This window comes from Poseidonocella pacifica, from assembly GCF_900111875.1.
GTDB lineage: Bacteria > Pseudomonadota > Alphaproteobacteria > Rhodobacterales > Rhodobacteraceae > Poseidonocella > Poseidonocella pacifica.
This window is the reverse complement of sequence record NZ_FOJU01000004.1, coordinates 337,173-392,231: the sequence shown is the minus strand read 5'-3', so window position 1 is coordinate 392,231 and position 55,059 is coordinate 337,173. Positions and strand designations below refer to the sequence as shown.

Annotated in this window: 57 protein-coding genes and 2 tRNA genes (2 of these 59 running past the window's edge); 30 read left to right on the top strand and 29 right to left on the bottom strand. The window is 61.8% G+C overall.

The features are described 5' to 3' along the window. A protein-coding gene (locus tag BM234_RS13905; RefSeq protein WP_092066001.1) for an HIT domain-containing protein crosses the window boundary here: on the bottom strand, window positions 1-113 show its beginning. The gene continues 253 nt to the left of window position 1, outside the view; only the first 113 of its 366 coding nucleotides appear in the window; its start codon is at window positions 111-113; its stop codon lies beyond the left edge, outside the window. Between the two features lie 9 nt (window positions 114-122). Then, entirely contained in the window at window positions 123-1,691 is a 1,569-nt protein-coding gene (locus BM234_RS13900; protein WP_092065999.1) for a DUF5928 domain-containing protein, read from the bottom strand. Between the two features lie 157 nt (window positions 1,692-1,848). Here BM234_RS13900 and BM234_RS13895 point away from each other — a divergent pair, with 157 nt between their 5' ends. Together BM234_RS13895 and BM234_RS13890 are read left to right on the top strand one after the other, a co-directional pair. Then, window positions 1,849-2,667: a sulfotransferase family protein gene (locus BM234_RS13895; RefSeq protein ID WP_092066067.1), complete on the top strand. Its 819-nt coding sequence runs from the start codon at window positions 1,849-1,851 to the stop codon at window positions 2,665-2,667. A gap of 177 nt (window positions 2,668-2,844) precedes the next feature. Beyond that, window positions 2,845-3,495, top strand: a complete 651-nt coding sequence (locus tag BM234_RS13890) for an alpha/beta hydrolase family protein (RefSeq protein ID WP_092065997.1) — start codon at window positions 2,845-2,847, stop codon at window positions 3,493-3,495. Here BM234_RS13890 and BM234_RS13885 read toward each other — a convergent pair. Further along, window positions 3,492-4,484 (bottom strand): adenosine kinase, encoded by a 993-nt coding sequence (locus tag BM234_RS13885; protein WP_092065995.1) that lies wholly within the window; start codon window positions 4,482-4,484, stop codon window positions 3,492-3,494. The two genes, BM234_RS13890 and BM234_RS13885, sit on opposite strands and share 4 nt — an antisense overlap. Continuing rightward, window positions 4,481-5,125 carry an endonuclease III gene (gene nth, locus BM234_RS13880; RefSeq protein ID WP_092065993.1) on the bottom strand — a complete coding sequence of 215 codons (645 nt, stop codon included), beginning with the start codon at window positions 5,123-5,125 and terminating at the stop codon, window positions 4,481-4,483. The genes BM234_RS13885 and nth overlap by 4 nt, the downstream gene beginning before the upstream one ends. A 116-nt stretch (window positions 5,126-5,241) precedes the next feature. Here nth and BM234_RS13875 point away from each other — a divergent pair, with 116 nt between their 5' ends. The 3 genes from BM234_RS13875 to BM234_RS13865 all read left to right on the top strand — a co-directional run bounded on the left by BM234_RS13875 (window position 5,242) and on the right by BM234_RS13865 (window position 7,828). Next, on the top strand, window positions 5,242-6,114 hold the full coding sequence (locus BM234_RS13875) for a Hint domain-containing protein (RefSeq protein ID WP_092065991.1): 873 nt from the start codon (window positions 5,242-5,244) through the stop codon (window positions 6,112-6,114). A gap of 71 nt (window positions 6,115-6,185) precedes the next feature. Continuing rightward, window positions 6,186-7,046 carry a methylated-DNA--[protein]-cysteine S-methyltransferase gene (locus BM234_RS13870; protein ID WP_092065989.1) on the top strand — a complete coding sequence of 287 codons (861 nt, stop codon included), beginning with the start codon at window positions 6,186-6,188 and terminating at the stop codon, window positions 7,044-7,046. A gap of 113 nt (window positions 7,047-7,159) precedes the next feature. Next, entirely contained in the window at window positions 7,160-7,828 is a 669-nt protein-coding gene (locus BM234_RS13865) for a YiaD family glycine zipper/OmpA-like lipoprotein (protein WP_092065987.1), read from the top strand. A gap of 52 nt (window positions 7,829-7,880) precedes the next feature. On the opposite strand, the gene BM234_RS13860 is transcribed toward BM234_RS13865, so the two are convergent. Further along, complete coding sequence (locus tag BM234_RS13860; RefSeq protein WP_092066065.1) at window positions 7,881-8,915, bottom strand: NAD(P)/FAD-dependent oxidoreductase; 1,035 nt, start codon at window positions 8,913-8,915, stop codon at window positions 7,881-7,883. A gap of 57 nt (window positions 8,916-8,972) precedes the next feature. Here BM234_RS13860 and mnmC2 point away from each other — a divergent pair, with 57 nt between their 5' ends. Further along, window positions 8,973-9,641 (top strand): tRNA (5-methylaminomethyl-2-thiouridine)(34)-methyltransferase MnmC2, encoded by a 669-nt coding sequence (gene mnmC2 / locus BM234_RS13855; protein ID WP_092065985.1) that lies wholly within the window; start codon window positions 8,973-8,975, stop codon window positions 9,639-9,641. After that, entirely contained in the window at window positions 9,638-10,543 is a 906-nt protein-coding gene (locus BM234_RS13850) for a DMT family transporter (protein WP_092065983.1), read from the top strand. Before mnmC2 ends, BM234_RS13850 begins: the two co-directional genes overlap by 4 nt. A gap of 2 nt (window positions 10,544-10,545) precedes the next feature. Here BM234_RS13850 and murC read toward each other — a convergent pair whose 3' ends face one another. The 6 genes from murC to fabA all read right to left on the bottom strand — a co-directional run bounded on the left by murC (window position 10,546) and on the right by fabA (window position 17,005). Next, window positions 10,546-11,952: a UDP-N-acetylmuramate--L-alanine ligase gene (gene murC, locus BM234_RS13845; protein ID WP_092065981.1), complete on the bottom strand. Its 1,407-nt coding sequence runs from the start codon at window positions 11,950-11,952 to the stop codon at window positions 10,546-10,548. Between the two features lie 27 nt (window positions 11,953-11,979). Continuing rightward, complete coding sequence (gene murG / locus BM234_RS13840; protein ID WP_092065979.1) at window positions 11,980-13,080, bottom strand: undecaprenyldiphospho-muramoylpentapeptide beta-N-acetylglucosaminyltransferase; 1,101 nt, start codon at window positions 13,078-13,080, stop codon at window positions 11,980-11,982. A 67-nt stretch (window positions 13,081-13,147) separates the two neighbouring features. Beyond that, entirely contained in the window at window positions 13,148-14,314 is a 1,167-nt protein-coding gene (ftsW, locus tag BM234_RS13835) for a putative lipid II flippase FtsW (protein ID WP_092065977.1), read from the bottom strand. Window positions 14,315-14,451: 137 nt separating this feature from the next. Further along, window positions 14,452-15,243 carry an enoyl-ACP reductase FabI gene (locus tag BM234_RS13830; RefSeq protein WP_092065975.1) on the bottom strand — a complete coding sequence of 264 codons (792 nt, stop codon included), beginning with the start codon at window positions 15,241-15,243 and terminating at the stop codon, window positions 14,452-14,454. Between the two features lie 3 nt (window positions 15,244-15,246). After that, entirely contained in the window at window positions 15,247-16,473 is a 1,227-nt protein-coding gene (gene fabB / locus BM234_RS13825) for a beta-ketoacyl-ACP synthase I (RefSeq protein WP_092065972.1), read from the bottom strand. A 22-nt stretch (window positions 16,474-16,495) separates the two neighbouring features. Then, window positions 16,496-17,005 carry a bifunctional 3-hydroxydecanoyl-ACP dehydratase/trans-2-decenoyl-ACP isomerase gene (fabA, locus tag BM234_RS13820; RefSeq protein WP_092065970.1) on the bottom strand — a complete coding sequence of 170 codons (510 nt, stop codon included), beginning with the start codon at window positions 17,003-17,005 and terminating at the stop codon, window positions 16,496-16,498. Between the two features lie 183 nt (window positions 17,006-17,188). On the opposite strand from fabA, the gene irrA reads away from it, so the two are divergent. Further along, window positions 17,189-17,608, top strand: coding sequence for an iron response transcriptional regulator IrrA (irrA, locus tag BM234_RS13815; RefSeq protein WP_092065968.1), 420 nt, complete (start codon window positions 17,189-17,191; stop codon window positions 17,606-17,608). On the opposite strand, the gene BM234_RS13810 is transcribed toward irrA, so the two are convergent. From BM234_RS13810 to BM234_RS13795, 4 genes are read right to left on the bottom strand one after another with little or no spacing between them, the layout of a single operon-like run. Further along, window positions 17,605-18,054 carry a periplasmic heavy metal sensor gene (locus BM234_RS13810; protein ID WP_092065966.1) on the bottom strand — a complete coding sequence of 150 codons (450 nt, stop codon included), beginning with the start codon at window positions 18,052-18,054 and terminating at the stop codon, window positions 17,605-17,607. The two genes, irrA and BM234_RS13810, sit on opposite strands and share 4 nt — an antisense overlap. Before the next feature lie 3 nt (window positions 18,055-18,057). Further along, the gene (locus tag BM234_RS13805) at window positions 18,058-18,396 is read right to left on the bottom strand and encodes a hypothetical protein (protein WP_092065964.1); all 339 of its coding nucleotides are present in this window, start codon (window positions 18,394-18,396) and stop codon (window positions 18,058-18,060) included. A gap of 1 nt (window position 18,397) precedes the next feature. After that, window positions 18,398-18,982, bottom strand: coding sequence for an RNA polymerase sigma factor (locus tag BM234_RS13800; protein ID WP_092065962.1), 585 nt, complete (start codon window positions 18,980-18,982; stop codon window positions 18,398-18,400). Between the two features lie 51 nt (window positions 18,983-19,033). Beyond that, window positions 19,034-19,243: a hypothetical protein gene (locus BM234_RS13795; RefSeq protein ID WP_092065960.1), complete on the bottom strand. Its 210-nt coding sequence runs from the start codon at window positions 19,241-19,243 to the stop codon at window positions 19,034-19,036. A 216-nt stretch (window positions 19,244-19,459) separates the two neighbouring features. Between BM234_RS13795 and BM234_RS13790 the strand changes: the two genes are divergently transcribed. From BM234_RS13790 to BM234_RS13780, 3 genes are read left to right on the top strand one after another with little or no spacing between them, the layout of a single operon-like run. Beyond that, complete coding sequence (locus BM234_RS13790) at window positions 19,460-19,876, top strand: DUF983 domain-containing protein (protein WP_092066063.1); 417 nt, start codon at window positions 19,460-19,462, stop codon at window positions 19,874-19,876. Between the two features lie 6 nt (window positions 19,877-19,882). After that, the gene (locus BM234_RS13785; RefSeq protein WP_092065958.1) at window positions 19,883-20,563 is read left to right on the top strand and encodes an NUDIX hydrolase; all 681 of its coding nucleotides are present in this window, start codon (window positions 19,883-19,885) and stop codon (window positions 20,561-20,563) included. Window positions 20,564-20,583: 20 nt separating this feature from the next. Then, window positions 20,584-21,261, top strand: coding sequence for a heparan-alpha-glucosaminide N-acetyltransferase (locus BM234_RS13780; RefSeq protein WP_092065956.1), 678 nt, complete (start codon window positions 20,584-20,586; stop codon window positions 21,259-21,261). Here the strand turns inward: BM234_RS13780 and BM234_RS13775 are convergent. Continuing rightward, a complete protein-coding gene (locus tag BM234_RS13775) occupies window positions 21,258-21,503 on the bottom strand; it encodes a hypothetical protein (protein ID WP_139226806.1) in 246 nt (81 codons plus the stop codon). The genes BM234_RS13780 and BM234_RS13775 overlap by 4 nt on opposite strands. A 194-nt stretch (window positions 21,504-21,697) precedes the next feature. Here BM234_RS13775 and BM234_RS13770 point away from each other — a divergent pair, with 194 nt between their 5' ends. Further along, window positions 21,698-22,666 (top strand): endonuclease/exonuclease/phosphatase family protein, encoded by a 969-nt coding sequence (locus BM234_RS13770; protein ID WP_092065952.1) that lies wholly within the window; start codon window positions 21,698-21,700, stop codon window positions 22,664-22,666. On the opposite strand, the gene BM234_RS13765 is transcribed toward BM234_RS13770, so the two are convergent. Both BM234_RS13765 and BM234_RS13760 read right to left on the bottom strand, forming a co-directional pair. Next, window positions 22,660-23,706, bottom strand: coding sequence for an aldo/keto reductase (locus tag BM234_RS13765; protein WP_092065950.1), 1,047 nt, complete (start codon window positions 23,704-23,706; stop codon window positions 22,660-22,662). The two genes, BM234_RS13770 and BM234_RS13765, sit on opposite strands and share 7 nt — an antisense overlap. Before the next feature lie 184 nt (window positions 23,707-23,890). Beyond that, window positions 23,891-25,606 carry a hypothetical protein gene (locus tag BM234_RS13760; protein ID WP_092065948.1) on the bottom strand — a complete coding sequence of 572 codons (1,716 nt, stop codon included), beginning with the start codon at window positions 25,604-25,606 and terminating at the stop codon, window positions 23,891-23,893. Between the two features lie 216 nt (window positions 25,607-25,822). On the opposite strand from BM234_RS13760, the gene metG reads away from it, so the two are divergent. Further along, entirely contained in the window at window positions 25,823-27,535 is a 1,713-nt protein-coding gene (gene metG / locus BM234_RS13755; protein WP_092065946.1) for a methionine--tRNA ligase, read from the top strand. 190 nt (window positions 27,536-27,725) lie between these two features. On the opposite strand, the gene BM234_RS13750 is transcribed toward metG, so the two are convergent. Both BM234_RS13750 and BM234_RS13745 read right to left on the bottom strand, forming a co-directional pair. Continuing rightward, complete coding sequence (locus BM234_RS13750; RefSeq protein ID WP_092065943.1) at window positions 27,726-30,275, bottom strand: PAS domain-containing protein; 2,550 nt, start codon at window positions 30,273-30,275, stop codon at window positions 27,726-27,728. Window positions 30,276-30,661: 386 nt separating this feature from the next. After that, a tRNA-Thr gene (locus BM234_RS13745) sits at window positions 30,662-30,737 on the bottom strand. A 116-nt stretch (window positions 30,738-30,853) separates the two neighbouring features. Between BM234_RS13745 and BM234_RS13740 the strand changes: the two genes are divergently transcribed. The 4 genes from BM234_RS13740 (at window position 30,854) to BM234_RS13725 (ending at window position 34,549) form a co-directional block, all read left to right on the top strand. Then, the gene (locus BM234_RS13740; protein WP_092065941.1) at window positions 30,854-31,450 is read left to right on the top strand and encodes a VOC family protein; all 597 of its coding nucleotides are present in this window, start codon (window positions 30,854-30,856) and stop codon (window positions 31,448-31,450) included. Window positions 31,451-31,496: 46 nt separating this feature from the next. Then, a complete protein-coding gene (locus BM234_RS13735; protein WP_092065939.1) occupies window positions 31,497-32,381 on the top strand; it encodes a serine hydrolase domain-containing protein in 885 nt (294 codons plus the stop codon). Window positions 32,382-32,554: 173 nt separating this feature from the next. After that, window positions 32,555-33,328 (top strand): HAD hydrolase family protein, encoded by a 774-nt coding sequence (locus tag BM234_RS13730; protein ID WP_175501276.1) that lies wholly within the window; start codon window positions 32,555-32,557, stop codon window positions 33,326-33,328. Next, on the top strand, window positions 33,329-34,549 hold the full coding sequence (locus BM234_RS13725; RefSeq protein ID WP_092065935.1) for a glycosyltransferase family protein: 1,221 nt from the start codon (window positions 33,329-33,331) through the stop codon (window positions 34,547-34,549). 2 nt (window positions 34,550-34,551) lie between these two features. Here the strand turns inward: BM234_RS13725 and BM234_RS13720 are convergent, their stop codons facing one another. Continuing rightward, window positions 34,552-36,300 carry a sugar phosphorylase gene (locus BM234_RS13720; RefSeq protein ID WP_092065933.1) on the bottom strand — a complete coding sequence of 583 codons (1,749 nt, stop codon included), beginning with the start codon at window positions 36,298-36,300 and terminating at the stop codon, window positions 34,552-34,554. Between the two features lie 200 nt (window positions 36,301-36,500). Here BM234_RS13720 and BM234_RS13715 point away from each other — a divergent pair, with 200 nt between their 5' ends. Beyond that, window positions 36,501-37,862: a phospholipase D-like domain-containing protein gene (locus tag BM234_RS13715; protein ID WP_092065931.1), complete on the top strand. Its 1,362-nt coding sequence runs from the start codon at window positions 36,501-36,503 to the stop codon at window positions 37,860-37,862. On the opposite strand, the gene BM234_RS13710 is transcribed toward BM234_RS13715, so the two are convergent. The 5 genes from BM234_RS13710 to dctP are packed head-to-tail and all read right to left on the bottom strand — an operon-like array spanning window position 37,859 to window position 43,538. After that, window positions 37,859-39,376: a malonate--CoA ligase gene (locus BM234_RS13710; RefSeq protein ID WP_092065929.1), complete on the bottom strand. Its 1,518-nt coding sequence runs from the start codon at window positions 39,374-39,376 to the stop codon at window positions 37,859-37,861. The two genes, BM234_RS13715 and BM234_RS13710, sit on opposite strands and share 4 nt — an antisense overlap. Then, window positions 39,376-40,632: a malonyl-CoA decarboxylase gene (locus tag BM234_RS13705; RefSeq protein ID WP_092065927.1), complete on the bottom strand. Its 1,257-nt coding sequence runs from the start codon at window positions 40,630-40,632 to the stop codon at window positions 39,376-39,378. The genes BM234_RS13710 and BM234_RS13705 overlap by 1 nt, the downstream gene beginning before the upstream one ends. Next, the gene (locus tag BM234_RS13700) at window positions 40,629-41,945 is read right to left on the bottom strand and encodes a TRAP transporter large permease (protein WP_092065925.1); all 1,317 of its coding nucleotides are present in this window, start codon (window positions 41,943-41,945) and stop codon (window positions 40,629-40,631) included. Before BM234_RS13700 ends, BM234_RS13705 begins: the two co-directional genes overlap by 4 nt. Beyond that, on the bottom strand, window positions 41,945-42,493 hold the full coding sequence (locus BM234_RS13695) for a TRAP transporter small permease (protein ID WP_092065923.1): 549 nt from the start codon (window positions 42,491-42,493) through the stop codon (window positions 41,945-41,947). The genes BM234_RS13700 and BM234_RS13695 overlap by 1 nt, the downstream gene beginning before the upstream one ends. A gap of 58 nt (window positions 42,494-42,551) precedes the next feature. Then, entirely contained in the window at window positions 42,552-43,538 is a 987-nt protein-coding gene (dctP, locus tag BM234_RS13690) for a TRAP transporter substrate-binding protein DctP (RefSeq protein ID WP_092065921.1), read from the bottom strand. Window positions 43,539-43,672: 134 nt separating this feature from the next. Between dctP and BM234_RS13685 the strand changes: the two genes are divergently transcribed. From BM234_RS13685 to BM234_RS13665, 5 genes are all read left to right on the top strand, one after another. Further along, window positions 43,673-44,326, top strand: coding sequence for a GntR family transcriptional regulator (locus tag BM234_RS13685; RefSeq protein WP_092065919.1), 654 nt, complete (start codon window positions 43,673-43,675; stop codon window positions 44,324-44,326). Between the two features lie 62 nt (window positions 44,327-44,388). Continuing rightward, on the top strand, window positions 44,389-45,480 hold the full coding sequence (locus BM234_RS13680; RefSeq protein WP_175501274.1) for a transglutaminase-like domain-containing protein: 1,092 nt from the start codon (window positions 44,389-44,391) through the stop codon (window positions 45,478-45,480). Between the two features lie 162 nt (window positions 45,481-45,642). Continuing rightward, a complete protein-coding gene (rsgA, locus tag BM234_RS13675; protein ID WP_092065917.1) occupies window positions 45,643-46,728 on the top strand; it encodes a ribosome small subunit-dependent GTPase A in 1,086 nt (361 codons plus the stop codon). Between the two features lie 531 nt (window positions 46,729-47,259). Next, window positions 47,260-48,342 carry an extracellular catalytic domain type 1 short-chain-length polyhydroxyalkanoate depolymerase gene (locus BM234_RS13670; protein ID WP_092065915.1) on the top strand — a complete coding sequence of 361 codons (1,083 nt, stop codon included), beginning with the start codon at window positions 47,260-47,262 and terminating at the stop codon, window positions 48,340-48,342. 210 nt (window positions 48,343-48,552) lie between these two features. Further along, window positions 48,553-49,245 carry a DUF4336 domain-containing protein gene (locus BM234_RS13665; RefSeq protein ID WP_092065913.1) on the top strand — a complete coding sequence of 231 codons (693 nt, stop codon included), beginning with the start codon at window positions 48,553-48,555 and terminating at the stop codon, window positions 49,243-49,245. Window positions 49,246-49,375: 130 nt separating this feature from the next. Here BM234_RS13665 and BM234_RS13660 read toward each other — a convergent pair. Beyond that, window positions 49,376-49,451: transfer RNA gene (locus BM234_RS13660), tRNA-Ala, on the bottom strand. A 70-nt stretch (window positions 49,452-49,521) separates the two neighbouring features. After that, window positions 49,522-49,848 carry a TIGR02300 family protein gene (locus BM234_RS13655; RefSeq protein WP_092065911.1) on the bottom strand — a complete coding sequence of 109 codons (327 nt, stop codon included), beginning with the start codon at window positions 49,846-49,848 and terminating at the stop codon, window positions 49,522-49,524. 95 nt (window positions 49,849-49,943) lie between these two features. On the opposite strand from BM234_RS13655, the gene BM234_RS13650 reads away from it, so the two are divergent. Together BM234_RS13650 and BM234_RS13645 are read left to right on the top strand one after the other, a co-directional pair. Next, a complete protein-coding gene (locus BM234_RS13650) occupies window positions 49,944-50,630 on the top strand; it encodes a M48 family metallopeptidase (protein ID WP_092065909.1) in 687 nt (228 codons plus the stop codon). Window positions 50,631-50,666: 36 nt separating this feature from the next. Further along, window positions 50,667-51,317 carry a GntR family transcriptional regulator gene (locus tag BM234_RS13645; RefSeq protein ID WP_092065907.1) on the top strand — a complete coding sequence of 217 codons (651 nt, stop codon included), beginning with the start codon at window positions 50,667-50,669 and terminating at the stop codon, window positions 51,315-51,317. Here BM234_RS13645 and pcaQ read toward each other — a convergent pair. After that, window positions 51,314-52,234 (bottom strand): pca operon transcription factor PcaQ, encoded by a 921-nt coding sequence (gene pcaQ / locus BM234_RS13640; protein WP_092065905.1) that lies wholly within the window; start codon window positions 52,232-52,234, stop codon window positions 51,314-51,316. The genes BM234_RS13645 and pcaQ overlap by 4 nt on opposite strands. Window positions 52,235-52,315: 81 nt before the next feature. On the opposite strand from pcaQ, the gene pcaC reads away from it, so the two are divergent. The 5 genes in view from pcaC to BM234_RS13615 are tightly spaced (each overlapping or abutting the next) and all read left to right on the top strand, a layout consistent with a single transcriptional unit that may run on beyond the window. Further along, window positions 52,316-52,705 carry a 4-carboxymuconolactone decarboxylase gene (gene pcaC / locus BM234_RS13635; protein ID WP_092065903.1) on the top strand — a complete coding sequence of 130 codons (390 nt, stop codon included), beginning with the start codon at window positions 52,316-52,318 and terminating at the stop codon, window positions 52,703-52,705. Continuing rightward, the gene (gene pcaH / locus BM234_RS13630) at window positions 52,702-53,439 is read left to right on the top strand and encodes a protocatechuate 3,4-dioxygenase subunit beta (protein ID WP_092065901.1); all 738 of its coding nucleotides are present in this window, start codon (window positions 52,702-52,704) and stop codon (window positions 53,437-53,439) included. The genes pcaC and pcaH overlap by 4 nt, the downstream gene beginning before the upstream one ends. Then, window positions 53,439-54,044, top strand: a complete 606-nt coding sequence (pcaG, locus tag BM234_RS13625) for a protocatechuate 3,4-dioxygenase subunit alpha (RefSeq protein WP_092065899.1) — start codon at window positions 53,439-53,441, stop codon at window positions 54,042-54,044. Before pcaH ends, pcaG begins: the two co-directional genes overlap by 1 nt. After that, a complete protein-coding gene (locus tag BM234_RS13620; RefSeq protein ID WP_092065897.1) occupies window positions 54,019-54,879 on the top strand; it encodes a 3-oxoadipate:acetyl-CoA acetyltransferase in 861 nt (286 codons plus the stop codon). The genes pcaG and BM234_RS13620 overlap by 26 nt, the downstream gene beginning before the upstream one ends. Then, a protein-coding gene (locus BM234_RS13615) for a 3-carboxy-cis,cis-muconate cycloisomerase (RefSeq protein WP_092065895.1) crosses the window boundary here: on the top strand, window positions 54,876-55,059 show its start. It continues 869 nt past the right edge of the window; the window shows 184 of its 1,053 coding nt (coding positions 1-184); it begins with the start codon at window positions 54,876-54,878; its stop codon lies off the right edge, out of view. Before BM234_RS13620 ends, BM234_RS13615 begins: the two co-directional genes overlap by 4 nt.

Below are 55,059 nucleotides of genomic sequence, written 5' to 3'. Positions count from 1 at the left end.
GGCGCGATATCCTCAAAGGCAAGGCAATGCTCTGTCTCGAGCACGGTCTTGTTCGGGATCTCCCCACGCAGGATCTTGGCGAAGATGTTCTCGTCGTCATAGGCGTAAGCCATGCGCGCTCCTCAATCAGCGAATAAGTGTTCGGTCGTGGCAATGTCATGCGCCGCCTCTTGCGAGATCGCAAGAAACTCGGCCAGCGCGGTCGCATTCTCAATCACAGGAGCCCCTTCGCGCAAGTGAAAGTGCCCCGGAAAATCGGAATCCTGCATGCGATCTGTCTCGCTCAGAATGTCCTGTCTGATCGTCGGCAAGATCTTGGCAAGTGCCGCGGCGGGCGTTCCTGTTCCTGCGAGGCCGATACGGCGCGCATGACCGGCCAGATAGCTATCTGAGAACTGGCACTCGACCTCCAGCAACCGGATCCGCGCTCGGTCTCCGTAGAAGTCTTGCAGTAACGAAATGTCGGCTGGATCCACGCAAACGATCAACCGGTCGCTGCCAAAATGATCGAACAGCATCCGCACCAAGGCGCGGCAATGCCGCATGCGTTTGGACAGGCTGGTTTCAATGCCGCCCATATCGGGAAGGCCGGCCTCCACCTCATTGAACAGGTACTCCACCGCGGGCATTCCTGTCCGGTCCCGGATACGCGCGACAAGCTTCTTGGCGACGTGCCACTTCTTGCATGCAACGATCATCAACTCTCGATGCCGGCCCAGCGTGGACTCTCTTTCCCAGAAGCGGCTGCCGAAGCGACGGCCGATCCTTCCGCGGGAGGTCAGGAAAGAATGAAGGCGGTGCCCTTCGCCGATGATCTGAAAGGCCGCATCATCCGAAGTATAGGTCTCGCTCAGTCGCGCCTTCAATTCCAATGCCTCCGCACTGATCTTGCGAGCGAAGAGAGCGTCCTGACCCACCAGAAGGTCAAAGTGGTCATTGTGAAACTGTACCGGCATCCCATAGTCCGAAAACATGAGGAACGTCGGCGTTCTGTTCATGACCTCTTCGCCGGGGACGAGGTGGCGAACGATTGTCTGAAAGAAGGTCTCGTCCGGGATCCAGCTCGTGCGAAAGAAGCGAACCACGTCACGACGCCGGCGGATGAAGTCCAGCACCTGCTCGGCAGTTTGCCGACGCAGACACCACCATTGGCTGCCGACACGAACCTGCAGGTCCGCAGGGATGGCACGGCGCAGCCCCATCCGCTCCTGTAGGGCAAGGCTGGCGTAAAAGAGCCATTTTTGGGCTCGCTCGTTGAAATAGTGTCGATAGACGAGCCGCTCTTCCTTGATCCCTGTTCGGATCCAGTCGCTTTCCAGAAAATCGTGGTTCTCGATGAAATCCACCGGTCGTTCATCCAAGTAGTCTTGAATGAAGCGTGCCGATTTGATCGGCTGGCAATCGCCGGAGATGAGATAAAGATGGGTGGCACTGGGAAACGCCTGCAAGGCCGTTGAAATGGCGTTAAGCGTTGCACGTACCAGAGACCACTCCCCCCACCCACAGCGGACCCGCGGAACGAGCGCGATCCGCGCATCTCCCGTAACCGCGTCACGCAGTTGATCATAGCCCTCGCCGTTGCGGTCATAGTGAATTGCAACGGCGTCGCCCCCCGCAACAAGCTGGCGGGCTTGGGCGATAATGGCCCCCGGATCCTTGTGGCAGAGAAGCAGATAGGCGATTTCAGCCATTGGCAATGTGTTCCGGCAGCGCAGTTTTGTTGCAACCTAGGGTGAGCACCTTGAACGAAGGCTGAACATGGGTCATTTGTTGAAAAGTTTTACCCATTTTCAAGACTTGATGGCCCAGATGTCAAAGACAGATGAAAAGAAGAAGCGGAACAGTCGGATGGGTTTCCCCGGTACATGGATGACCGAAAGTGAGAGCGTCGTATACCGCGTCGTTCCCAAATGTGCCTGCTCGACCATCGGACAGATCCTGTATTACTCCGATCACGGCGCGTTTTACAAAGGCGACATCCATGATGCGCAAGGCGGTCTGCACAAATGGGCCCAGGATGGCAGCCAGCCGCTCATAGAATCGAACGTCGCCGAGCATCGGTCCCCGGCTTTCACGGCCGTACGAAACCCATACAGCCGCATCCTGTCGGCCTTCTTTGACAAAATCTGCGGCGTGCAGCGCAATGGCGGTCGCTATCGCGGCAACCTCGTTCCCATGGTGATGCAGAAGTATGGCGTTGAGGTCGGTGGCCCCGATGGCACCGAAGAGTTCGACCAGATCAAGAGCTTTCGGCGCTTTCTACTCTTTGCCCGGGACACCATCGCCTTCCGCAAACCGATCGACCCGGACATCCACTGGTCAGCGCAGTCGGGCCATATCTCCACCTTCATTTCCAATGGCGGACGCTACGACCGGATCTTCTGGACGGAACGGTTCAACGAAGGGATGCAGGGGGTGCTCGACACCATCAAGTCGCCCCATTCGGTAGACCTCGGGTCGATCCCCCGGTTCAACGAGAGCGCCGACCACGGGCCAAAACGCGCCCATCCGGTGGCGGACTATTTCGACGACCTGTCGATGCATCTGGTCTATGAAATCTACAAACGCGACTTTGACCTTTTCCGCTATGATCCCAAGGATCCGGGGCGCTCGGCGCCCATCGGTGAGATCGACCTCGATGAGGTTCACGCCAAACTCGGCGACTAGTCAGACGCCGCCCCATGCGTGAAAATCTACATTGCGCGGCGCCTGACTTTGGGCGCCGCTAAGAATATCTGGCATCTGCAAAGCGCTAGAAATCGGTTCTGGCAAGTCAGGTTGTCCCGCGTAGGGAGCAGCAGGGCATCATGGTAAATTCCCGCCATTCAAGCAGGAGCCTTTACCATGCAACCTATTACGCTTCTCAGGGCTGCGGATCTCATGCAGCAGTTCTATTCCTCACCCAACCGGCCTGATGTGGTGGAGGGTATCGATATCAACGGGGTGCAGGCCTACTATACGCGCGAAGGCGTCCTCATCATCCCCGGAACGAATGAATTCAGCGATTGGTTCGAGTTCAACTTTGACCTGTTCAACCGCTCTCCCGGGGAATCTCATGGCTTTGAGGTCGTCTCAGGGGACAGCGGCGCACGCTACCACGCGGGTTTCCTTGAACATGCACGGATGGTGTACGCCTTTGCCAAACCGCTAAGGCCCAAGCTCATCGTCGGCCATTCACTTGGGGCCGCCTCCGCCCAGATCGTTGGGTCGTCCCTCGGCATCCCGACAGTCGCCTTTGCCTCTCCCCGCGTGGTGCGCCAGCGTACCGGCATCGGCAACGAGCACCACGTGATCAACCTGTGCCGCACGGACGACTTCGTCACGCAGGTGCCGCCCGGGCTGCTCGGCTTTCGCCATATCGGCAAGGTCTATTGGATGAACCCCGACGGGCTCAACTTCTACGAAGATCACCGGATCGCGGAGTACATCGACATCATGTGCGAGGCGCGCATCAAGCCCCATCTGCCCGAATTCTGGCCGGAGATCGCAGCCTAGTCCACCAGCCCTGCGCGCCGGAAAAGCGGCAAGAGCGCCGTGTGCGGTCTTGCGCCCACGTGGCGGATCACCTCCCCCGCCGCGACGCAGCCCATCTGTGCGCAGGTCTGCATATCGCGCCCCGTGGAGAGCCCATACAGGAACCCTGCCGCGAACTGATCCCCCGCTCCGGTCGCATCGATCGGGGTAATCGCCTCCACCGACACGTCGACCCGATCGCCGCCGGAAAGCACTGAAACCCCGTCACCGGACCGCGTACAGACGACAAGATCGCAAATCTCGGCGACTTTTCGCAGCGCTGCTTCGAGATCGTCTTCTTCAAAGAGCGATTTGATCTCCGCCTCATTGCCGATGACATAGTCCAGTTCATCCCGGATCAGGGTCAGGAAATCGCCGCGATGGCGCTCTACGCAGAAGGGATCGGAAATCGCGATACCCGCACGCCCCCCTGCGGCGCGGCAAGTTCGTGCCGTGCGGACGAAAGCCTCTTTGCCCTTGTCCTTGTCAAAGAGATACCCCTCCAGAAACACGATTTCTGCCTCCGCCGCCGCCTCTTCGGGAACGTCGTCGGGCCCAAGTTCCGCGGAAATCCCGAGGTAGGTGTTCATGCTGCGCTCACCATCAGGGGAGACGAAGATCATCGACCGCGAGGTTGGCAATTCCCCCCCCGCCACCGGTGGATTGACGAAATCGGTACCGCCTTCCTCCAGCGCGCCCGAATAGAAGCGCCCCAGAGCATCGTCGTGCACGCGCCCGATGAAGGCCGTCCGCAATCCAAGGTTTCCCAGCCCCGCGAGGGTATTGGCAACAGAGCCGCCCGCCGCCTGCTCTCGTCCATCCATAGAGGCATAGAGCAGTTCGGCCCGCTCCCGCTCCACGAGTTGCATGATCCCCTTCTGGATATCCATCATGTCGAGGAAACTGTCGTCGCACTGGGTGAGCACATCGACGATGGCATTGCCGATGCCGACGACCTGGTACTTTTTCATAGTGTCTTCTCCTCGAAGGGGCAGAGATCGCGGATGATGCAAGTCGGACATAACGGTTTGCGCGCCTTGCAGTGATACCGTCCATGCAGGATCAGCCAGTGATGCGCATGAAGCTGGAAGTCGGCGGGAATGTTATCCTCGATGGCGCGTTCTACGATGTCGACGTTTTTCCCCGGGGCGATGCCCGTCCGATTTCCGACCCGGAAAATGTGCGTATCCACCGCCTGCGCCGGATAACGCCACCACATATTGAGCACCACATTCGCCGTTTTGCGCCCCACACCGGGAAGGGATTGCAGCGCCGCACGCGAATTGGGAACCTCTCCGCCATAATCGTCGACGAGGATCTGCGACAGCTTCATGACGTTCTTCGCCTTGTTTCGGTAAAGGCCGATCGTCCTGATATGCTCAATGAGGCCCTCTTCACCGAGGTCGAGCATCTTTTGCGGTGTGTCCACGACTGGAAAGAGGTCCTTGGTCGCGCGGTTGACGCCAGCGTCGGTTGCCTGCGCGGACAGCGCGACAGCCACCAGAAGCGTATAGGCATTCACGTGGTCAAGCTCACCCTTGGGGGCTGGATCAGCCTCCTGAAACCGGGTGAAAATCTGGCGGATCGTGTGATAGTCAAGCTGGCGCATCATGGCTTCTCATGCCCCGTTCGCCAACAGACGGCAAGACTTGGAAGAAAAACTGCCGCCGTCCATCATATCTTTACCGCGTTTCCGCCAAGGTTCCTGTGTAATGTAGGAGGTGGCACATGCAGAAGCTTATCCTGACAGGCGTCGACCCGGAGCGGTTTCAATACGACCCCGCCGAGCGTCTCGTTCGCCTCAAGGGCGAGACCTTCCGTGTCTTTCGCACCTCCGAAGGGCTTTTGGCTCGCTCTGGCCGCACGCCGGAGGCCGTAATCCTCGCGCATTGTGCGACGGTCGAAGGGGACGACGGAACAGAATGCCGGGTAGAGCTTGCCCGCTTCGCCGATGGCGCCTCCCTCTTTCTTTTGTCCGCACCGCTTACCCCCGGCAACAGCTACCGAATTCTCGACGAGACATCCCAAGCGTCCGAGTGGGACCACGGGGCGGGCGAGGAAAATGGACCGGCGGGCCTTTTTGCCGGGACAGTGCTGCAAACACCGATGGGGCAGGTTCCGGTCGAATGGCTCCGTCCCGGGGACAAGGTTCTGACAAGGGAAAACGGCTATCAGACAGTCGCAGGCATCGTTCGGAGCGTCCTTTCCCCATCGGAACTCATCTCGGAACGCAGAGCCTGTCCCGTGGTGATCTCTCCCGGTGCGCTGGATGGTTTGCACCCGCTATCCACCCTCAGGGTTTCAGCTGAAACGCGCGTCATGTTGCGCTCGGCGCGGGCCGAATTGTGCTTTGGCGCCCATGAGGTTCTGGTGCGGGCCGGTGCGCTCGTCGGGCTGGAAGGGATCGTATCGGGCCTCCCGGCAGAGCCGGTGGCGCTTTCGGCCGTGCATCTCGAACAGGGGGACGTGGTTTCCGCCGACGGGTGGTGGGTCGCCTCTGCGGACGAAGACTCGGGCTACCTCGAACTTCATGACGATGAGGTTGCACTGGTGTTTCCGCGCCGCGCCTTTGTTCAGGGCCGCCGCGCCATCGCCAGCTAGAAATCGCAGGAAACGGGTCGCGGGAGACGGGTTCCGCCGGTAGGCTGATGGGGCTTTGAAAGGACCCGCCCATGACCACTTCGGCCCTCGCCCCGGACTTCGATACCGATGACCGCTACCACTATCATGTGATCCGTCGCGCCATCGAGGCTATCGACAGTGCCGCAGCGCCGCTGTCACTCGATCAGTTGGCGGAACAGATCGGGATGAGTTCCGCGCATTTTCAGCGGGTTTTTTCCCAGTGGGTCGGCGTTTCCCCCAAGCGCTATCAGCAATACCTTGCCTTGGATCAAGCGCGTGACTTGCTGCGCGCACGCCATACCACGCTGGAGACGGCTCAGCTTACCGGACTTTCGGGCAGCGGGCGCTTGCACGATCTTTTTCTGCGGTGGGAGGCGATGAGCCCCGGAGACTACGCCCGCCGCGGGGCCGGACTTGTCATTCGCACAGGCTGGTTCGACAGCCCGTTCGGAGAGATGCTCGCAATGGGAACCGATCGCGGGCTTTGCGCCTTGGGCTTTTCCGCCGAAGCGGGCCGCGCCGAAACGATGGCCGATCTCACCGCGCGCTGGCCTTTGGCGAGCTATGTCGAGGACACCGACGCACTACGAAGCTGGGTCGAGGCAGCTTTGGGTCAGTCGGGAGAAGCCCGGCTTCACCTCATCGGCGCGCCGTTCCAGATCAAGGTTTGGGAAGCTTTGCTGCACGTCCCCGGGGGCCAAGTCACCACCTATTCCGACATTGCCCGGGCCGTCGGACACCCCAAAGCTGTTCGTGCCGTCGGCACAGCAGTGGGAAAAAACCCGGTAAGCTGGCTCATCCCCTGCCACAGGGCCCTGCGCAAATCCGGGGGTCTTGGCGGGTATCACTGGGGCCTGCCAGTCAAGCGCGCCTTGCTTGCCTGGGAAACGGCTCGGGCGGATGCAAATTAGCGGCGAGTTTCTGCCGATCAAGTGTAATTCATGGAACTCCTTGCTGCGCTTCGCGTTATAGAAGCCACGGCCCCTCTCGGGGGAGACGGGCAAATGACAAGAGGAAGAGCAATATGCGAGTGAAATCTCCGATCCTTCTGGCCAGCGCGGGCCTTCTGGCCCTGACCGCCTGTACCGATCCGAACCAGTTCAACAACCCCAATGACCCGAACCGCAATACCAAGCAGGGCGCGTTGCTCGGTGGTCTTGCCGGTGCCGCTATCGGCGTCGCGCGCGGGGATGACCCGGAGGAGCGCCGTCGCGGCGCTGTTATCGGCGCGGCCATCGGTGCGGGGGGCGGTGCTCTGCTCGGACAGCGCCTCGATCAGCAGGAAGCCGCACTTCGCCGCAGCCTCGACAACGATCAGGTTGTGATCCAGAACACCGGGGACCGTCTCATCGTCACACTGCCGCAAGATATCCTCTTTGCAACAGATAGCGCCACCGTGCGCGCCGATCTGCAATCTGACCTCCGCGTTCTGGCGCAGAACCTTCAGGAATACCCGAACTCGACCGTGCGCATCACGGGCCACACCGACAACACCGGTGCCGCCGCATACAACCAGTCGCTGTCGCAGCGTCGGGCCGATGCCGTTGCTGGTGTTCTCTTCGGGTCGGGCGTCTCCCGTAGCCGCGTGCTGACCGCCGGTCGTGGCGAGGATCAGCCGATTTCGTCGAACCTGACCCCAGAGGGCCGCGCCCAGAACCGCCGGGTGGAAATCGTGATCACGCCGACAGCCTGATCAACGTCGGACGACGCTGGACACGACCCCGCAATCGCGGGGTCGTTTTCGTTCAGAGGGACGCTTCGGGGCGAAACCCTTCCGGAATGGCATCTCGCCCCTCAAGGATGAGATCGGCCATGACCTGCGCGACCTTGGGTGCCATTCCGAACCCGATCTTGAAGCCCCCGTTCGCGATGAACTCCCCCGCCCGCTGAGGGTGCTGGCCCAGCATCGGGGCACGAGAACGGCTCCGCGGGCGCACCCCGGCCCACCGCTCAAGGATCGGCGCATCGCGCAGAACCGGAAAGGCCTGCTGCGCGCGGAAAATCACATCGTCCAGCGCCCCATCCGTGCTGTCTGGAGAGGCGAAATCGCGCTCGCTGGTCGATCCAACCGCGACGGTGCCATCGGCATGGGGCACGATATGCAGCGCATCGGCAAAGAGTTGAGGACAGTCCCCGGCATCATAGTCAAACAGCGCGGCCTGACCCTTCACACCGTTTCCCATCGGGCGCCGAGACGCATCGTTCAGCTCGAGCAGGCCTTGCCAACCGGTGGCATGAACGATGCGGCCCTCGTCTTCGGCCATGGGACGGATCTCAACACCACGCGCGGTCAACGCGGCGGCAAGCGAGGCACAGGCTTTGCGGGGATGCAAACGACCGCTCAAACTATCCTCAATCAGAAGTCCGGTAGGGCTTTGGGGCGCCCATGCCCCGACTTGTTCTGCGGAAATAACGCGCCAGATCGCCTGCCCCTTCCAGAGCGACGCGGCGCTTGCGGCACGCGCCTGCGCCATGGCAAGCGCGGCCTCATCGGCGATGGGCTGCAGACGGCCAAGGCGGGCATAGCCCGAAGAGAGGCCAGAGGCAGCGTCAACGCCGCCCCAGAACTCCTCCGCCATCATCAGGCTTTCAAACTGAAACGCCTTTTTCTCATTCCAGTTCTCCGGCACATGAGGCGCCAGCGCCCCGACAATACCGCCACTGGCCCCCGCTCCCGGACCACCGGGGTCGATGATCCGCACCGATGCCCCCCGCCGCAGGCAAGCCCACGCGATCGACAGCCCAAAGATACCGGCGCCGCGCACCGTCAGATCGACCATTGCCATTCGGTTGTACCTTCTGCAGTGTCGCCGCGAACCTCCTTAAGGGACTCTGCGATGAGCGGCCAGCGGCCTGAGCTTGAATGGCGCGATGCGAGCGTGCCGGTATCGGTACGCTTTGACGATCCGTATTTTTCGCTCGAAAATGGCCTCGCAGAGACGCAGCATGTCTTCCTCGCGGGGAATGACCTCCCCGAGCGGTTTGCACCCGGATTTCAGATTGCGGAACTTGGCTTCGGCACCGGTCTCAACCTTGCCACCGTCCTTGACGCATGGCGCGCCGCCGGGATTGCGGGCCCTCTGCATTTCACCAGCTTCGAAGCCTTCCCGATGTCGGGGCCTGATATGGTTCGCGCCCTTTCGGCATTCCCCGAACTGGAGGCTACGACGCGCGATCTCTTCCCCCATCTCGGAGCCATGGCTTTTGAACTGCCTGATCTCGTGTTCCGCCTCGTGGTCGGCGACGCGCGCGAGACGGTTCCAGCGTGGGACGGGCTTGCCGATGCGTGGTTTCTGGATGGCTTCGCCCCGGCGCGCAATCCCGAACTCTGGGAAGAGGGCTTGCTACGCGATGTCGCGCGGCATACAGCGCCGGGCGGCACCGCTGCGACCTACACCGCCGCCGGCTTTGTTCGGCGCGGGCTGGCGAGTGCCGGGTTCGAGGTCGAGCGGGCCCCCGGCTTTGGCCGCAAACGCCACATGACCACTGCGAGGAAACCTGCATGAGCGAACAGAACGCCCGCCTCGGCATCCTTCTCATGATCGCCACGACCCTTGTGTTTTCTGTGCAGGACGGCATTTCGCGCCATCTTGCCTCGGAATACAACATCGGCATGATCGTGATGATCCGCTATTGGTTCTTCGCGGCCTTCGTCATCACGATCGCAACGCGAAGCTCCGGCGGTCTGCGCGCGGCGATCCGCACCAAACAGCCATGGCTACAGACGTTTCGGGGGCTTCTTCTCGTTTCCGAGGTCTGCATCATGATCCTCGCCTTCGTTTATCTGGGGCTGGTCGAAAGCCATGCGGTCTTTACCTGCTATCCCCTGCTCATCGCCGCCCTGTCGGGCCCCGTCCTCGGGGAGAAGGTAGGATGGCGGCGGTGGATGGCTATCGGCGTTGGGTTCATCGGCGTGCTGATCATCCTGCGGCCGGGATACGCCGTTTTCTCGCCCTATGCGGCGATCCCGCTTCTGGCGGCGACGATGTTCGCCCTCTACGGGTTGCTGACGCGCTATGCGGCCCGGCTCGATACCGCGGCGACGAGCTTTTTCTGGACCGGGGTTACAGGGTCTGTGGCTATGACGCTGGGCGGGATCTGGTTCTGGGAACCGATGACCGGACCAGACTGGGGCTGGATGGCCGTGCTATGCTTGACCGGGGTGTCCGGACACTGGTTATTGATCAAGGCCTATGACGTGGCTGAAGCCAGCACCGTGCAACCCTTCGCCTTTTTGCAACTCGTCTTTGCCGGGGCAATCGGGCTGTTCATCTTTCACGAGACACTCGAACTGCACGTGATCCTTGGCGCTGCCTTGATCGTCTCGGCGGGCATATTCACGCTGTGGCGGGAGCAACAAGCCAAGCGCCGCGAGACCCGCCACAAGATTGCACGGGTCCGCCCCTGAGGTCAGCTTGCCTTGCGCATCAGTCGCGCAGGCAGGCCATTGGCCCAAGCGCTGATCGTACCGGCGCCGAGGCATACGACCATATCACCGGGCCGGGCCTGTTCGCGGACCAATCGCTCCAGTTCATCCTCGCTATGGATTGCGCGGGCATGGCGATGGCCGTGGCGGATCAGACCTGCGACCAGATCATCGCGCGACGCGCCGGGGATCGGATCTTCGCCCGCAGAATAGACCTCAGCGATGCCAACCACGTCGGCCTCGTTGAAGCAGTTACAAAAATCATCAAACAGCGTGTGCAGGCGTGAATAACGATGCGGTTGATGGACCGCGATAACGCGGCCTTCGGATGCCTGACGCGCGGCTTTCAGCACCGCCGCGATTTCAACGGGGTGATGCCCGTAGTCGTCGATGATCGTCACGCCCTCGACCTCACCCACGCGGGTAAACCGGCGATTCACGCCCCCGAACGATGCCAGCGCCGTGCGGATTTCATCCCGTTTCATGCCCAGATGCCGTGCCACGGCGACAGCGGCCAGACAGTTCGACACGTTGTGATCCCCCGGCATGGGAAGGGTACAGCCTTCGATCATCTCGCCCTCGGACTGCAAGGCCACGTCGAATTGTGCCACCCCCCGCTCATAGCGCAGGTTGATGGCGCGAACGTCTGCTTGTGCGTTGAACCCGTATGTCAAAACCCGGCGGTCAGTGAGCTTGCCGACCAGCGCCTGCACTTCCGCATGATCGGTGCAGCAAACGGCGAGCCCATAGAACGGAATGTTGGAGACGAAATCGAGGAAACCCTGTCGCAGGGCGTCGAAATCACCCCAATGCTCCATATGCTCGGGGTCGATGTTCGTCACGATGGCGATGGTCGCGGGCAGCCGGTTGAAGGTGCCGTCGCTCTCATCGGCTTCGACAACCATCCACTCGCCCTGCCCCATCCGCGCATTGGATCCATAGGCATGGATGATCCCGCCGTTGATGACGGTCGGGTCGATCCCGCCCCCATCGAGCAGCGTGGCCACCATCGTCGTGGTCGTCGTCTTGCCATGGGTGCCTGCTACGGCGATGTTGGACTTGAGCCGCATAAGCTCCGCCAGCATTTCCGCGCGCCGCACGATAGGAAGGCCCGCGGCCCGCGCGGCATCCAGTTCCGGGTTGCCCGGTTTGATGGCAGAGGAAATCACGATGACTTCGGCGTTTTCGAGGTTCTCAGCCCGCTGGCCTTCAAAGATGGTCGCCCCGATCTCTGCCAACCGGTCGGTGATCTTGCTGCGCTTGATGTCGGACCCCTGCACGACGTAGCCGTGATTGATCAACACCTCTGCGATACCCGACATGCCAATTCCGCCAATGCCAACGAAATGGATCGGACCGACATCGGTTGGGAGTTTGGTGGCTGGGCTCATCTCACTGTCACTTTCTTCTGAAACATTTCACGGCGTCTGCGGGCCCCGGGCGAGTTCCTCGACCATGGCCACCAATCTCTCGGTCGCATCGGGGATCGCAACGGAGAGCGCCGCATGCGCCATCTGGGTCGCGCCGCGGGGATGCTCCAGCACGGAGGCAATCTGTTCGGCAAGGCTCTCTGCGGTCAGCAGCCGCTCGGGGATCACGATGGCAGCGCCGGCTTCCTTCAGCCCGCGGGCATTGGCCGTCTGGTGGTCGGCCGCAGCCGCCGCGAAGGGCACGAGGATCGACGGGCGGCCAATGACCGAGATATCCGCGACCGATGATGCACCAGAACGGGAGATTACGAGCTGGGCCTCGCTCATCCTGCGGGGGACGTCCTTGAAGAAGGGTTTGACATCGGCATTGATCCCTTCGGCCGCATAGAATTCCGTCACCCGCTCACCGTCTTCATCCCGGGCCTGATGGCTGACGCGGATGTTGCGGCGCAGATCGTCCGGCAGGGCGGCGATCGCGGGCGGGACCATGTCCGACAGGATGCGCGCGCCTTGGGAGCCGCCCATCACGAGGATCGACATCGGATAGTCGCCGGGCGGGATATAGGGGGCGCCTTCTTTCTCCAGCACCGCGCCGCGCACAGGGTTGCCCACGTGTATTCCTTCCTGTCCATCGGGCAGTTTGGTCGGCCACGTGCCGCAAGCGATGGCATCCACGCGAGAGGCGAAAATCTCATTGACCCGTCCCAGAACGCCGTTCTGTTCGTGGATCATCCGGGGCAATTTCAGCAACCATGCCGCCCCCATCGCCGGAATTGCCGGATAGCCGCCAAAGCCGACCACGACCGACGGCTTGTCCCGCATGAACCGCCAGCAGGCGGCCGCGATACCGCGCCCGATCTGCAGCGGTGTCGTGACCTTGGACAGAGCACCGCCTCGGGCGAAGGTTCCACTCGGTATCTCTTCGATCTCGACCGAATGGGGAAATCCACCAGTATAGCGCGCGCCCCGCTCGTCCGTCATGAGCTTGACGCGCCAACCCCGGCGCAGCATCGCCTCGGCAAGCGCCTGGGCGGGGAACATGTGCCCTCCGGTTCCCCCTGCGGCGATCACCAGAAGTGGTGCGGTCATTCTTTGCTCCTTAGTGGATAGTGGCGGCTGACGGCGTCCATAGCCCCCTCGGCGGGGGCCTGCAATTTCACCGTGGTCGCCCGCGCAGAATGTCGCCGATCTCCCCCTGCGGACGCGCCCGAGTAAACGCCAGAAGCATTCCCAAGGCGATACCGCCCGCGATAAGCGAGGATCCACCATAGCTGACAAAAGGCAGCGTCATTCCCTTGGCGGGCAAGAGCCGCACCGCGACACCCATGTTGATCATTGCCTGCACCCCGAACATCGCCGCGAGGCCCGTACCGGCAAGCCGGATGAAAGGATCACGTTCCCGGACAAGCCGCCCCAAAGAGCGCAGCACGATCGTGGCATAGAGCGCGATGATCACGCAGACGAGTACAAGACCGTATTCCTCCGCCGCGACGGCAATAATGAAATCGGTATGGGCATCGGGAAGCGACCACTTGACCTCCCCGCCCCCCACGCCGACGCCAAAGAAGCCGCCTTCTCGGATCGCGTTCGTCGCATAACCAAGCTGGGTCGTCGGATCCACGTCCGGAGAGAGAAAACCGTCGATGCGGCGGGCGAAGTGCTCGGACGCATTATAGGCGACCATCCCGCCGAGAAATACCGTCGCGGCCATGCCGATCATCAGAAGCATCGGCGCGCCGGCCACGAAATACATCACGCCCCAGCCGAACAGCACGAGGCAAGCCTGACCGAAATCAGGCTGCATGGCGAGAAAGCCGACGATGACAACGGCAAGGACAAGGCTGATCCGAATGCCGGGCGGTCCGTTGATTTCCTGACTGGCGGCCATCATCCACGCAGCCGCCACCACGAATCCGGGTTTTAGAAATTCGGAAGGCTGCAGCGATGCAAAGCCAAGGGAATACCATCGCACCGCACCCTTGCCGAAATCCGTGCCAAAGAGTGGCAGAAACGCAAGAGCCACGAAGGCCGCGGCGAACCCAAGCGTCGCCAACCGCCGCACCAATGTCGGGGACATCATGGAGGTGATGAACATCGCCATGAGAGCGGTTATGCCGAAGATGGCCTGACGCTCGACATAGTGGAAGGGCGCGAAGCCGTTGCGCGCCGCCAGCGGGGGGCTCGCCGCAAGACCAAGCAGCAATCCGATTCCAAATAGCAAAAGCACCGAGATCATCGACCACTTGTCGATCGTGCGCCACCACTTGGGTAGAATCGGCTCGCCAACCCGCATAGGGGCCGTTCCGTAAACCATTTCCGTCATGTCTGGACCGCCTGAACTGCTACTGCCCGTCGCCCAATTGAGGGCATGCCCCGTTTTCGGGGTCTGACATTAACCCTAGCGAATCCGCCGCGAGATGGCCAGAATTTTTGGGTGAACGAAGCGTTAACGGCCGGCAGTCAGAGGTGATCGCTCTGAGGCATGCCCAGCACGTGATAGCCGCCGTCGACACGGATAATCTCTCCGGTGGTGCACTTGCCCGCATCGGAAGCGAGGTAGACAGCCGTGCCGCCGACTGCCTCAAGGGTCGCATTCCCCCCCAGCGGCGCATTTTGATCCGTATGCTTGTACGTCTTGCGCGCGCCGCCGATCGCCGCCCCGGCAAGCGTCTTCATCGGTCCGGGAGAAATCGCATTTACCCGGATACCGTCGCGGCCGAGATCATTGGCGAGATAGCGCGTCGCCGATTCAAGCGCTGCCTTGGCGACCCCCATGACGTTGTAGAATGGCGTCACACGGTTGGACCCCTGATAAGTCAGGGTCAGCAACGTGCCACCATTCTCCGACATCATGGGATGCGCGCGCCGCGCGACGTCGATGAAGCTGTAGGCCGAGATGTCGAGAGAATTCTTGAAATTGGCGCGGCTGGTGTCGACGAAGCGCCCCGCCAGTTCGGACTTGTCCGAAAACGCAATGGCATGGACCACGAAATCGATCGTCGGCCAGCGCGCGGCAAGTTCCTCAAAGGCGCGGTCCATCGCCGCATCGTCCGTTACGTCTGCATCGACCATGAAGTCCGATCCGACGCTTTCGGCCAGAGGTTTCAACCGCGAGCCGAACGCTTCACCTTGATAGGTGAAGGCAAGCTCTGCCCCCGCGTCGGCCATCGCCTTGGCGATGCCCCATGCGATCGAGCGTTCATTCGCCACGCCCATGATGAGCCCGCGCTTGCCTTGCATCGACTGGGTCATGACCTATCCCTGAAATTTGCTGAGCAACATGGACCCGTTGGTGCCGCCGAACCCGAAGCTGTTCGTCATTACCGTATCAAGCCCCGCATTCTCGACCAGCGATGTGGCGATCTCTTCCGGCTTGAGCGCAGGATCGAGGTTTTCCACGTTGATCGATGGCGCGATGAAATCATGCTCCAACATCAGAAGACAATAGACCGCCTCCTGCGCACCGGTTGCGCCTTGGCTATGGCCCGTCATTGATTTGGTGGAGGATACCGGCGGGGTGGACCCCTCGCCAAAGACACGGCGCACGGCTTCGATCTCGCCGACATCGCCGACCGGGGTCGAAGTGCCATGGGCGTTGATGTAGCCGACCTTCCGGTCCTGCAGCGTATCGAGCGCGATCCGCATCGCCCGTTCGCCGCCCTCCCCGGAGGGGGCAACCATGTCATGTCCGTCGGAAGTCGCGCCATAGCCCGTCACTTCGGCATAGATCTTGGCGCCGCGGGCCTTGGCGTGCTCCAACTCTTCGAGGACAAGCATTGCACCGCCCCCTGAAATGACGAACCCGTCACGATCCTTGTCAAAGGCGCGGGAGGCCTTTTCGGGCGTGTCGTTGAACTTGGATGACATCGCGCCCATCGCGTCGAAGAGGCACGACAGGGTCCAGTCCAACTCTTCGCCGCCACCTGCGAACATTACGTCCTGCTTGCCGAGCATGATCTGTTCTGCCGCGTTGCCGATACAGTGCAGCGACGTCGAACAGGCCGACGTGATGGAATAGTTGACGCCCTTGATCTTGAAGGCCGTCGACAGGTTCGCCGAGATGGTCGAGGACATGCATTTGGGCACGGCAAAGGGCCCGATGCGCTTGGTCGCCCCGGTCTTGAGCACGGTTTGATGCGCCGCGAACATTGCGGATGTTGAGGGGCCTCCCGACCCGGCGACGACACCGGTGCGCGGGTTGACGACATCACTTTCCTCCAGACCCGCATCGGCGATGGCCTGGCTAAGCGCGATATGGGCATAGGCGGCGCCCGGACCCATGAACCGCAAGGTTCGCTTGTCCACATGCTCGGCGACATCGATCTTGAGATCGCCCGCGATCTGGCTGCGGAATCCGTGTTCCGCCATAGCTTCATTGGCACGGATGCCGGATTTCCCGGCTTTCAAGGAGGCCAGAACCTCCTCCGCATTGTTGCCGATGGACGAAACAACGCCCAGTCCTGTCACGACGACGCGACGCATGGCTGCCTCCCTGCCTGCCCGGTCAGCTCTCGGAGAGAGCGACCTTCATGTCTTTGACTTGATAGATCACATCGCCGTCGGCTTCCACACGTCCGTCGGCCACACCCATGGTAAGGCGCCGCGTCTGTACGGCCTTGGTGAAATCGACGAAGTAGGTCAGCTTCTTGCGGTCTGGCCGGACCATGCCGGTAAGCTTCACCTCTCCGACGCCGAGCGCATAGCCACGTCCCTGCCAGCCGCGCCAACCGAGGTTGAACCCGGTCAGTTGCCACAAGCCGTCAAGCCCGAGACAGCCCGGCATGATGGGGTTGCCCGGGAAATGGCACTCGAAAAACCAAAGGTCCGGGTGGATGTCGAATTCGGCAACGATGTGCCCTTTGCCGTGTTCGCCGCCATCAGCGGAGACCTCGGTAATGCGGTCCATCATCAGCATCGGCGGGGCGGGAAGCTGTGCGTTTCCGGGGCCAAAAAGCTCGCCACGGGCGCATTTCAGCAGGTCGTCCTTGTCGAAACTGGTCGGAAAATCGGCCATTCGGGCACGCCTTTCTGGTTCGTGATCGCTCGGATCTCTCGGTTCCACGCGGTCTAACATCGGGTAACGCGGCGTGGCAAGGGCGCATCGGCACGACCGCGCAACAGGGCCATGTCCCTTATAGCAATTGAAATTCCCCTTCGGGACGGACTATATACTATCTAAATAAGCGCTGGAGAGAAGATGACTTCGGAAGAGTTGAGACGTGGAAGCGAATGGCTCGCGGGTGCCGGGCTACGCCCGACCCGACAGCGCGTGGCGCTTGCGACGCTTCTGATCGGCGACGGGCGGCACCGCCATGTCACGGCCGAAAGTCTTTTTGGCGCAGTAAAGGAAGAGGGGGAGCAGGTCTCGCTCGCCACGGTTTACAACACTCTGCGTGCTTTCTGCGATGCCGGCCTCATTCAGGAAGTGACCGTGGACGGCTCTCGCAGCTATTTCGACACCAACACCCACGATCACCCCCATTTCTTCTGGGAAGATGACGGGCATCTCAGCGACGCGCCCTCCGAAGACCTGCAGATTGCCCGGCTTCCCGACGCCCCCGAAGGGGCGGAGATTGCCTCCGTGGATGTCGTCATCAGGCTACGCCGCAAGACCTAGCGCTTCTTCTTGGTGATCCGGTCGAGCGTTTCTTCCAACCGGTCAGCAAATGCGGTGCGCGCTTCCGCGGGCGCGGTGGCGAGATAATCCGCCAGAACCTGACGCCCTTCGGCCATCCTCGCTTCGGCATCCAGCGACTGTTCGGTGAGCAGCGTCCTGATCGCTTCGGGATCGAACGGCTCAGCGCGCAGCGCTTCGATCATTTCCGCGTAGCCCTCGAACCTGTCTTCGCCTGTTCCTACCCGTGCCCGCATCCGCTCGTGCAGATCCTTGCGTACCTCGGGCGCGAGGGCGCGGGTATAAAGCGCGCCGCTGACAGATGGCGGCCGGCGGTCATCGCGCTCAGGTCCGCCAAAGCGCCACACCATCCCAAGGACAAGCCCAAGCACCAGCAAGTTGATCGCCACCGATGCCAGGAGAGCTTTGCGCGTCCAGTCTTTGGTCATTCTCTATCCTTCGATCAGGTCGAATCCGAACCCGCTCACCGGGTCCAGAACGGCCTCTGTCGTCTCAAGCCCGAGCATCTCATAGGCCAGCGTGTCGAACGATTGCGGCGGGGCGACGCCGATCCAGAAGCCCGCAACCCCGGCAAGCGCCGCGCCTGCAAGGCTTGGCCAACCGCCAAAGATTTCCTTCAGGGAGGGCCATGCTCGGGGCGCAGGGCGCTCCCATTCCGCCTGTACCCGAAGCGCATCGCTCAATACCCGGGCCAGCAAGGCGTCATCTGGCTCCCGCTCGGCCCGCGCCGCGGTGAAGTGCCGATCCAGGTTTTCGTCCGTCCCGGTCATCTCAGGTCTCCTCATATCCCAGCTCGTCCTTCGCGCCGCCGAGCAGTTCCGACAATTTCCGTTTCCCGCGCGCAATAAGGCTTTCGACGGCCTCGACGCCCACGCCCATGATCTCCGCGATTTCCGGGTTCGCGCACCCGTCGAGATGGCGCAGGACGACCGCTTCCCGCTGACGTTCCGGCAAGGCCTGTAGTGCGGTCTCAAGCGCGGAGGCCCGATCCCGATCCTGCAACAACCGCTCTGCTCCGGGCGCCGGGTCCTCTGGTTCCGCGATCGCGTCCAGCCCAACCCCTCGGCGGCGGCGCAGTCGATCGGTGCAGAGGTTGGCCACCACACGATAAAGCCACGTCGTCACCTTTGCCTCTCCGGGGCGCCAATCGGGTGCAATCCGCCAAAGGCGCAACATCGCCTCCTGCGCCACATCCTCGGCCTCGGTGACATCGTTCAGCATCCGCTTTGCCTGCGCAAAGGCCCTTGGCGTCAACCGAAGGGTCAGGCTTTGCGCCGCCACCCTGTCACCACGCGCGAACCGCGCCAGAAGCGCGTCATCCGTAGCATCGCTCTGGGCATCGAAAGGCATCGGCATCTCGCCAAGCAGAGTTCCTGTTTTTCACGCCCCTCGCAAGGGGCGCAAACCTCATCCCGGAGATACGGCCCCGAGCGCGCCCACGACCCCCGACATATGAACGCGCGGCCCCTTGGCACTTTTCGTCAAATCGTGCTGCGCCGAGTAGCCACTTTCGTGCAACCCATCGCCACCAAATGGCCCCGGCGGGCATAAGGCCCCAATCAGAATGGCCAGTCCAATGGCCACGCTCAGAACCCCTGCCTTGATTTCGTCCTTCATCTTACCCTCCACCCGGAGCCCATTTGCCGATCTATACGCAGGCGACATCGCATTCCGTCGCAGCAGACCCGGAAATTTGCGACATCCCGACGCAAGAGCCCTGTCCGCCCTTCTCATTGCGCGCCGAGTGTCTACTTTGTGAGGCGAGGGGCATGGACGGGATACGCGCAGATGCACCAAGTTGCAGACATCAAGAACACGAGGGACCCCGAACTGATGCAGTTCGCGGGAACCGAAGAGCAACCGCCAGAAGACCTGTCGTTGCCCGAGGATAACCGCCCCCTGAAACGCTCGGTTTGGCGTGGCTGGCGGCGGCGTTGTCCGAATTGCGGATCGGGTCCGATGTTCAAGAGCTATCTCAAGGTGCGGGATATCTGTCCCGTCTGCCATGAGGACCTGTACCATCACCGCGCGGACGATGGCCCCGCCTATCTCACGATTCTGATCGTCGGACACCTGATGGCGCCGCTGCTGCATACGGTCTTTGTGACGTGGCGGCCTGAACCGATGACGCTTTTCACCATCTTTGCGGTCGGGTGCGTGGGCCTGTCGCTTTACCTTCTGCCCCGGCTCAAGGGAGTGGTGGTCGGAATTCAATGGTCCCGGCGCATGCACGGTTTTGCGCAGGCTTGACCCCTCATGACCGTGGTGCGCGATGCGGCAACCGTGATTGTGCTTCGCGATCGGGCGCACTCCCCCAAGGTCCTGATGGGCCGGCGGGGCAGCAAGGCCGCCTTCATGCCCGACAAGATGGTTTTCCCCGGCGGCGCGGTTGATCCGGGCGATGCCGAGGTTCCTTTGCGCGGTCTGCCCGAGCGGATATGCCTAGAGCGGCTTGCCGAAGGGTGCGATCCGACAATCAGCGGCGCACTGGCCGCGGCGGCGGTGCGTGAACTTTGGGAGGAGACCGGGCTGATCCTCGGCACCCCGGGAGACTGGCCCGACGCACCGCCCGACTGGGCGCGATTCGCGGCAACGGGCCATCGCCCCTCCGCCTCGGGGATGCGTTTCGTCTTTCGCGCGATCACGCCACCGGGACGCACACGCCGGTTCGACGCGAGGTTTTTTCTTTTGGATGCCGAACAGCTCAGTTCAGACCCAGACGATTTCACCCATGCCGAAGATGAATTGTCGGCATTGTCTTGGGTTCCGCTGGACGAGACCGAAAAGCTCGACCTGCCCTTTATCACCGAGGTGGTACTGGCCGAAGTGGCTTCGCGCATCGACGATCCGGCCCCGCCCCCTTCGGTACCCTTCTTTCGCAATTCCGATGAGGAGAGCCACTTTCTCCGCCTCGGACGTCGAGGGCCGCTCCCCTGAGTGCTGAACGGATCGAGGCATTGGATCTGGCACGGGCACTGGCCCTGCTGGGAATGGTCCTGTTTCATACGGTGTACGATCTCGCGCTGTTTGGATTGATAGATCCCCTCACGCCCCGGCTCGCCCACTGGCGGTTACTCTCCATAATCACCGCAGGGAGCTTCCTTCTCATTTCCGGCATTTCCCTGACCCTGTCCCATGGGAGCGGCATTCGCTGGGGCCCGTTCTGGCGACGGTTTTGCAAGATCAGCGCCGCCGCATTGGCGATCACGGTGGCGACGTGGCTCTATGCGCCCGGGCAATTTGTCTATTTCGGTATTTTGCATGCCATCGCGGCATCATCGCTGCTGGCTTTGCTTTTCCTGCGCGCACCGATCTGGACGACGCTGAGTGCGGCTCTTGTAGTGCTCACCGCCCCGCAACTCTGGGGCGCAGTCCATACCCAGACATGGCTTATGTGGCTCGGGTTTCATACCGCGCCGCGCGCCGCGATGGACTATGAACCGATGCTGCCATGGGCGGGGTGGTGTCTGCTCGGGGTCGCGCTGGCCCGGATGCACCCGCTTTCGAAGACGCCCCCTGCGCCCGGTTGGACCCGCCCCGCGCTATGGGCCGGGCGGCACAGTCTGATTATCTACCTCATCCACCAACCAGTGCTACTTGGCCTGATCGGGCTTTGGGCCCACTTGAGCGCCTAGAGATCTTCGGTCACGAGTTCGCGCGGAGCTTTCACGGTGGGATCGCAAGCCACCATCGCGTTGCCGGGATCGCGGATGATCAAGCCCCCGGATTGGCGGCATGCCTCAAAGTTCATGCGCCCATTCAGCACCATGTATTCTGTCGGCCCGGCAGGAATGCCCGCGCTACTTGTGGCGCCGCCCGCGCTTTCGATGCACCCGGCCAGAAGCGGCATGCATAGCAATGTTAGCCAACGCGTCATTCGAAAACTCCTGCAGATTTCTAGGCACACTATCGCCAACCCGATGACCCCTGTCCATTCCGCCGGCCCTCACGAGGGGATCGCGTGGCCCATTGGCCGCAGGGCAGATTTACCTAACGTAAGGAAATCCGGAATCAGGCCCCACGCGGATCTGGGATAAGCTGCCCCGGACCGTAACATTTCGGAGCGCCCTCATGCCTCCCTTTCCCCGGCCCGACCCCTTTGACTACGATCCTGCGGAAGAAATAGCCGCGCTGGAGCAGTGGCGACAGGAGCAACCGGGGCGCGCGATACCTCAGCGACAACCTGAGAAACTTCTGCTGGCGAGTTGGAACATCGCCAACCTTGGCGATCCCGGTCAACAGCGGGATCCGCGCGATCTCGACATTATGGCTTCCCTCATCGGCTGGTTCGATCTCGTTGCGCTTCAGGAGGTCAAACAGGACACGACTGCGTTGCAACAGATCCGCGCACGACTGCCCTCGAGCTGGCGCGCGATCTTTACCGACAAGGGCGGGAACAATGAGCGACTGGCCTTTCTCTATGACAGCGATGCGGTTGAGCTTCTGGAACTCGCCGGGGAAATCGCCGTGCCGCCTGCGTCGGCCCGGTACATCCGCCTGCCGGGGATAGATCGCAAGTTTGATGGCTTCGACCGGAATCCCTATGCGGTGGCGTTCCGCCGCGAGGGCCTGCGGCTCACGATCGCGAATGCGCACCTCTATTATGGATCATCCAGCACCTATCACGAAAACCGCAGGGCACTGGAGAACTATGCACTCGGCCGCTGGGCGGATCTCAACCGCAAGAGCCAATTCGCATACACCCGCAATGTCATTGTCATTGGCGATCTGAACATGCCGAAGGCAGAGCCGGGCGATCTGGTATTCGAAGCGCTGACGCGGCGGGGGCTGTTCATCCCAAAGCACCAGACACGGATCGGAACGACGACGGGCGGCGATACGCACTATGACCAAATCGCCTTCTTCCCCGGTCAGGCAGGCGCCGCCTTTCAAACCTCAGGGGTGTTTGACTTCGACGGCGCGGTATTCTCGCACCTATGGGAGCAGGAGGGACGCACGAGGTTTGACGCCTTCGTACGGTACCACCTATCTGATCACAGATTGCTCTGGGCGCAATTCGACGCGACGGGTCCTCAGTAGGGCATCGGGAAATCACGGTGCGCGATATCGATATCCAGCAAAACCTCCTCCGGAAGGGTCAGGTCCGCCGCATCAATGATCAGGCGCAGTTGCGCGAGGCTGGTGGCACCAAAGATGACCGACGTCATGAAGGGCCGCTGCTTGGCCCACGCAATCGACATCTGGACCAGATCGAGCCGGTGTTTGTCGGCGACCCGCTGATAGGCGGCCACGGCTTCGAATGCATTCGGGGTGTTGCGCCCGCCAAGCTCTTCGTTGATCGACATGCGTGAACCAGCGGGCACGCGACCATTCTGATATTTACCAGTCAGCAAGCCAGCAGCGAGCGGCGAATAGGCCAGCAGGCCGATATCCTCGTGGTGGCAAAGCTCTGCCAGATCCGTGTCGAACAGGCGGCACAGCAGGGAGTATTCGTTCTGGATACTTACGGCGCGGGGCCCAACGCCCTCATCGGCGAGCCGCACCCACTGCGACATGCCCCAAGCGGATTCGTTGGACAGGCCGAAGTGCCGGATCGTGCCACGCTTGCACTCTTTGGCCAGCGCTTCCATCACCTCGTGCATGTTGTCCACTGTTTCGGCGTGGTTCTGCTCGGTGGGATCGAAGCTCCAATTCTGGCGGAAGGCATAGCTTCCCCGGTTGGGCCAGTGAAATTGGTACAGGTCAATGTGATCCGTCTTTAGCCGGCGCAGGTTGCCTTCGACAGTTTCCGGGATGGTTTCCGCCGAGATCGGCGCGCCGCCGCGAGCATATTTGAAACCTTCCCCAGAGTGCTTGGTGGCAAGAACCATATCATCGCGCCGCTCGGGGTATTTCTCCAGCCAGAGACCGATCATCCGCTCCGTACGACCAACCGTCTCTTCGTGGATCGGGGTCGTGGGGTACATTTCTGCCGTGTCGATGAAGTTGATCCCGCGATCCAACGCCAAGTCGATCTGCGCGTGTGCCTGATCAAGATCGTTTTGCGACCCCCAGGTCATGGATCCAAGGCACAGCTCCGACACCATCAGATCCGTCCGGCCCAACCGGTTCTTTTTCATACGTAAATCTCCGCCCCTCGTGTTTCCGGCGACAGCATGCGCACCCCCCATAGGGAAGGCAAGCCGTATGGGCCGCGATTCTATCGCCGAGCCAGTTTAACAAATCATGTGCGTGGAAGGGCAGGCTTTGAAGCAGGGTTTCCGGGCCTCGGTCGGGGCCCAGAAACGGTTTTGAGTCAGCAGGTTACATCTTAACCTGTTTTGCAAATGCTTCCATGGTTTCACCCAAGGACTTCACTGCAAGCGACGCCCCCTTTCGCGCGCCCTCTTGCGCGACCTTTTTCACCTCGTCGGTGTCGTAACGCTCCTCAAAGCGGTCTCCGATCTCGGAATGTACCGCCGCAAGTGCACCTCCGAGCGCGGCATCAAGGATGTGATCGCCGTTGATCCAGTTGATCCGGATGTCTGTCTCCCGCTCCTTGGGATCGAAATGTACCCAAGGATCAACGTTGGGAAGCTCCAGCTTGTATTCAGGCCAGACCAGATCGAGGATCAACCTGCGGCTTTGGCACCGGCTTGCGAACTTACCCAGCACATCACGAGCATGATGGCCGATCTCCCACAGGTGATAGGTATCAAGCTCCGCAAATTTGAAATCCGTCCGTGTCAGCACGGCCTCCATCACCCGCTCATTGTGATAGAGATAGACCACCCATCCCGAATTCATGCAGGAGATGTTGGACTTGCGGGAGAGCCAGACCGCGAGATTCCGGAAATAGGCGCGGATGTTCTCCAGATGTGCCTGACCCGCGCTCGATGCGAGGAACCCCTGCCCTTTCACTGTATCGTTCGGCAGGCTGGTGTAACCCACGAGATTGACGTTGACGAAATGGTGCCAGGTCGCATCGGTCACAACACGGCCCACGCCTGCCCGATGCCCGTTGTAGGCACAGATGCCACCAAAGCTGTGACCCACTGTAGGATCTTTTCCGCCCGAAGTGGTTCCCGCCAGCACGATATTGGTCGAGATGATCTCCGGCAGAGGTTTGGGGCCCGCGTCCGTCGCGTTGGGGAATTCCGGGCCGAGGTTGCTCTTGAAGGATAGCGTGCTGCTGGTGTTGGTCGGCTCCACACATTCGCCTTCATGCGGGTGGTCGGGCATCACGCGGATGACCCCGTTTGGACCGCACAGCAAGGGATGCGGGAAAGAGTATTTGAACAGCCAATTGGAGGCCGAGTAGATCTTGGGGATGACGCCTTGCGGCACGTCGTCGGCCTGATCCTCGAATTGGGAACCGGGATCGCCGGGCCGGTTGGTATCGTTGCGACGCGGGCCGCCCATGGAAACCTCATCGAGGTCATTGTTGGACGAGGTACTCTCCCACAGGCGCATCTTGCCCGCGCGCGGGAGTGCCTGCCCCATGAACCTGCCGAGGGCCGCGTGATCGCCCGTTGCGAACAGCCCGCCACCGCCATTCTGAAACTCGGCGATTGCCTGAAGCTCCGTATCGGCGAACTGGCTGGACGGGTACGGGTTGCCATCCGATGCCGTGCCTCGCCCCCCGATCGAGGTGCTGATCCCGAACAGAAAGACCACATCGAACATGCCGGGGGCGAAATCATCGGTGTCGTCGAACTTGAAGGAAGGGACGCGTTTCTTGATGCGCGGCTCGAACTCCATCATCGCGTTGCCGCTGCGGTTATAGAGATGGCCCAGCGTCACCTCAAAGCGCGCGGGAACAACGGAATCGAGCAAGGTGCGGATGAAGGTCGCGAGGCCGAAATCACCGTCGGAGAAATCAAGGTTTCCGTCCGTGACCACAAGAACGCGCACCTTGCAGAACGGGAACCACGGCCACAGGGCCTCGGGTTTGCGGATGAAATCGGCCCTCAGACGCTCACGAGCATCGACGATGGCCTGATTGGCCGGCGTCAGTTGGAAAATCTCTGCATTGGACATGACTGAACCCTATAAAAATATACGAGGAAACATTCCGGTCAGCGACGCGCGGTGCGGCAGCCCAAATGAGGCGCCAGCGCTCCGGCCGGATGCATTAACCATACCACGGGAGGGGCCCCATAGACCAATGCGGGAATCCATACCCGGAGATGACTGTGGTTCTCCAAGAAGCCATGCGCTAAAGGAGGCGCCAACACGTCGGACAAGGGCCCGGACATGACCAGACACCTCATCACCTCGGCGATCCCTTATATCAACGGGATCAAGCACCTCGGAAATCTCGTCGGCTCTCAACTGCCTGCCGATCTTTACGCCCGGTATCAGCGCGGGCGCGGCAATGAGGTCATGTTCCTCTGCGCCACCGACGAGCATGGCACGCCGGCGGAACTTGCCGCCGCCAAGGCGGGCAAGCCGGTAGCCGAATACTGCGCCGAAATGCACGAAGTTCAGGCCCGGATCGCCGAGGGGTTTCGCCTGTCCTTTGACCATTTCGGGCGCTCGTCCTCGCCGCAGAACCAGAAGCTCACACAGCATTTCGCCGGACGTCTGGCCGAGGCCGGGCTGATCCGGGAAGTCAGTGAAAAGCAGGTCTTTTCCAACGCGGACGGGCGTTTTCTGCCTGACCGGTATATCGAAGGGACCTGCCCCAACTGCGGGTACGACAAGGCGCGCGGCGACCAATGCGAGAACTGCACCAAGCAGCTTGACCCGACCGACCTGATCGACCCGCGCAGCGCGATTTCAGGCTCCACCGATCTTGAGGTGCGCGAGACCAAGCACCTCTATCTTTGCCAGTCGAAGATGAAAGATCAGCTGGAAGAGTGGATCGATACCCGCGAGGGCTGGCCGATCCTCACGACGTCGATCGCCAAGAAATGGCTGAATGACGGCGACGGGCTTCAGGATCGCGGGATCACCCGAGATCTCGACTGGGGCGTTCCCGTCAAGCGCGGCGAAGAGGACTGGCCCGGCATGGAGGGCAAGGTTTTCTACGTGTGGTTCGATGCGCCGATCGAATATATCGCGGCGGCTCAGGAATGGGTTGATGCGGGCAAGGGCACGGATTGGGAACGTTGGTGGCGTACCGACAAGGGCGCGGACGACGTGCGCTATACGCAATTCATGGGCAAGGACAACGTGCCGTTCCACACGCTCTCTTTCCCCGCGACCATTCTGGGCAGTGGCGAGCCTTGGAAGCTGGTGGATTATGTCAAATCCTTCAACTACTTGAACTATGACGGCGGCCAGTTCAGCACCAGCCAAGGGCGCGGTGTCTTCATGGATCAGGCGCTGGAGATCCTGCCTGCGGATTACTGGCGCTGGTGGCTTCTGTCCCATGCGCCGGAAAGCTCCGACAGCGAATTTACGTGGGAGAATTTCCAAGCCTCGGTGAACAAGGATCTTGCTGATGTCCTTGGGAATTTCGTCAGCCGCGTGACCAAATTCTGTCGTTCCAAGTTCGGGGAAGAGGTTCCCACGGGCGGGGCGCTGGGCGCGCGCGAGGCACAGCTTATTGCCGATATCGCGGCGCAGGTCCGGGCCTATGAAGGGCATATGGACGCCATCGAGGTCCGCAAGGCCGCGGCGGCGCTGCGGGCCGCGTGGGTGCTTGGGAACGAGTATTTGCAGGATGCCGCCCCGTGGTCGACCTTCAAGGAAAACCCCGAACAGGCAGCGGCGCAGATCCGTTTGGCGCTTAACCTCATCCCGCTTTATGCCGTGTTGTCGGCACCCTTCATCCCCGATGCATCAGCCGCGCTGCTGGAGGCCATGGGGGTCGAGACTGACGGTTGGCCGGCGGATATGGAGACGGCGTTGAGCCGCCTTGCGCCCGGTCATGCCTTCACGGTGCCGGAGACCCTGTTTGCCAAGATCACGGACGATCAGCGCGAGGATTGGGCGACGCGGTTTTCCGGGCTTCGGGATTAAACCACCGCGCGCAGCGTCATACACACGGTTGAACGGCACCCCCCGGAAACGGGCGGGTTAACCTGTGAAAACAGGCCAAACGGCGTGTATGACAGGCGTATGACTCGCGTATGACATTTGTATGACTCCCTTCGCGCGGTCGGGCCGGATTAACGGCGCGCACGGGGGCGGGATTAACCCGCCCAGCCCCTCAGTCAGGGTTGCGACGGACCGCGTTTGACAAGGCGGCGAAAAGGTCTTCGCGCTGGACGGGTTTCATCAGGCGGATATCCTCTGGGCGAAGCCCATTGCCATGCACCGTGGCTTCGCTCGCATATCCGGACATGAAGACGACGGGCAGATCATCCCTGATTGCCCGAACGGCGCGGGAGAGGTGCGTGCCCTGAAGCTCCCCCGGCATGACGATATCGGTCAGCAAGAGATCGAATGTCGGATCGGCCTCAAAGAGGGCAAAGGCGTGATCGCCATTCATCGCGGGCGTCACGTCATAGCCTGCGCGTTCAAGGATGGTCACCAGAGTTTCGCGCACCGGATCTTCGTCCTCGGCCAGAAGGATCCGCTTGCCGGTTCCGACGGCAGGCTTTGGCGCGCGGCCAGTCCCGGCGGGTTTCACATCGGCATCTTCGGCGACCGGGAAATAGAGCTTGAAGCTCGTGCCCTCGCCCACCTCGGAATAGACTTGGATCGTTCCCCCCGATTGACGCACGAATCCGAAGGCCATCGACAGGCCAAGACCCGAGCCCAGCCCTTGGGGCTTGGTGGTGAAGAATGGCTCGAAGATGGAGGCAATATCCTCCTCCTTGATTCCGGAGCCAGTGTCGCTGACGGCGAGCATGACATAGCGCCCCGGCGGGACTTCTTCTTGTCGGGAATCCACATAGGCCTGATCGATGCGGACATTGGAGGTCTCAATTGTCAGCTTGCCGGCGTTGTCCATCGCATCGCGGGCGTTCAGGATCAGGTTGAGCAGCGCGCTTTCGAGTGAGGTGCGATCCACCTTGATCGGCCATAGCCCGGCCAAAAGCGAGGTTTCCACCGCAACACTCTCTGGCAGGGCACGGCCCATCCAGTTCTTGGCCTCACTCACCACCGTGTTGAGATGCAGCACCTCCGGTTTGAGCCGCGCCTTGCGCGCAAAGGCGAGCAGGCTTTTGGTCAGGTCGGCGCCCCGCATGGTTGCCGACGTTGCCGCGCCGATCAGGCGGGCTTTCATCTCCGGATCGTTCTCATCGCTGAGCAGTTCGAGATTGCCGAGGATCACCGCGAGCAGGTTGTTGAAATCATGCGCTACCCCGCCGGTGAGCATGCCGATGCTCTCGGATTTCTGGGCGCGGTAGGAGATTTCGCGTTCCTTCTCCACCTGTTCCTGCACGGCAACCTCTCGGGTCACGTCGAGCACGATGGATTCAAGCAGAACGCGCCCATTCTTGGTGGAACTGGCGCCGTGATAGTCGAGCCAACGAACGGTGCCATCGCGCGCGGTGATGCGGAACCGGTGCGTGACCTTCTTGCCCGTCTCAACACTTTGGCTCATCGCCTTGTAGAAACGCGGCAGATCCTCGGGATCATGGCACCGGGCAAAGATGCCGCGATCGGCATAGATTTCCTCGTCGGTATACCCCCATATCTCTTTGCACTTGGGGCTGACGTACAACAGCTTGGTATTGTTCCGGTCCGTCACGTCGGACTGGAACATCACGCCGGGCAGGTTTTCCGCGATGACGGCGATGCGGTCGACGGTTTCACGATGCTGCCGCTCCGACGCGCGGATGTCGGTCAGGTCGGCCTGTACCCCGAACACGCGGGTTGGCTTGCCATCCCTGAGGCCACCCCCGACCCAGTGTGCCCGCATGTAACGCACGTCGCCATCCGTGCGGATGATACGGAAATCGATGCGGTCGCGCTCCCGCTCGCCGGAGTCGGCCTTGGCGAATTCAGCTTGCAATGTGGGAAGATCGTCAGGGTGGATCAGCGCGGCCCACGTGGACATCGGCACCATCCCCGGCTTGATATCCAGCCCATAGGCCGCGGCCATGCCCGCATCGAAATATACGTCCGATTCCCCTACCGTCCGCTCAAACATCCCCATCCCGGAATGGCGAAGCGTCAGATCCAACCGCCGCGACAATTCTGCGGCGCGCGCGGAATCGAATGCAAAACGCGTGGCGTAGGTGAGGATTTGCCACGTCACGAAAATGGAGAGTATGCCGACACCCATGAAGATCAGCGCAGACCGCGCCGCCGTCAAATAGCCCCCACCCCCCGGAAAGGAGGACCCGACATAGAGGATTGGAAAGATGAAGAGCGTCAGAAACCCGATGATGATTGGAGGAATGGCGCGTTTCGGTATCATCGGCCAGTTCGCAGGCGGGCGCAGGTAGGCGACGAGCATCCCGACAGTAGGAATGGCCAATTGCATGAAGACACCGACGACGGGAACTGGCCCACCCTTGGAAAGCGAGAAAATGGCCCCGATCGTCCCGGCCAGAAATCCGCTCAAAGGGCCGCCCAGATAGCCCGCAAAGACAAGCGGGCCAGCGATCGCATTGAGCCGCACGCCCCGGGGTTCGAGTACATACGCCGTCATGGACAGCGAAACCACGAGCACGCCGAAAACCAGCCCGATGAGTACCTGTTGCGCCCGCCGCCGGAATCGCAGGCAGTCTGCGACGAGGATGGCGTAAAAGAAGGCCCCGGCCAGCAAAAGCGATGTGAGGCCTTGGAAAATGGACGCGAACATAGAATCCTCAAAACAACACTGAGGACTTAGGTTAATGAAATCTAAATATTTATTCACGTTCTAATTCGTATAGATAAAGGCGCGTAATTGCCCGCCGGCGCCGGGATCCGCGAGTGCGGGGGCGGGATGAACCTTTGCCCGAAAAGGCCCATTCAGGGCGATTGGGATAGCATTTTGCCGCGTGATTGCTCCCGTTCCGTGGGGCGGGCCCAATGGGCGGTGATCAACGCAGCAACGCGCCGCTGGAATCGCGGCCGAAGCCGGAGGGATGCGCGCACTGCGAGAATGCGGCGCTTCGGTCCATGCGCACAGACGCGGCGACCAGCGCGGCAAGACTTGCCTAACAGTCTGAATTTAGAGTGGTTTTCTGGGCATTCAGCTTGCGATGGTGCCGCTGAAGGGACTCGAACCCCCGACCCACGCATTACGAATGCGTTGCTCTACCATCTGAGCTACAGCGGCACACGAGCGGGCTTTTAGCGATGCCGATACTTCATGGCAAGCGGGGAAACATGCGCGGTGCCAAGGGATGTGGATCGCGCTAGTGTAACGCGGGACAGCTTTTCAGGAGGAGCAGGATGGCCCAGGACAGTTACCGCAAGATCCAGACGCAGGGGGTGCATCACATCACCCTTGTCGGGGCAGATCGGCAGAGCACCATCGACTTCTGGGAAGGAGTGCTCGGGATGCCTTTCATCTTCGATCAGCCGAACCTCGACGCACCCGATCAGGGGCATCTTTATTTCGATCCCGGCGATGGTCGGCTCATCACGGTCTTTACCAGCGAGGATCGCAAGCCGCGGGGAAAACCTGCGCCGCAGGATCCGGGCTGTGTGCATCATATCGCCTTCAACGTCAGTCAGGTCAGCTTCTGGCAGGTGGCGGAGCGGCTGGAGGCGCGCGGGGTAAAACACTCCGGCCCCAAGGATCGTGGCTTTATGGATTCCATCTATTTCCGTGATCCGGTCGGGCTGTTGGTGGAGCTTGCCGCCTATCGGTTCGAGCCGCCCGAAGGTTGCCGCCATGCGGAGGTGCTGATGCGGGCGCATCATCTGCGGGTGGCGCGGGGCGATGGGCATATCGACCGGGTACATCTGGCCGATGCCATCGAGGAACTGGTGGAGGAACGAAACGCCTCCCTCTCGCCGGATCGTCATCCGAAGAACCCCTATTGAGCGGGCGGGGCGCGACACCGGGGCGACACGCGCCCCTGCCCCGCTGATGGCGGGCACGGAGCATCATGCCGTCTGGATTGACCGTGAGGGGCGATCCGGAGGCATCGGGAATGCGGGCGCGCTCTTTCCCTACTGGAGCTTTACCAAGACCGTCATTGCAATTTGCGCCGTGGCGCTGGCCGGAGATGGCTCTGTGGATCTGGATGCCGCCCTGCCCGGCGAAGATTTCACCTTGCGGCAACTGCTGGCCCATAGCGCCGGGCTGCGCGATTACGGCGGGCTTGCCGAGTATCACCGGGATGTCGCGGCGGGCCGTGCGCCGTGGACGCGGCAGAGGGTGGTTGATGCGGTGCGGGGGCAAGGTCCGCTCTTCGCGCCCGGTGCGGGTTGGGCATATTCCAATGTCGGCTACATGCTGGCGCGGGAGCGGATCGAGGAGGTCGCCCAGCGCCCGTTTTCCCGGCTGGTCGCGGACCTCATTACCAAACCGCTGGACCTTGGCAGCGTGGCACTCGCCGCGGACCTCTCTGACATGGCGACGGTGCATTGGCCGGCGGGCCACGGCTATGATCCCGGCTGGGTCTATCATGGATGTCTTGTCGGTTCGGCCAACGATGCGGCGCGGCTATTGCATGGGTTCGCCGAAGGGGCGCTTTTGTCCTCGTGGGGGAGGACACAGATGCTGGACCGTCGCTGGCTGGGCGGGGCATTGGCGGGGCGCCCGTGGACGGATTGCGGCTATGGACTTGGCCTGATGAGCGGGACCATGGGGCAAGCGGGCCGGGCATTCGGGCACACTGGGGGCGGGCCCTTTTGCGTCAACGCGGTGTATCACTTTCCAAGCCACGGGCGCACGGTCGCGAGCTTCACGGACGGAACCGACGAAGGCCGGGCGGAGCATCACGCCGCCTTGCTTGCAGTGGAAGGTTGAGCGCGTCCCTGCGCGCACTGCACCCTTCAATCTGCCCCAGCGCGCGACCGTGAACCGCCCCAGGCTTCTTGCTTCAAGCGGAAAGCTGCACCCCATTTCAGAAAAAGGTTTTCCCCAAGAGGTCTCGGCCCATATATTCCGCGAAAAGCCGGAGGAGGATCCCCGTGCAACTTATGGTGTTCACCGATCTCGACGGAACGCTGCTGGATCATGAAAGCTATTCCAGCGCTGACGCGGCCCCGGCGCTCGCGCTCTTGAAGTCGCTGAACGTTCCGGTCGTCCTTGCCAGTTCCAAAACTGCGGCGGAGATTGCCCCACTACAGGCGGAACTGGGGCTAAGTGAGTGGCCCGCCATCGTCGAAAACGGCGCGACCACGCTGGAACCCGGTGCCGATACGGTGGATGACCGCGACGCCTATGAGGCGCTGCGCGCCGCGCTCAGGGAGATACCCGCGGACCTTCGGCGCATGTTTCGGGGGTTCGGCGATATGGGCGTGGATGAGATCATGCGGCACACCAAGCTGGATTTCGAAGCCGCCGCCCGAGCGGGGGATCGCAGCCACAGCGAGCCGGGACTCTGGAGCGGGACCGACGAGGACGAGGCGAGCTTTCTGGCCGCGCTTGCCACCCACGGGGTCGCCGCGAGACGGGGGGGCAGGTTCCTGACCCTGTCCTTTGGCGGGACGAAGGCAGGCGCGATGGCGGGGATCATCACCAAGTACCAGCCGGCCCGCACGCTTGCCCTCGGGGACGCCCCCAACGATACCGAGATGCTTGAACTGGCCGATTTCGGGGTGATCGTCCGGAATGATCATGGACCGGGCATTCCCGAGTTGCCGGGCGAGAAAAACGGAAGCATCCGGCGCACCGAGCTTGCTGGTCCTGCGGGATGGAACAAGGCTGTGCTGGATGTCGTTCAAGAATTGAAATTGCAGGAGAGCGCCTGAATGGCCGATTTCCACCAGGACGGCACCGTCGTCCAGTTCCACAATCTGCGCTCGCGCCCGTCCGAGGAACTCATCTACGAACTGGAGACCTTTTCCCAGACGCGCAAGATCTCCCTCATCCTTCCCTCGCTCTTTTCGGAGCTTGAAGGCGAGGCGCTGACCAACATTCTCAAGGAGCTTTCGCAGGTCAGCTATCTGCACCGGATCGTCATCGGGCTGGATCAGGCGGATGAGGCGCAATACCGCTATGCGCGCGAATTCTTCTCCGTCCTGCCGCAGCAACATACCGTGATCTGGAACGACAGCCCCCGGATGTTACAGATCCAGAGCAGGCTTGAGGATCTGGGCCTTGCTCCGCAGGAACCGGGCAAGGGCAAGAACGTCTGGGGCTGTATGGGCTATCTGATTTCCTGCGCCGATAGCGCGGTGATGGCGATCCATGATTGCGACATCCTTACCTATGACCGGGAAATGCTGGCGCGGCTGGTCTATCCCGTCGCCAACCCCAACTTTTCCTATCAGCTTTCCAAAGGATATTACCCACGCATCGGGGGTGTGCGGATGAACGGCCGCGTGACGCGTCTTCTGGTTAGCCCCATGCTCGTCTCGTTGAAAATGGTGATCGGGCAGCGCGACTATCTCGATTACCTGCACAGCTTTCGCTATCCGCTGTCGGGCGAGTTTGCGATGCGCACGGGCATGCTGCCCGACCTGCGCATTCCGTCGGACTGGGGCCTTGAGATCGGCGTTCTGTCGGAGGCGTGGCGCAATCTGGGGCCGCGCGCAATCTGTCAGGTGGAGATTTCCGACGCCTATGACCACAAGCATCAGGATCTCTCGCCGGAAGACGCCAACGCCGGGCTCAACCGCATGTCCATCGACATCTGCAAGGCGGTCTATCGCAAGCTCGCCGCCGATGGCACGGTGTTCACGCCCAACGTTTTTCGCACGCTGAAGGCAACCTATCACCGCCGGGCGCTCGACTTCCTCGAAGCCTATTACAACGATGCACGGATGAATGGCCTGACGATCGACCGCCACGCCGAAGAGCGCAGCATCGAGGTTTTCGCGGAGAACATCATCAAGGCCGGGCACCTGTTCCTCGATAACCCGCGGGAGACACCCTTTATCGCCACGTGGAACCGGGTCCATGCGGCTGACCCCCTGCTCATCAGCGATTTTCGTCAAGCGGTCGCGGCGGATCAGGAAGAATATGCCTGAGGTCAGCTCGGCAGGTTGCTGATCCAGCGGCACTGATAGGGGGCAAAGACGACTGCCCCCTGATCGGCGCGGATTTCCTCCCCCGAAAGCAGATCGATCCAGCCTTCATCGTCGATCAGGTTGATCTGCGTCGCGGGGATTTCCACCGTTTCCTTGCTCACGTTGTGCAGCGCAAAGATCGACTGAGTCCGGTCAAGCGACTGGCGCCAGATGCCAAAGATACGCGGCTCCAGATTCAGGGTGAAGTTCGTCGCGTTCGGGTGCAGGCCCGGTTGTTCGGCGCGGATGCGAAGCCGGTCGGACACCAGCTTGAGCACACGGGCATGAACCGTCTCGGGATCAGAGAGGCTTTCCTTGAGTTCCGGGTAATTCCATCGGTGCCGGTTGATCGCCCGGTTCATGCCGCGCCGGAGTACGGCATCCCGGTCATTGGGCGTCGCCAGCATGGAGTGGATGTAGAAGGCGGGAATCCCTTCAAGCGACATGACGATGGTCTGCGAACAGAGAAAGCGCGAAACGTGGTGATCATCCGGCCCCTCGAACGTGCGTCCGGTGGCCTCGAAGAAGGAGGTGTTGAGCTCATACGGTGCCTCCCCCCCATCCGGCAGCGCGCGCATGGACACAAGACCGCCCAGATCGCGCACCGTATCGATCATCCGGTCGATTTCCTCTTGCGGCAAAAGCCCTTCGGCAGGGCGCATCCCAATCCCGTCGTGGCTTGCCGAGAAATTGAGATAGGCACAGCCCAGCGGGGCGGGCGGCATTGCCCGCTGCCAGTCCAGCAGGTATTTCGCCGTGCCGGACATCATCGCATGCAGCACCAGCGGCGGCAGCGGGAAGTTATAGACCGAATGCGCCTCGTTGCGCTTGCCGAAATAGCTGAGGTTCTCGGTGCGGGGCACGTTCGTTTCAGTCAGCAGGATCACGGTTTCGGTGGCATAGTTCACCAGATGCCGCAGCAATTTGATGATGGCATGGGTTTGCGGCAGGTGGATCGAGGAGGTTCCGATTTCCTTCCACAAGAACGCCACCGCATCGAGCCGCAGGATGCGCACCCCGTTGTCGATGTGCAGCCGGATGATGCGCAGCACTTCGAGCAGAACCTCTGGGTTGCGGTAGTCCAGGTCGACCTGATCGTGGCTGAAGGTGCACCAGACATGGCGCGTGCCGTTCTTTGTCTCCACCTCCCGCAGCAGCGGGCTGGTGCGCGGCCTGACCACATCCGAAAGATCGTCATCCGGCGAGGCCTCGAAGAAAAACTTGTCATAGGGCGGGATGCCCTGAAGATAAGCGTTGAACCAGGTTCCCTGACTGGAGACGTGGTTGAGTACGAGATCCGACATCAGGGCGAATTCGCCGCCAATCCGCTGGATGTCTTCCCAGTCGCCAAGGGTCGAATTGACCTTGGTATAATCCGTCACCGCGAACCCGTCGTCGGAGGTGAAGGGGAAGAACGGCAGGATATGCACGCCGTTGATCACGCCTTTCATATGGGTCAGCAGGAAATCGTGCAGCACGTCGAGCGGTTTGTGGGTGCCGTCGATCAGGCTGTCGCCATAGGAGATGAGCAGCGCGTCGCGCTGTGACCACAGATTGTTGCCGGGTGCGCGTGGACGTTTGCGGCGGTGCACCCCTTCGGGCCAGAACGCCTCCATCACTTGCGTGGCCAGTATCGACGCATCGAGGTCGGGGTAAATGAACGCGAGCAATTCGGTCAGCCGCGCGCTGAAGGAGACGGATTTCGTGGCCATGTTCCCCGAGGTCTTTCAAACAGATACTCTGGGCAGTTCAGGCCAAGCGCGCGCCGGGAACAAGGATAAACTGTCTCGCAGTGGCGATTGTGGCATTGCTGCCGCGATATCTGGTCAAGGGACCAGCACTCGGGGGGCGGACAAACCTTGCCAACCGGCGTGGGCGCACCATCGTGTGGAGGGCAAACGAAAGGGCATAGATGAACTGGATCTTGAGTCTCATAGCACAACACGGGCTGGTGGTGCTCAGCGTGCTGCTTGCCACGGTCGCGGGGGTCTTTGTGCTGCAGCAACGGCGCACGCCGCAATCCATGGCTGCTTGGCTTCTCTTTATCGTCGTCTTTCCCTACCTCGCGCTGCCCGTGTTCCTGATGCTGGGTTTCCGCAAGCAGGGGACCAGATTTCCGCCCCTCCGCTTCACCGACCTCAGCCACGCCGCGCAATCTCCGCATCGCACGGCAGAGACATTCCGCTGTCTCGGCGCTCCGCCAGCCACGGACGGCAACAAGTTGCGTCTGCACGATGGTCCGGCCGATGCGCTGGCGTCCTTGGAAGCGATCATCGCCGACGCGCAGGATCAGATCGACGTGCTTCTCTACATCCTGGACGACGATGCCTCGGGCAAACGCTTTGTGGCCGCGCTGACCGAACGCGCGAAGGCGGGCGTTGCGGTCCGGATCAACATCGACCGGCTCGGGTCTCTGTCACGTCCGCGGCGCGCCTTGCGCAAGTTTGTCGCCGCGGGCGGTGAATTGCGCTTTTTCTCGCCGTTTCTCCATCCGCCGGACAATGGCCACATGAACCTGCGCAACCATCGAAAGCTTGTACTGGTGGACAACAGGTTCGTCTGGGCAGGGGGCCGCAACATCGGCAACGAATACCTGCGCGAAGGGCCCAAGGCGTGGTATGATCTGAGCTTCTCTCTCTCCGGTCCCGCCGTGCAATCCTTCATCGATCTCTTCGCCTCCGACTGGGACGTGACCGGCGCGGCCTTCAACGATGATCGCTCCCGCCATGGCCCCGCCGGAGGGGAGGCGGTGTTGCAACTGGTGCCCGCGGGCCCGGACGAGCCCTGCGATGCGCTTCATCATGGGCTGGTCAACGCCATCCACGGGGCGCAGCGCCGCGTCTGGATCACGACGCCCTATTTTGTTCCGACCGAGGCCCTGACGCTGGCGTTGGAAACCGCTGCCCGGCGGGGGCTGGACGTGCGCCTTATGGTGCCGGGCAGGTCAAACAAACGTGTGGCGGATCTGGCGCGCGGGGCCTATCTGCGAGCGCTCGACCGGGCGGGGGGCCGCGTGCTGCGCCACGAGGGTATGCTGCATGCCAAGGCCGGGCTTATCGACGATGCCGGTTGGATCGGAACCGCGAATTTCGACGTGCGCTCCATGCTGCTGAATTTCGAATACAGCCTGTTTCTCTATGATCCCCAGAGCGTCGCATCGCTTGAGGGCTGGATAGAGAGCGAGGCGGCGCGCTGTACCGAAGGGGTCACCCGTCCGGGGCTGGCGCGCCGCATCCTCGAAGGCGTGTTCCGTCTGAGCGCGCCGATGCTCTAGGCGGGCAGGAACAGGTCCTTGTGCTCATCGCGAAGGATGTTCTTTTGCACCTTGCCCATCGTGTTGCGCGGCAAAGATTCTGTCAGGATCAGTTTTCGCGGATGCTTGAACCGAGCAAGCGCGACTTTGGCGGCCTCCAAGATCGCATCGAAATCCGGGGTTTCGCCGGGTTTCCGCACAAGGACGCCAACGACCGTCTCACCAAAGTCAGGATGCGGAACGCCAATCACCGCGCTTTCCAGCACGCCCGGCTGCTCATCGAGGAAAAGCTCGATTTCCTTCGGATAGATGTTGTAGCCGCCCGAGATGATCAGATCCTTGTTGCGTCCGACGATATGCACATACCCGTCAGCATCGATCAGCCCCAGATCCCCGGTGATGAAGAACCCATCTTCGCGCAGCTCCTCCGCCGTCTTCTCCGGCATCTTCCAATAGCCCTTGAAGACGTTGGGGCCTCGTACTTCGATCTGGCCAATCTCGCCTTGCGCCAGCTCTGCGCCGGTTTCGGGATCGGTCACCTTCAGTTCGACCCCCGACAAGGGGAAGCCCACGGTTCCCGCGCGGCGCTCTCCCTCATAGGGGTTGGAGGTGTTCATGTTGGTTTCCGTCATGCCATAGCGTTCCAGAATCCGGTGACCCGTCCGTGCCTCCCATGCCTTGTGCGTTTCTGCCAGAAGCGGCGCGCTGCCTGAAATGAACAGGCGCATATGACCGACAAGGTCGTGCGAAAGGCGGGGATCGTCGAGCAGGCGGGTGTAGAATGTCGGCACCCCCATCATCGTCGTGGCACGTGGCAAAGCGGCCAGCATCGCCTCCACCTCGAACTTGGGGAGAAAGATCATCGATCCACCGGTGGCCAGGATCAGGTTGGTCGCCACGAAAAGCCCGTGGGTGTGGAAAATCGGCAGCGCATGCAAAAGCACGTCGGCTTCGGTGAACTTCCACGTCTCGATCAGGGCCTGCGTGTTGGACAACAGGTTGCCTTGGGTCAGCATCGCCCCCTTTGAGCGACCCGTGGTGCCCGAGGTATAGAGCAAAGCGGCTAGGTCGTCCGGTCCGCGCTCCACTGTCTCAAAGGTATCGGCCTGATCCGCCGCCAGCGTCATGAGTGACCCGTCACCCCCGTCGCCAAGCGTATCAAGCCCCGCCCCAAGGCCCTCCGCGAGAGGGCGCAAGGCGACCTCTTTCGAAGGGTCGCAAACGACGAGCCGCGCCCCGCTGTTTTCGATGAAATACCCCAACTCATCCCCGGTGTACCCGGTGTTGAGCGGAAGAAAGACCACGCCCGACTGCACGCAGGCTGCATAGGTCGCCAGCGCCTCGGGGGATTTTTCCACCTGCACCGCAAGGCGATCACCCGGCTCCAGCCCCCGGCTCTTGAGAGCATTGGCGATCCGCGCCGCCATGGCCAGAAACCCCGCATGGGTCAGGACACTGCCATCGGGGAGATGGAGGAAGGGCGAAGTGCGACCGGCATGGCGGCCAAAGCAGGCGTCAAAAAGCGTGTTTGCCATTACGCTGAATCCTTCAGTCGTTGTTTTTCAACCGCATCGGCGAGCGATCGTACCTCGGCGGAGGCCACGATCTCGCCCGTGGCGGCGAAACGTTCGTGATTTTGAGAGACCTTGGAAAGATCATAGAGATAGTTGACCATCACACCGGCCGACTGTGCCCTGCCCTTGGGGGAGGTGTCGGCATCCCCGTGCACCTGATGCACCTCCGCACCATTGCCGAGGTGGAACCGCGCCACGGGGTCGAGCGGTTGACCATCGGGCCGCTTGGCATGAAGCAGGTATCCCGCACCGCAGCGGCGCAAAACGTCCGGCTCCGATGCGGCGAAATCGATCCCCGCCTCTGTCATCCATTTGGTCAGGCCCGGGATCGGCGACAGGGTCACAAAGGTCTTCAACCCCGGCAACTCCACCGCCAGATCCGCGGCCACCTGCTTTATCAGGGAGTTGCCGAACGAGATGCTGGCCAGCCCCTGTTGGCAATTGGAGATCGAATAAAACACCGCCGTGTCCGCCTCGTGCGCGTCCAGCGGCGCACGATCCTCGGCCAGCAGGGTCTGGATCGAGCCGGGGACACCCCGGGTCAGCGCAACCTCGACGAAAATCAACGGCTCGTCGGGCATCGCCGGGTGAAAGAAGGCGAAACAGCGCCGGTCCGACGGGGCGAGCCGCCGACGAAGATCTTCCCAGCTGTCGATCGCGTGGACCGCCTCATAGGCGATGATCTTTTCCAGAATGGCCGCCGGACTCGACCAATTGATCGGGCGCAGGACAAGAAAGCCGCGATTGAACCACGAAGCAAAAAGGTGCCGGAAGTCCAGATCGAGCGCCTGCAATTCCGGCTCCTCACGGCCCAGACGGAGCAAGTCGGCCCGCATGCGCACCAGCGCGCCGGTCGCGCCGGAGACGTGATTCATCCGGCGCACCAACTCCTGTCGTGGCGGCTCCGATGCAGCCATGAACGCACGATATGTCGCCTTGGTTGGTGCGGCTTCATAGTCGGAAAGCGCCTCGCGCACGCGGCTTGCACTGATATTGAGATCCACCGCAAGATGGCGGAAGAAATCGAGCTTTTCAGCGTCCTCCATGCGCTCGAAGCGATCGAAGATCACTTGCGCGACAGACAGGCCGGAAATCTCCCCCGTCGCTCCCAGCAACTTGGCGGTCAATTCCGGCATCGGCCGGTCGTCCTGCAACTCTGGCGCGCGCCGGAGCCGCCGTTCGAACACGGTGGAGAGAAGATCGGCAAGGATCGTCACAACGCGACTCCCATGACAAGGTTCGGCAGCCATGTTGCCAGCCCCGGAAAGAGGCAGAGCAGCACAATCGCGAGGATCATGCAGGCCACGAAGGGTAGCGAGCCGACCAGAATGGTCTTTAGCGAGATGTCCGGCGCAATGCCGTTGATGACATAGAGATTGAGCCCTACGGGCGGTGAAATGAGCCCGATTTCCATATTGATCGTGAGGACCACGGCAAACCAGATCGGATCGAACCCCGCCGTCGTGATGATCGGCAACAGGATCGGCGCGGCCATGAGGATCACGGCCACCGGCGGCAGGAAGAACCCGGCGATGAGCAGGAAGACGTTGACCGCCCCCATGAGCACCCAGCGGTTGACATCGAGTGTCCCGATCCATTCGGCGATGGACTGCGTGATGAAGAGCGAGGAGAGCATGTAGGAGAACACGCCCGCCGCTGCGACGATAAACAGGATCATGACCGACTCGCGCGTGCTGTCGCGCAGCACGACCCAGAGGTCGCGTGGATTCCACAGACGATAGATGATCATGGCGATGAGCAGGCACAAAAGCGCCCCGACCGCTGCGGTTTCCGATGGCGTGGCGACGCCGCCGTACATTGCGTAGAGAACCCCGACAATGATGGCGAGGAACGGCAGAACGCGGGGCAGGATCTCAAAGCGTTCGCGCCAAGTATAGCTGCCAGCGGACAGAACCTGCGCATTGCCCGACTTCCACGTGGAATAGAGCGACCATGCCATGAACAGAACAACGAGCAAAAGCCCCGGCACCACGCCCGCAAGGAACAGCCGGCCAATCGAGGTTTCCGTCGCGATGCCGTAGACGATCATCGTAACCGAGGGTGGGATCAGGATGCCGAGTGTGCCGCCCGCGGCGATCGAACCCGCTGCGACACCGTCGGGGTACCCACGCTTGCGCATCTCGGGAATGCCCATCTTGCCGATGGCCGCGCAGGTGGCGGGCGAAGACCCGGACATGGCGGCAAAGAGCGCGCAGGCCCCGAGGTTCGCCACGACAAGACCCCCGGGAACCCGGGTAAGCCAGCGCTCCAACGCTTCATAAAGATCCGCCCCCGCACGGGTGGAGGCGATGGACGATCCCATGATGATGAACATCGGGATCGACAAGAGAGCAAAGTTGTCGAGCTTGCCGAAAAGGATCTCCGGCATCAACTCAAGCGAGCGCATCCCGTCGAAGATGATCAGAAAACCGGCCGAGACGATCAGCAGGCCAAGGGCGACCGACACCCCGGAAAACAGCACGAGGATCGAGGAAATGGCGACCAGCGCGCCAAGAAGGAGCGGGTCCATCAGATATCCTCCAGACCGAATGGATTGTCGACGCCGGTGATCACCGCCACCAGATCGGCGATGAGTTGCAGCGCAAAGAGGCCGAGGCCGACGGGTAGGGAAAGGTAGGGAATCCAGAGCCGCACGCCCCAGACCGTGTCGGATTTCCAGCCGCGCTCCCACGCGAAGTGCCAGAATTCATATCCGTACCAGAGCATCGTGCCGACCATGGCGATCGACAGGCTGAGCGTGAAGATGCAAAGCACCCTCCGGGCGCGCATCGGCAAGGCCAGCGGGATGAGGTCGACATTCACGTGGCCGCGCAAGCGTTGCACATAGGCCAGCCCGATCAGGGTCGCCGCAATCACGAGGTAAATCACGGCTTCGGTCTGCCAGACCGTGGATTTGTTGAGTGCAAAGCGGACAAAGATCATCTGGCAGGTGATCGCCACCGCCGAGACAATCATTGCCGCCGAAACCCAGCCTGCGAGAGTGGAAATCGCGCCGACGATCCTTAGAAACGGATTGCCGCCCGCGCGCGCGATTGATGCCGAACTGTGGCTCGCCATATGGTCCTCCCTGTAGTGTCGTGGGGGCGGCGCTGGTCACATGCCCCGCCCCGAAGCCTCATTCGACGCTGAGCGCGAGATCGAGAAGGGTTTCGCCGTCTGGCGTCTCGTCCACGAAGGCCTGATAGGAGGTCTTGCGCGCCAGATCGCGCCAGTTGTTGAAGTCCTCCTCGGTCATCTCCGCGATTTCTACACCAGCCTCTTCGAACACGCGGCGGCTTTCGGCGTCTTCTTTCTTCGCTTCCTCAAGGTAGAAGTCCTGCGCCTTTTCAGCGCCAGCCAGAAGCGCGGCCTGCTGATCCTCGGAGAGACCCTCGAAGGTGGATTTGTTCATCAAGAGCGGCTGGTACATGAACCAGAGCGCGTAGTCGCTCGCAGGGGTATAGCAGGCGACCTGCTCATAGATGCGATAGCTGACGAAAGACGACGACGAGGTGTTGGCCGCATCGAGAACGCCAGTCTGCATCGCGTTGTAAATTTCGGACGACGCCATGGAGGCGATGGAGGCCCCTGCCCCGGCCAGCATCTGTTCAAAGGCCTTGCCGGCAGCGCGCATTTGCTTGCCCTCGACATCGGCCGGCGAAGTGATGCACTCATCCTTGCCCGCAAAACCGCCCGCAAGGTACCCGTGTACGAGGACCATCACATCATCGCCGGCCATCTTCTCCTCGATCGCGTCCATGAAGGGGCTCTCGTTGAGCCGCGCGGCGTGGTCGTGGTTCTTCACGAGGCCGGGCATGAGGGTCAGGTTATAGGCGGGCTGCTGTCCGCCGGCGTAGGATAGTGGCAGTACGGTCATGTCGAGCTGACCGCGAGAGAGCGGCGTATACTGCTCCCGCGCCTTGAAGAGCGATTGCGTGGGGAAGATGCGGATATCGAGATCCACATCGGCGGCTGCAACTTCATCAGCAACGATCTTGGCGACCTTGTGGCGCACGTCATTGTCGGACCACTGATGCGACAGGCGAAGGTCGGTCGCACCGGCGGAAAGCGTTCCTGCGGCAAGCGCCATCGCCGCCAGAGTGGCGGTGTTTGCTAGTTTCATGATGTCCTCCCTTTATTGTCCGATCAAGGACCGAACTGTGTACGTTTTCGCACTAGCGTAAATTCACAGTCAAGGGTTTTGCATACAAGGTTGATTTTCTTGCGTCCAAAAAGGCGTCCTGCTAAACTTCGATCGTGGAAAGAAAACGCTCTGATATCATCGCGGATGCGCTCGAAGGGAAGATCTTCGACGGGACATTCGGCAATGGCGACCGCCTTGATGAGGTGCAACTGGCCGCGCGCTTCGGCGTATCCCGGACCCCGATGCGAGAGGCATTCCAAAGGCTCGCACTGTCCGGTCTTGTGGAGCAAATTCCCCGGCGCGGTGTCTTCGTCCGTCAGCCCGGTCCCGTCGAGATCATCGAAATGTTTGAGGTCATGGCGGAACTGGAGGCCACCTGCGCCCGCCTTGCGGCGGTTCGCATTTCCGACGAGGCCATTGAGGAGATGCGCGCCATCAATCTGCGCTGCCTCGCGGCACTCGAAGCTCGGGACGCCGATTGCTATTACGCGGAGAACGAGCTTTTCCATCACATGCTCTATCGCCAGTCTGGCAACGGGTTTCTCGAACAGGAATGTTTGCGTCTGCACCGGCGGCTAAAGCCATTTCGCCGGATCCAACTGCGTCTTCGTGGCCGCTTGAAGCAATCCATGGCAGAGCATGATGAGGTGCTTGATGCCATCGCAGACGGGGATGCCGACCGCGCAGGTCATGCCATCAGGGCCCATGTCGCGGTGCAGGGTGAGAAGTTCCACCACCTGATTGCCAGCCTGAAGCCTGCGGCCTGATCTTGCGCTTGCGCCTCGCCCGGCTTAGGGCAAGGGCGATCATATGATGTGAGGTGCGCACAATGCAGTTGAACCGACGGCTTTTGATGAAATCCGGCATCGCGGCTGCCGCCGCCTTCACCCTGCCCCGCTCTGGCGAGGCTGCGTTCAATCCTAGCCCCTCAGGGTGGCGCCGGTTCGAGTTGACCACCCGCATCGACCTGCCCCAGAACGATGGCCCGGCGCAGGTCTGGGTTCCTGTCCCGTCGATCAGCGAAGGCGACTGGATGCGCGCAGAGCCCGCAAGCTGGACTGGAAACGCGGATGACGTCGTGCTGCGCAGCGATCCGGCGAGCGGGGCGCGCTTCGTTCATGCCCGCTGGTCTTCGACAGTTGAGTCACGCACATTGCAGGTCGTTGCGACCGCCGCTGCTCAGGACCGCGTGACGGACCTTTCGAATACGGCGGCCCCCGTCCCACTGACCGAGTATGAGCGGGCCTATTACACCGCGCCGACGGCCCTGATCCCCACGGATGGGATCGTGGCCGAAACCTCGCGCAGCATTGTGGGGAATGCCCGGAGCGACCTCGAAAAGGCGCGCCGCCTTTATGATTGGGTCGTCGAGAACTCCGCACGCAACCCCGAAACCCGCGGGTGCGGCTTGGGCGATGTGGCGACCATGCTTCATGCCGGAGATCTCTCAGGCAAATGCGCCGATCTGAACGCGCTCTATGTAGGGCTCGCACGTGCGGCGGGACTGCCTGCGCGAGATGTCTATGGAATTCGCGTCGCGCCCTCCGCCTTTGGCTACAAGAGCCTCGGCGCAGGCTCCCAGAACGTCACCAAGGCCCAGCATTGCCGGGCGGATGTCTATCTGGGCGGGTTCGGCTGGGTCGCGGCGGATCCGGCGGATGTACGCAAGGTGATGCTGGAAGAGCCGCCAGAGCCTCGCCCGCTTGGCCATCCGCAAGTTGAAGCAGTTCGCGAAACGCTCTTTGGGGCGTGGGAAGGCAATTGGGTCGGTTTCAACTTCGCCCATGACGTTCCGCTGCCGGGCGCTTCCACTGACCCGGAGCCGTTCCTGATGTATCCCGAAGCCGAGGTCGCCGGGGCGCGCCTCGACGCGCTTGATCCCGGCAGCTTCGCCTATACGATCACGGCCAGGCAACTCTGAGGTAAACCGGATGGCGCGGCACAGGAATTTCCGTTCGCCGCGCCACGAGGGACCGAACAACGTTGCCGATACACCCACGTCTTTACCGCGTGGACCGTTCCCACCGTAGCCCGGGTGTGGCATGGTTAACGTTGATCGATCAGCATCAGGGTGTAACGCAACATGGTCCGTGACTTCTCAGGCTTCCTTCCGGGCGGCAAAGCGACCGGACCGGGCGGCCGCGAGTTGACAGCGCTAGAAGCGCTCGGCTGGAACCCGTTCTTCGCACAGCAGATCGACGCCGACGCGCTCGTGGAGACACCGCCGGTCCGCGTGCTTGCGGTACACCGCAGCGGACTTCAGGTCGCAGGCGACGGTATCGACGAGCGGATACCGGCAGGCATCGAAGCGACGGTGGGCGACTGGCTGCTTCTGGATCGTGAGCAGCCGGGTGCGAGCCGCCTTCTGACGCGCAAAAGCCTCATCAAACGCCGCGCGCCGGGCCGGGATCACAAGGTGCAACTGATCGCGGCGAATATCGACACGTTGTTCATCGTCACGTCCTGCAACCAGGATTTCAATCCGGCACGACTGGAGCGTTACCTGGCGCTCGCCTTTGAGGCTGAGACGGAGCCGGTGATTGTGTTGACCAAGACCGATCTTGCCGATGACCCGTCGTTCTATATCGACGCAGCCCGCGCGATTTCGGATCGGGCGGAGGTGATCGCGCTCGATGCGCGCGGCGCGGAACCGGCGCAAGCCCTATCGGGGTGGTGCCTGCCGGGCCGGACGGTGGCGTTCCTCGGCTCATCGGGCGTGGGGAAATCCACGCTCGCCAATGCGCTGGCTGGAAACGACAGTATCGCGACACAGCCGATCCGCGAAGATGACGCGAAGGGCCGGCACACGACGACCCGGCGCGAATTGCACAGGAACCCCGGAGGTTTTCTCCTGTTGGACACGCCGGGCATGCGCGAATTGCAACTCACCGATACCGGCGCGGGCATCGCCGCGTTGTTCGACGACATCGAAACGCTCGCCACCACCTGCCGCTTCCGGGACTGTCGCCACGAGACCGAACCCGGCTGTGCCGTGCGGCGCGCCATGGCGGAAGATCGCCTTGATCCCGCGCGTTTCGCCCGCTGGCGCAAGCTTCAGGCCGAAGACGAGTACAATTCTGCGAGCCTCGTTCAGCGCAGAGAGAAGGATCGCGCATTCGGCAAGATGGTCCGCGATGTGACCAAACCGAAGTCACGCCCCAAGACCTGAGCCGTCGAGAGCTGATAGTGTCCTACCCCATCGCCCCCACCTGCCGCGCTCCGCTGGTGGGCGGATCTTGTGTCGGGACAGCGCGCCGGGTTCGCCGCCATGATGCAGAAGGGCTGCGCCCTCCCCTTGTAGTGACAGGTTCAGCAGCTATATATCATCCACACGGATGGTATACGGATTACATTTGGATGTGACAGACCTAAAGGCGCTTGGCGGTGACGGCCTTCCTTAATTGGTATCGACCAAAGCAAACCCCGTTTCTCGAGCCGAACATGCTCGAATCTCGGACGCTGGTAGCCACCACATGATAGTGCTGAGCCGTCCGCGCCCCAAAACTGTGAACAGTCGTCGAAGAGTTGTTCACCCGAAAATCGTATGCTCAGCCGGAAGCGGCTGCGCTCTCACAGGGAACCACCAGCGTCGCATTCCCGTTCTCCCGGCATCGAGCCTTAGTGCGGGCCGCATGAAACGCTGACGTCTCCCCTCGTAACATCGACTTATACAGGCAAGTACAGGCAAGGATCGAACCAGATGAAACTGAACGTAGGCGCCCTGCGCGCGGCCACGGACAAGATGCGTTCGGCGCATCTTCCGGATGCCACCAACCTCGTGAACAAGACGCTCGCCCAGCATGGTTTGCTACCGGGAGGGAACCCGGGTCAGGCCGACGACACTGGATCCGGCCTGCCGAACTTCACCTCGATTTTACAGGGCCTGAAGACACCGTTTCAGGAGGGACATACCCCCGAAGCGGATCTGCCTGCCGGGGCCGAATTCCAGCGCGGTTCATACACCTGCGAAGAGGGCAGCCGAAACTACCGCCTCTATATTCCCGCGTCTGCTCCGTCGGGCGTGACGGGACTGGTTGTGATGCTCCATGGCTGTACGCAATCTCCTGAGGATTTCGCGGCAGGCACCAACATGAACGCCTTGGCCGAGGAACACGGCTTCGCAGTCCTTTACCCGCATCAGTCGCGCGGTGAGAATGCACAATCCTGCTGGAACTGGTTCCGGCGCGGGGATCAGATGCGGGACCGCGGAGAGCCGGCTATCCTTGCGGGAATGGCGGAAAAGGTCGCCGCGGATCTGCGGACTCCAAAAGGCGCCACGTTCGTGGCCGGACTCTCCGCCGGCGCGGCCATGGCCGTCATTCTCGGGGAGGCCTATCCCGACGTCTTTGCGGCAATCGGCGCGCACTCGGGCCTGCCCCTTGGCGCAGCAAAAGACGTGACATCCGCTTTCTCCGCGATGGCGGGGACCGACATGAGCGCCCAGAGCGACCGTAAAGCCGCGACGACCCCGACCATCATCTTCCACGGCACCGCGGATTCCACCGTCCACCCGTCCAACGCCGACGCCATCGCGCGTCAGGTGCGTGACAGCGGGCCGAAGCAAACCTTCGAGTCAGAAGCCCAAGTGCACATGTCCGGTCGCAAGGCCCACCGCACAATCGCCGAGACGGGCACTGGACAGACGGTTCTGGAGCAGTGGAGCATCGAAGGTTTGGGCCACGCATGGTCCGGCGGCCGATCCGAAGGGAGCTATACCGATCCCAAGGGCCCGGATGCGAGCGTCGAGATGATCCGGTTCTTCTTCGATACGGTCAAAGCATAAGGTTCGGTATCTCTACCAACTTCGACGCGCTCGTGGTTGGTAGAGTCCCACCTGGCAATCCGCGGCATTTCCGGCGTCTCTTCAGCGTAGATGCGAGCGGTCAGCCGGCCGGTATCTGGGGATACCCTCGTCTGCTTCGCGGGGCAGCAAGTGGCAATTTCCGCCAAATAGTTGTAGCTTTGGGGGCGCACTCTCTGGGGAACTGCGACTATGGCCACCTTTGGCCCGGAACTTTGGCTTTTTGATGGCCCCGCGGTGACGGGCGCGGCAGGCTTCGAGTTTCCCACCCGCATGGTCGTGATCCGCCTGCCGCGTCACGGCGGATTGTGGGTTTGGTCGCCGGTTGCCTTGACGGAAGATCTTCGCAGCACTGTCGACGCTCTGGGCCCAGTCCGACATCTGGTCGCGCCCAACAGCCTGCATCACACATTTCTCGCAGAATGGGCGGCGGCCTATCCAGATGCACACGTCCACGCCGCCCCCGGGCTGACGCCGCAAATAGCAGGGACTGAAATCCACTCGACCCTCGGCGATGAACCAGACGCGGCATGGGCCGGAGACCTCGATCAGGTTGTCGTGCGGGGAAACCGGATCACGACGGAAGCGGTGTTTTTCCACCGCGCCTCTGCGACGGTGATTGTGGCGGATCTGGTGCAGCAAATCCCACGGGGCTGGTATCGCGGCTGGCGAGCCGTGGTGGCCCGGCTCGATCTGATGACCGCTACCAAACCGTCTGTGCCTCGCAAGTTCCGGTTGGCGACCAGCGACAAAACCGCCGCGCGAGAGGGCGTCAGGCGAATTCTGAACTGGCCGGCAAACCGTCTTGTGATGGCTCACGGCGCTCCGATCTCATCGGGTGGAAAAGAAGCGTTGCGACAAGCGTTCGAGTGGTTGTTGCACTAACCCGCGCTGCGGCGCATCCCGCAAGATCGGACGCTTCAAGAGGAGGCCTCGATGCACCCCAAGAGGGTAGACGCAGATCCGCTTACGCGGGACGACGTACCATTTGACGGAATTCTACGAGGGGGGAATTTGGTGGAGCCTAGGGGAGTCGAACCCCTGACCTCTTGCATGCCATGCAAGCGCTCTCCCAACTGAGCTAAGGCCCCTTACCGTGCGCCGCGTATTAGGCGGAACGACGCGCGGGATCAAGCGAAAAATCCCGCGCGCAAATTGTCGTCAGGAATCGTCGTCGTCGTCGGATGCGACATCCGCAAGTTCGTCGAGCGAGACGCTGTCGTCCTCTTCGTCGTCGAGCAGATCATCGTCGAGCTCGACATCAACGTCGTCCTCGTCAACGACTTCCGTCTCGGTCTCCGCTTCCTTGGCCTTCGCCTTCTTGGTCACGGAATCTTCGGGATCCGCCGCGATCATGCGAGATTTGCCCGCTTCGATCTCAACGGTCTCTCCGGTATACGGGCTCACGACCGGGTTCTTGTTCAGGTCGTAGAAGCGCTTCCCGGTGGTCGGGCAAACACGCTTCGTGCCCCACTCTTCCTTGGGCATCCTCTGATCCTCTTTCACTTGATGACAGCCGGGCCTTGCGGCCAATCCGTGGCACCTGCCATAACAGGCACGACCTGTCAAAGCGAAATCGCAAAATGCCCAGTCATACCTTGCCCGGAGAGCCTCCGATCACGCTGGATCTGCGCCGTTCGGATCGTGCGCGGCGGATCATCCTTCGCGTGGGCCGACAGGACGGCGCCGTGACGCTGACCCTGCCTCGCGGGGTGCGGGAATCGGAAGGCCTCGCCTTTGCCGCGCAAAAACGCGCGTGGCTCGAGGCGCAGCTTGCGGATCGGGTGCTCCCCACACGCGTAAGCCCGGGATCCGTCATTCCGGTGCTGGGAACCCCGCGCGAGATCGTACCCGGCCTCAGGACAGAACTCGGAGCGGCCTCGCTATATATCGCGGGGCCGGCCGACCGCGTGGGTCTGCGCACCCGTGCCTTCCTCAAGACGCTCGCACGCGACCGACTGGCAAGCGCAAGCGGGCATTACGCTGAAAAGCTGGGCAGGCCCTTTGCCCGGATAACCCTGCGCGATACGCGCAGCAGGTGGGGTTCCTGCTCCTCCGCCGGCAACCTGATGTATTCTTGGCGACTTGTCATGGCACCCGAGGAGATCCTTGATTATGTGGCCGCACATGAAGTGGCGCACCTCAAGCACATGGATCATTCCCGCGCATTCTGGCGGACAGTGCATCATCTCTACGGCGATCCCGCCCCAGCTCGAGCATGGCTCAGACGGGAGGGCGCGTCCTTGCAGGCGTTTCACTTTGGCGACTGACTTGACCTGCGGAGCCGGTGTGATCACAGTTCTTCCATGTTGATCCAACGCGCCCAGTCTGAACCCGTCACCGCCGCGCATGACCGCACGTATCGCGCGCTCCGCTCGCGCATCATGTATGGCGAAATCGCGCCCAGCACGGCCCTGACCCTGCGCGGTATCGGCAAGGAATACGGCGTCTCCATGACACCCGCGCGAGAGGCCGTGCGGCGCTTGGTGGCCGAAGGCGCGCTTTCGCTCTCAGCGTCTGGGCGCGTCAGCACACCCGAACTCAGCAACGAGCGCATCGAAGAACTCGCCGCTCTGCGCGCGCTCATCGAAGTGGAACTCGCCAGCCGTGCCCTCCCGCGCGCGCATCTCGCCCTCATCGACAGGTTGCAGACCATCAACAACTCCATCGCCGACATCGTCGCGCGCAAGGATGCGCCGGGCTATTTGCGGGCGAACCTCGAATTTCACCGCACTCTTTACCTGCGGGCCCAAGCGCCCGCCATGCTGGCGATGGCAGAGACGGTCTGGCTCCAACTCGGACCAACCATGCGCCTGCTTTATGGCAAGTTGCGACGAACCGAGCCGCCGCACTATCACCGGCTCATCCTTGCCGCGCTCAAAGCTGGCGACGAACCAAGCCTGCGCCTCGCGGTCCGGTCCGACGTGACGCAGGGCCTTCGGATGCTGGCGAGCTAGAGCGCCCATCCGACATCGTGCAAGAGGGCCGAGAACCGTCGCTGCGCTGGTCCCGGCTCGGCGTTCTGGCGCGTGCAAAGGCCCACCGGGCCAAGCGTGATATCGGTATCAAGGGGCAACCGCGCCAAGCTGCCATCTTGTAGCGCCTCGCGTACCACACCCTCAGAAATGAACCAGACCGCCCCATAATCTCGCGTAAAGCGAAGCCCGAAGCTGTCGGATACCGTCTCTATCGCGTCCCGGGGCACCGTGATCCCCTGCTCCATCAGCAGCCGATCAACCAGAGGTCTGATGATGGACTTCGGACGGGGTAGAAGCATGGGATGATCCGCATAATTTACCACATCATGCGCCGCAAGCAGCGGGTGGCCGACAGCGACACATGCCACAACCCGCTCGCGATAGAGAGGGTCGAACGCAAGCCCGAGCATTTGCTCCGGCGCAGGCAACCGCCCGACGACAAGATCGAGACGATCCTCCCGCAATTGCTCCAGCAAAACCTGATTCTCCCCAGTTATGATCGAAAGCCGGGCGCGCAGATCCCCTTGGCGAAATCGCGCGACCACCTCGGGCATCAACGTGGCCGAAGCGGTGGGCAACGCCCCCACGCGCAAAGGCGGCCCGGTGTCGTGGTCCGAAGAGAGCACCGCCATTGAAAGCTGCTCGACCTGCGCCAAGGCCTGCGACGCATGGGGCAAGAGCGCTGCTCCATGAGCCGTAAGCCGCACGCCGCGACCCTCGCGCACGAGGAGTGACGCGCCGCCCAAGGTCTCTTCAAGTTCACGAAGGGCGCGGCTGACCGCCGGTTGGGTGAGGTTCAGCGCCTCAGCTGCACGGGTGACGGACTTGCGGCGGGCCACCTCCACGAAGGCGGAAAGTTGACGGAGTTTGATACGATTGGCCGCTGTTATACCCATACTGATATGAATATCGCAAAAGAACTCATTTAGAACCCGCGATCTATCGTGATAACGGTATGACCGAACAGGGAGGGATAGATGGCAGAGAGCAAAAATCGCCACGCGGAGGGCATGGCCACACGGCGGCGGGTCCTCGGCGATGCGCACGTGGATCGTGCAGAGGCCGCCAAGACGGACTTTGACGCGCCCTTTCAGGAATTGATCACTGAGGCCGCGTGGGGGCATGTCTGGTCCCGCGCGACCTGGTCTCTGCGCGAGCGGTCGATCGTGACCCTCGCCCTGCTCTGTGCCCAAGGGCATTGGGAAGAAGTCGCGATGCATATCCGCGCGACTGCGAATACCGGCGCGACGAAGGAAGACATACAGGAGCTTATCCTGCATGTTGCCATCTATGCCGGGGTGCCTGCGGCCAATCATGCGATCAAGGTGGCAAAGCAGACCTTTGCCGAGATGGAGGACACCGAATGACCAAGGGTTTCAAACCGGGTACATTCTTTCAGCGTGATTTCGACTGGCATCCGCCCCCACTGACCCCCGGGTACAAGACCAGCATCGCCCGCTCACCACAGCGTGCGCGCATCGCCTTTGACAATACCATGACGGAGGCAACCGGGCCGGTGTTCGGGCACGGGATGCTGGGAGACCTCGACAACGACCTGACGCTCAACTACGCCCGCCCGGGCCAGAGCGCGCAGGGCCCCCGCATCATTCTCCATGGTCATGTGCTCGACCAAGAAGCGCGCCCGGTTCCGAATGCCCTGCTCGAATGTTGGCAAGCCAACGCGGGCGGCCGTTATCGCCACAAGAAAGACGGCTACCTTGCCCCTCTCGATCCCGATTTCGGCGGGTGCGGGCGGACAATCACGGATGAACGAGGCTATTACGCCATTCGCACGATCCAGCCCGGCCCCTACCCTTGGCCGAACGCCGTCAATGATTGGCGCCCTGCGCATATCCACTTCAGCCTCTTTGGGCAGGGGTTTGCGCAGCGCCTTATCACGCAGGTGTATTTCGAAGGGGACCCGCACATCGCCCTGTGCCCCATCGTCAACACCATTCCCGATAAGGCCGCGATTGATACGCTGGTGGCCAAGCTCGATATGAACCACACCGCGCCGATGGACGCGCGCGCCTACCGTATGGATTTCGTGCTGCGCGGACGGAGGCAGACGATGTTCGAGAACAAGATGGAGGGGATGTGATGCGCTATCTCAAGGAATCCCCCTCACAGACCGCCGGCCCCTATGTACATATTGGCTGCGTGCCAAGCTTTGCCGGGCTGGAGGGGATGTACGGCGGAAATGATCTCGGCAAGTCCATGATCACGGGCGACGCGCGCGGAGAGCGCATCACGATCGAGGGCCATGTGATCGACGGTACCGGCACGCCGCTCAAGGACGCCATGCTGGAAATCTGGCAGGCGGACGCAGCGGGCCTGTTCCACAGCCCCGAAGAAACACGCGGGGACGCCGATCCGGCCTTCACCGGATGGGGAAGGCAACCAACCGATGCCGTGACGGGCCGCTACCGGTTCGAGACGGTCAAGCCCGGTGCCGTTCCATGGCCGGACGGCCGGATGCAGGCGCCGCATATCCTCGTGTGGATCGTAGCGCGCGGTATCAATCTAGGGCTCAGCACCCGGATCTATTTCTCCGACGAGGAGAGCGCGAATTCCGCGGATCCACTGCTGTCTCGCATCGAGCACCAGAACCGCGTGCCGACGTTGATCGCCCGTCGCGACGGCGCAACCTATCATTTCGACATTCATTTGCAGGGTCCCGATGAAACCATCTTCTTCGACATCTGACATCGCAGGAAAACCCTGTATTCTGTGCTGCGCCATCACGGGGAGCGTGCCCACGAAGGCCGCCAATCCCGCGGTTCCGATTTCGATCTCCGAGCAGGTCGAAAGCAGTCACGCCGCCGTTGAGGCGGGGGCCTCTATCATACACGCCCACGTGCGCAACGACGACGAAACCCCAAGTTCGGACCCCGAAAAGTTCGCGAGGCTGAAAGAGGGGCTGGAGAAACATTGCCCCGGTGTGATCATCCAATTCTCCACCGGTGGGCGATCCGGCGCGGGCCAAGCACGGGGCGGAATGCTCTCGCTGCGCCCCGATATGGCCTCGCTCTCGGTCGGCTCCAACAACTTCCCCACGCGGGTCTATGAGAACCCACCCGATCTCGTGGCATGGCTCGCCTCGGAGATGATGAAATACGAAGTCACACCGGAGATCGAAGCCTTCGATTTGTCCCACATCCTTCAGGCCATCAAGATGCACGAAGACGGCAAGATCTTTGGCAAACTCTACGTGCAGTTCGTGATGAACGTGAAAAACGCCATGCCCGCGGACAAGGAAGTCTTTGACTTCTACGCCCACATCATGGCCACGCGCGCGCCCGGCTCCCCTTGGTGTGCCGCGGGGATCGGGCCCACGCAACATGTGGTCAATGAGTGGGCAATCGCTGCGGGCGGACATACGCGTGCCGGCCTTGAAGACAACGTGCGGATGGACCGGACGACGCTTGCCCCTTCCAATGCGGCCCTGATCGCGCGGGCTGCCGATATCTGTGCCAAGTATGACCGGCCAGTGGCGACGCCCGCTCAGGCGCGCCAGCTCCTCGGTTTGCGCCCCGCATGAGTACTCTTGCCTCCGATCCCCTGCTGGGCCGGATCTTCGGAGATCCGGAGATCACGGCCCTGACAGGATCGGAGGCATGGGTCTCTCGGATGTTGGAGGTTGAAGCGGCCTATTCCCGCGCTTTGAGCCTCGCAGGCCGGGTCCCGGTGGAAATTGGAACTGCGGCATCCGCGGCAATCC

Bases quoted from the DNA above. Each gene is read 5' to 3' on its own strand.
- BM234_RS13895 (WP_092066067.1), top strand. From the start codon at position 1,849: ATGGGTTTCCCCGGTACATGGATGACCGAAAGTGAGAGCGTCGTATAC.
- irrA (WP_092065968.1), top strand. From the start codon at position 17,189: ATGACTTCGGAAGAGTTGAGACGTGGAAGCGAATGGCTCGCGGGTGCC.
- fabB (WP_092065972.1), bottom strand. From the start codon at position 16,473: ATGCGTCGCGTCGTCGTGACAGGACTGGGCGTTGTTTCGTCCATCGGC.
- BM234_RS13785 (WP_092065958.1), top strand. From the start codon at position 19,883: ATGACCGTGGTGCGCGATGCGGCAACCGTGATTGTGCTTCGCGATCGG.
- BM234_RS13655 (WP_092065911.1), bottom strand. From the start codon at position 49,848: ATGCCCAAGGAAGAGTGGGGCACGAAGCGTGTTTGCCCGACCACCGGG.
- BM234_RS13775 (WP_139226806.1), bottom strand. From the start codon at position 21,503: ATGACGCGTTGGCTAACATTGCTATGCATGCCGCTTCTGGCCGGGTGC.
- BM234_RS13665 (WP_092065913.1), top strand. From the start codon at position 48,553: ATGGCCACCTTTGGCCCGGAACTTTGGCTTTTTGATGGCCCCGCGGTG.
- BM234_RS13900 (WP_092065999.1), bottom strand. From the start codon at position 1,691: ATGGCTGAAATCGCCTATCTGCTTCTCTGCCACAAGGATCCGGGGGCC.
- BM234_RS13750 (WP_092065943.1), bottom strand. From the start codon at position 30,275: ATGTTCGCGTCCATTTTCCAAGGCCTCACATCGCTTTTGCTGGCCGGG.
- murC (WP_092065981.1), bottom strand. From the start codon at position 11,952: ATGAGCCCAGCCACCAAACTCCCAACCGATGTCGGTCCGATCCATTTC.
- BM234_RS13695 (WP_092065923.1), bottom strand. From the start codon at position 42,493: ATGGCGAGCCACAGTTCGGCATCAATCGCGCGCGCGGGCGGCAATCCG.
- BM234_RS13805 (WP_092065964.1), bottom strand. From the start codon at position 18,396: ATGACCGGGACGGACGAAAACCTGGATCGGCACTTCACCGCGGCGCGG.
- BM234_RS13680 (WP_175501274.1), top strand. From the start codon at position 44,389: ATGCAGTTGAACCGACGGCTTTTGATGAAATCCGGCATCGCGGCTGCC.
- BM234_RS13875 (WP_092065991.1), top strand. From the start codon at position 5,242: ATGCAGAAGCTTATCCTGACAGGCGTCGACCCGGAGCGGTTTCAATAC.
- dctP (WP_092065921.1), bottom strand. From the start codon at position 43,538: ATGAAACTAGCAAACACCGCCACTCTGGCGGCGATGGCGCTTGCCGCA.
- BM234_RS13850 (WP_092065983.1), top strand. From the start codon at position 9,638: ATGAGCGAACAGAACGCCCGCCTCGGCATCCTTCTCATGATCGCCACG.
- BM234_RS13720 (WP_092065933.1), bottom strand. From the start codon at position 36,300: ATGGCCACGAAATCCGTCTCCTTCAGCGCGCGGCTGACCGAATTGCTC.
- BM234_RS13645 (WP_092065907.1), top strand. From the start codon at position 50,667: ATGTTGATCCAACGCGCCCAGTCTGAACCCGTCACCGCCGCGCATGAC.
- BM234_RS13700 (WP_092065925.1), bottom strand. From the start codon at position 41,945: ATGGACCCGCTCCTTCTTGGCGCGCTGGTCGCCATTTCCTCGATCCTC.
- pcaQ (WP_092065905.1), bottom strand. From the start codon at position 52,234: ATGGGTATAACAGCGGCCAATCGTATCAAACTCCGTCAACTTTCCGCC.
- BM234_RS13730 (WP_175501276.1), top strand. From the start codon at position 32,555: ATGGTGTTCACCGATCTCGACGGAACGCTGCTGGATCATGAAAGCTAT.
- BM234_RS13765 (WP_092065950.1), bottom strand. From the start codon at position 23,706: ATGAAAAAGAACCGGTTGGGCCGGACGGATCTGATGGTGTCGGAGCTG.
- BM234_RS13710 (WP_092065929.1), bottom strand. From the start codon at position 39,376: ATGGCAAACACGCTTTTTGACGCCTGCTTTGGCCGCCATGCCGGTCGC.
- rsgA (WP_092065917.1), top strand. From the start codon at position 45,643: ATGGTCCGTGACTTCTCAGGCTTCCTTCCGGGCGGCAAAGCGACCGGA.
- BM234_RS13740 (WP_092065941.1), top strand. From the start codon at position 30,854: ATGGCCCAGGACAGTTACCGCAAGATCCAGACGCAGGGGGTGCATCAC.
- BM234_RS13800 (WP_092065962.1), bottom strand. From the start codon at position 18,982: ATGCCGATGCCTTTCGATGCCCAGAGCGATGCTACGGATGACGCGCTT.
- BM234_RS13860 (WP_092066065.1), bottom strand. From the start codon at position 8,915: ATGGTCGATCTGACGGTGCGCGGCGCCGGTATCTTTGGGCTGTCGATC.
- BM234_RS13865 (WP_092065987.1), top strand. From the start codon at position 7,160: ATGCGAGTGAAATCTCCGATCCTTCTGGCCAGCGCGGGCCTTCTGGCC.
- BM234_RS13810 (WP_092065966.1), bottom strand. From the start codon at position 18,054: ATGACCAAAGACTGGACGCGCAAAGCTCTCCTGGCATCGGTGGCGATC.
- BM234_RS13830 (WP_092065975.1), bottom strand. From the start codon at position 15,243: ATGACCCAGTCGATGCAAGGCAAGCGCGGGCTCATCATGGGCGTGGCG.
- BM234_RS13735 (WP_092065939.1), top strand. From the start codon at position 31,497: ATGGCGGGCACGGAGCATCATGCCGTCTGGATTGACCGTGAGGGGCGA.
- BM234_RS13890 (WP_092065997.1), top strand. From the start codon at position 2,845: ATGCAACCTATTACGCTTCTCAGGGCTGCGGATCTCATGCAGCAGTTC.
- nth (WP_092065993.1), bottom strand. From the start codon at position 5,125: ATGATGCGCCAGCTTGACTATCACACGATCCGCCAGATTTTCACCCGG.
- BM234_RS13870 (WP_092065989.1), top strand. From the start codon at position 6,186: ATGACCACTTCGGCCCTCGCCCCGGACTTCGATACCGATGACCGCTAC.
- ftsW (WP_092065977.1), bottom strand. From the start codon at position 14,314: ATGACGGAAATGGTTTACGGAACGGCCCCTATGCGGGTTGGCGAGCCG.
- mnmC2 (WP_092065985.1), top strand. From the start codon at position 8,973: ATGAGCGGCCAGCGGCCTGAGCTTGAATGGCGCGATGCGAGCGTGCCG.
- murG (WP_092065979.1), bottom strand. From the start codon at position 13,080: ATGACCGCACCACTTCTGGTGATCGCCGCAGGGGGAACCGGAGGGCAC.
- BM234_RS13760 (WP_092065948.1), bottom strand. From the start codon at position 25,606: ATGTCCAATGCAGAGATTTTCCAACTGACGCCGGCCAATCAGGCCATC.
- BM234_RS13725 (WP_092065935.1), top strand. From the start codon at position 33,329: ATGGCCGATTTCCACCAGGACGGCACCGTCGTCCAGTTCCACAATCTG.
- BM234_RS13770 (WP_092065952.1), top strand. From the start codon at position 21,698: ATGCCTCCCTTTCCCCGGCCCGACCCCTTTGACTACGATCCTGCGGAA.
- BM234_RS13885 (WP_092065995.1), bottom strand. From the start codon at position 4,484: ATGAAAAAGTACCAGGTCGTCGGCATCGGCAATGCCATCGTCGATGTG.
- metG (WP_092065946.1), top strand. From the start codon at position 25,823: ATGACCAGACACCTCATCACCTCGGCGATCCCTTATATCAACGGGATC.
- pcaC (WP_092065903.1), top strand. From the start codon at position 52,316: ATGGCAGAGAGCAAAAATCGCCACGCGGAGGGCATGGCCACACGGCGG.
- pcaG (WP_092065899.1), top strand. From the start codon at position 53,439: ATGCGCTATCTCAAGGAATCCCCCTCACAGACCGCCGGCCCCTATGTA.
- BM234_RS13670 (WP_092065915.1), top strand. From the start codon at position 47,260: ATGAAACTGAACGTAGGCGCCCTGCGCGCGGCCACGGACAAGATGCGT.
- BM234_RS13715 (WP_092065931.1), top strand. From the start codon at position 36,501: ATGAACTGGATCTTGAGTCTCATAGCACAACACGGGCTGGTGGTGCTC.
- BM234_RS13795 (WP_092065960.1), bottom strand. From the start codon at position 19,243: ATGAAGGACGAAATCAAGGCAGGGGTTCTGAGCGTGGCCATTGGACTG.
- BM234_RS13620 (WP_092065897.1), top strand. From the start codon at position 54,019: ATGAAACCATCTTCTTCGACATCTGACATCGCAGGAAAACCCTGTATT.
- fabA (WP_092065970.1), bottom strand. From the start codon at position 17,005: ATGGCCGATTTTCCGACCAGTTTCGACAAGGACGACCTGCTGAAATGC.
- BM234_RS13650 (WP_092065909.1), top strand. From the start codon at position 49,944: ATGCCCAGTCATACCTTGCCCGGAGAGCCTCCGATCACGCTGGATCTG.
- BM234_RS13790 (WP_092066063.1), top strand. From the start codon at position 19,460: ATGCAGTTCGCGGGAACCGAAGAGCAACCGCCAGAAGACCTGTCGTTG.
- pcaH (WP_092065901.1), top strand. From the start codon at position 52,702: ATGACCAAGGGTTTCAAACCGGGTACATTCTTTCAGCGTGATTTCGAC.